We start from the raw sequence: 57671 nt of genomic DNA on the forward strand, positions 1-57671 counted from the left end.
GGACGGTCATCGGGCACCGCCGCTACGGCGGCGCGGGCCCGGCCGTGATCCTGGTGCACGGCGGGGGGGGGGGGGGGGGGGGGCCGCCCCCCCCCCGGCCCCCCCCCCCCCCCCCCCCCCCCCCGTTCCCCCACCCGCAGTGCCCGAATCAGTCGTGCGCGATGGCCTGCAGGACGTTGACCCGCGCGGCGCGGATCGACGGCAGCACCGCGGCGATGACGCCGATGAGCGCGGCGAGCACGAGGTACGTCGCCATCTGCGACCACGGGAACGCCATCTTGGTGAAGCCCTCGTTCTTCAGGGCCCGCACCACCGCCGCGCCCAGGCCGGTGCCGACGCCCAGGCCGAGCAGCGCGCCGAAGACCGAGATGACGACCGCCTCGACGGTGACCATCCGCATCGTCTGCGCCCGGCGCATGCCGATCGCCCGCAGCAGGCCCAGCTCCCGGGTGCGCTCCAGCACCGACAGCGCCAGGGTGTTGACGATGCCGAGGACCGCGATGAGGATCGCCAGCGCCAGCAGCACCTGGATCATCGTGAGCAACTGGTCGAACTGCGCCGACTGGGCTGCGACGTACTGGGCCCGATTGGCCACGGAGACCTCGGGGTTGTCCTTGAGCAGGGTGTCGACCTGCCGCTGGACCTCGTCGACGGACGTGCCGGGGGCGACCTTCACGAACCCCCACGCCGGTTGCTGGATGCGGAAGTCCGGGATGAGGTCGGGGGAGACGACCAGGCCCCGCGTGACGTCGCTCTTGCCGTAGACGCCCACGATCGTCACGTGGTGCACGCCGCCGCGGCTGAACTGCATGTCCACGGTCTGACCGAGGGCGAGGTGGCGCTCCTTGGCCGTGACCGGGTCGACGATCGCCTGGTCCTTGCCGGTCCACTGCAGCGTGCCCTGGTCGGCCTTGATCTTGAACATCGCCGCCCACGCCGCCGCGTCGGGCGCCGCCGAGACCGAGCCGCGCTCGTCGCCGATCTTGCCGAACTCCCAGTACTCGCTGGCCGTGCTCGCCACGCCCGGGATCTTCGCCGTCGAGGTCAGCACGGCCGGGTCGAACGTCGCCGGCCCGTTCCCGTCCCCGTCACCGGAGATGATCAGGTCGACGGTCACCTGCGTGTCCGCCTGCTCGTTCAGGCTCTGCTTGGCCGAGGCGAGGACGACGTTGACGCCGGTGATGAGGGCCAGGCCGACCATCAGCGCGGCCGCGGTGATCGCGGTGCGGCGCGGGTTGCGCCCGGAGTTGAGCCGGCCCAGCTTGCCCGGGACCGACCAGGAGAACAGCCGGCCGAGCAGCCCGACCACCGGGCGGGCCAGCAGCGGCGTGAGCAGCGCGACGCCGATGAACGTGACGAGCACGCCGCCGAGGATCAGGAACAGGGTGGTGTTGCCGCTGCCCTTGCCGGCCAGGCCCAGGCCCAGCAGGGTGCCGCCGGCCGCGCCGACGATCGCGCCGCTGATCGTGAGCTTCGTCAGCGGCCGGTCGGGCGTGGCCACCTCCTGCAGCGCGGCGATCGGCGGGATGCGGCTGGCACGCAGCGCCGGTAGTACCGCCGCCACCACCGTCACCAGCAGGCCCACCACGAAGGCGCTGATCACGGCCGAGACCGGCACGCCGACGGAGGCCAGCGCGACGCCGGTGAAGTTGCCGAAGAGCCACGCCAGCAGTACCCCGACGCCGATGCCGGCGGCCAGGCCGAGCACGGAGGCGAGCAGGCCGATGGCGACGGCCTCGGTGAGCACCGAGCCGAGCGTCTGGCCGCGGCTGCCGCCGAGCGCCCGCATCAGCGCCAGCTCCCGGGTCCGCTGGGCCACGATGATCGAGAACGTGTTGAGGATGAGGAACGTGCCGACGAACAGCGCCACGCCGGCGAAGCCGATGAGGATGTTGTTGAAGAAGCCGAGGCCCTGCTTGAAGCTCTCGGTCGTCTCCGCCTGCAACTGCGCGCCGGTCTTCGCCGTGTAGTCGGCGCCGACGACCGCCGCGATACGGTCGCGCACCTGCTCGTGCGTGACGCCAGGCTCGGTCTTGACGCTGATGCTGCTGAACACGTTCTTCTCGCCGAGCATCAGCTCCTGGGCCACCGGCGTGGTGAACGCTACCTCCAGGGCCCCGCCGAGGGAGTCCCGGTTGCCGCTGTACCCGAAGATGCCGACCAGCTTGAACGTCCGCTTCGGCTGCAGGGTGAGCACCCCGACCTCGTCGCCGACCTTGAGCCCGGCGTTCTTGGCCGTGGTCACGTTGACCGCGATCTCGTCGTCGGCGCTCGGCCCGCGCCCCTCGCGCAGCTGCAGCAGGTCGTTGGTGCCGGTCCAGTTCTCGCCCAGCCGGGGCGGGCCGACCGTGGTGACGACCTTGCCGTTCTTGCCGATGACCCGGGCGCCGTCCGCGGCCGCCTGCGCGGACACGCTCGCCACGCCGGGCACCGCCTTGACCTTGTCGACGACGTCGGCGGGGATGTTGGTGGTGGCCCGCGGGCCGTCCATCTCGCCGCCGCCGACCTTCGGCCGGTGGGTCACCTGCACGTCGGTCTTCGCGTACACGGAGGCGAACAGGCTGTCGAACGAGCGGCCCAGGGTGTCGGTGAGCACGAACGCGCCCGACACGAACATCACGCCGAGCACGACCGCCAGCCCGGACAGGATCAGCCGCAGCTTGCGCGACAGCAGACTCTTGAGCGTTGCCTTCAGCATCGGGCTCAGACCGCCCTGTCCGCGTGCGTGTCGAGGCGCTTCAGGCGGTCCAGCACCGCGTCGGCGGTCGGCGCGTAGAGCTCGTCGACGATGCGGCCGTCGGCGAGGAACACCACGCGGTCGGCGTAGGAGGCCGCGTTCGGGTCGTGGGTGACCATGACGATCGTCTGGCCGAAGTCGCGGACCGAGTTGCGCAGGAACGACAGCACCTCGGCGCCCGAGCGCGAGTCGAGGTTGCCGGTCGGTTCGTCGGCGAAGATGACCTCCGGCCGGGACACGAGCGCGCGGGCGCACGCGACGCGCTGCTGCTGGCCGCCGGAGAGCTGGCTGGGCCGGTGCCCGAGCCGGTCGCGCAGGCCGACCGTGTCGATGACGGTGTCGTACCACGCGGGATCCGCCTTGCGCCCGCCGATCGACAGCGGCAGCAGGATGTTCTCCTCGGCGGTCAGCGTCGGCAGCAGGTTGAACTGCTGGAAGATGAACCCGACCTTGTTGCGGCGCAGGTTCGTCAGCCCGCGGTCCGACAGCCCGGTGATCTTCGTGTCGCCGACGTATACCTGGCCCCGCGTCACGGCGTCCAGCCCCGCGAGGCAGTGCATGAGCGTCGACTTGCCCGAGCCGGACGGGCCCATGATCGCCGTGAAGCGACCCTTCTCGAGCTCCACCGACACCCCGGCCAGCGCGTTGACCTGCGCCTCGCCGGAGCCGTAGACCTTCCATACGTCGACCGCCCGTGCGGCCACCTCGGTGCGCGTCGCAACCGATGCAGTCATGTTTTCCCCCTGGAAAATGGTGTGCACTCATCGTCAGGGCCCGGGGGACGCGAAACGTCCGCCCGCGGGGGTAGCCGCCCACGGATTTTCTGCTGGGGAGCGTCCCGGATCCGCACTCAGGGTCAACCCCGATCCGGCCGGCACAGCTTGCTCAGACACCCGGCACGAACAGGGCCGCGGCCACCCGGAGGCGACCGCGGCCCGTGACCGCCGGTGAGGGCGGGTATTACTCGTAGGCGATGGCGCCGAGCACGTTGAGCCGCACGGCGCGCACCGACGGGATGAGGCCGGCCACGCCGCCGACGATCATCGAGGCGAAGAAGTAGGCGATCATCAGGCCCCACGGCAGGGTCACCGCGCCGAAGCCCAGGGCGTCCTTGAGCGCCGTCACGATCGCCGCGCCCAGCCCCACGCCGACCGCCAGGCCCAGCACGGTGCCGAAGACGGTGATGACGACCGACTCCGTGGTGACCATGACCCAGGTCTGGCTGCGGCGTAGCCCCACCGCGCGGAGCATGCCCAGCTCGCGGGTGCGCTCGATGACCGACAGCAGCAGGGTGTTGATGACGCCGAGGACCGAGATGGCCAGGGCGATCAGCAGCAGCACCTGCACGATGACGAGCGCGACGGTGAAGCTCTGCTGGTTGGTCTTGACGTACTCGTCCTTCGTGTACGCCTGGACCTGCGGGTTGTCCTTGAGGATGTCGTTGACCGAGTCCTTGGCCGCGGCCACCGACGCGCCGTCCTGCAACGCGACGTACACCTGCCACGGCTGCGGGAACGAGAAGCCCGCCTGCGCGTCGGCGTAGTCGATGACGATGCCGCCGCCGAGCGTCGTGTCGCCGGTGATGCCGACGAGCTTCAGCGTCTTCTGCGCGCCCTTGGCGAACGTGACGCTGATGGTGTCGCCGAGCTTGAGGTCGCGGTTCTCGGCGGTCTTCTTGTCCACCATGAACTCGCCCTGCTCCAGCCGGTCGATGCGCCCCTGGTCGGCCTTGAGCTTGAGCACCGACACGTACGCCGCCGGGTCGAGGTATGACACCACGTAGTTCGGCTTGCCGTCGATCTCCACGGCGTCGGCGGTGAGCGCGGCGACCGTCTTCGCCTCCGGCAGCGCGGTGATGCGCTGCAGCTCCTGCGGGGTGACTACCGGTGGGAGCTCGCTGGTCTGCTGGCCGAGCACCACGAGATCGGCCTGGAGGTCCTTGGAGACCGTGTCGCCGAGCGCCGTGGACAGCGAGGTGAAGATCGTGCTGATCGCCGTGACGATCGCGATGCCGATCATCACCGCGCCGGCGGTGATCGCCGTGCGGCGCGGGTTGCGCGCCGAGTTGCGCCGGCCCAGCTTGCCCGGCACCGTCCAGGAGAACAGCGACCCGAGCCCGGCGACCAGCGGCCGGCTCACGATCGGCGTCAGCAGCGCCACGCCGATGAGGACGCCGAGCACCCCGCCGAAGACCAGCGACAGGGTCGCGCCGCCGGCGCCGGCCAGACCCCAGGTCAGCGCGCCGATCGAGGCCGCGGTGATGACCGTGCCGATCACCGTCAGGCGGGTCAGCGGCCGGTCGGGCGCGGCCGACTCGCGCATCGCCGCGATGGGGGCGACGCGGGACGCCTTGAGCGCCGGCATGAGCGCCGCGACCATCGTGACGCCGATGCCGATCACGAACGACGCGACGATCGCCGAGATCGGGAAGCCGAGGCCGGCGACCTGGGCGCCGTCGGCGAGGCCGACGAACAGGAAGGCGCCGAGCGCGCCGAGCCCGAGGCCGACCAGGAAGCCGAACACCGAGCCCACCACGCCGATGATCACGGCCTCCAGCAGTACCGAACGGAGGATCTGGCCCCGTGCGGCGCCCATCGCCCGCAGCAGCGCCAGCTCCTGCGTGCGCTGGGCCACGATGATCGAGAACGTGTTGAGGATCAGGAACACGCCGACGAGCAGGGCCACGGCGCCGAAGCCCAGCAGCACGTAGTTGAAGTACTTCAGCACGCTCTTGATGGCCTGGCTGGACTCGTCGGACAGCTCCTTGCCGGTCCGCACCACGAACCCGTCGCCCAGCTGCCCCTTGAGGGTGTCGCGCAGCTGCTCGTCGCTGACCCCCGGGGCGGCCTTGACGTCGATGACGTTGAACTCGTCCTCGGCGCCGAGCATCGACTCCTGGGCCTTGGCGGTGGTGAAGAAGATCGTGCTCTCGCCGGCCATCGAGTCGCGCCCGCCGGTGTACTGCATCAGCCCGACGATCTTGTACGTGCCCCGCTGCTGGTCGCGGGTGATGACGTCCATCGAGTCGCCGACCTTGTAGTTCGCCGACTTCGACAGGCCCTTGTTGATGACGACCTCGTCGCCGGCCGCCGGCGCCCGCCCCTCGACGAGCTTGACGAGCTCGTCCTCGCCGGTCCAGTTCCCGCCGTACTGCTGCCGGGACTGGTTGATCACGATCTTGTTGTTGCGCCCGACCGGCATCGCCCCGTTGAGGAACACCTGGCCGGTGGCCCTCGCCACGCCGTCCATCTTCGCGACCCGGTCCACGGTCGAGGCCGGGAACGGCGTGTTGGCGGCGTTGCCGCCGCCCTGCTGCTGGAGCTGGGACTTCGCCGAGACCTGCACGTCGGTGTACGTGTAGATGTTGGCGAACAGGTTGTCGAACGTGCGCCCGAGAGTGTCGGTGAGCACGAGCGAGCCGGACACGAACATGACCGACAGCACGACCGCCAGGGTCGACAGCGTCAGCCGCAGCTTGCGCGCCAGCAGGCTCTTCAGCGTCGCCTTGAACATGGTGGTCAGGCCACCTCGCCAGCGAGCTCGCCGGGCGCCCTGTCCAGGTTCTTGAGCTTGTCCAGCACCGCTTCGGCGGTGGGATCGCGCAACTCGTCCACGATGCGGCCGTCGGCGAGGAAGATCACCCGATCGGCGTACGAGGCCGCGTTCGGGTCGTGCGTCACCATCACGATCGTCTGCCCGAACTCGCGGACCGAGTTGCGCAGGAACGACAGCACCTCCGCGCCCGAGCGCGAGTCGAGGTTGCCGGTGGGCTCGTCGGCGAAGATGACCTCCGGCCGTGACACCAGGGCCCGCGCGCACGCGACGCGCTGCTGCTGGCCGCCGGAGAGCTGGCTGGGCCGGTGCCCGAGCCGGTCGCCGAGCCCGACCGTCTTGATGACGGTGTCGTACCACGCGGGATCGGCCTTGCGACCCGCGATCGACAGCGGCAGCAGGATGTTCTCCTCCGCCGTCAGCGTCGGCAGCAGGTTGAACTGCTGGAAGATGAACCCGACCTTGGTCCGCCGCAGGTTCGTCAGCGCCCCGTCGGACATCCCGGTCAGCTTGGTGTCGCCGATGAAGATCTCGCCGCGGGTGACGGAGTCGAGGCCCGCGAGCGTGTGCATCAGCGTCGACTTGCCGGACCCCGACGGCCCCATGATCGCCGTGAAGTGGCCCCGCTCGAGCTCGACGCTCACCCCGTTCAGCGCGATGACCTGGGCCTCGCCGCTGCCGTACACCTTCCACACGTCAACCGCGCGGGCGGCGACCCCGTCCCCGGTCGTGACAGTCGTGGTCACGCTCAGTTCCCCCTCGTGCAGTGGTACCTCTTGTGTTGTCCACTTCACGCTAAGGGTGCCCGTCACCCCGTCCCTCGTCCCCGAGAACGAGGTCAGGAGCCGGGGCGGACCAGTCCCGTCTCGTACGCGAGGACGACGGCCTGGACCCGGTCGCGCAGCCCCAGCTTCGTCAGCACGTGACCGACGTGGGTCTTGACGGTCGTCTCGCTCACCGACAGTGCCCGGGCGATCTCGGCGTTGGACAGGCCCCTGGCCAGCTGCACCAGCACCTCGCGCTCGCGGTCGGTCAGCACGCGCAGGTCCCGCGGCGGCGCCGCGTCGGGGTCGGGCAGCGCGTCCGCGAACTTGTCCAGCAGCCGCTTGAGGATCCGCGGCGCGACGACCGCCTCCCCGGCCGCCACGGTGCGGATCGCGATGACCAGGTCGTCGGCGGGCACGTCCTTGGCCAGAAACCCGCTGGCCCCGGCCCGCAGCGCCCCGACGACGTACTCGTCCAGGTCGAACGTGGTCAGGATGAGCACCCGCACGGGCAGCTTCGCGTCGACGATCGCGCGGGTGGCCGCGACGCCGTCCATGCGCGGCATCCGGATGTCCATGAGCACCACGTCGGGCAGCAGCCGGCGGGCCAGCTCCACGGCCTCGACCCCGTCGCCGGCCTCGGCCACGATGTCGAGGCCGGGCTCGCCGCCGAGCACCATGCGGAACCCGGTGCGCAGCAGGGGCTGGTCGTCGACGAGCAGCAGCCGGATCGGACGCGCCTCGGTCAACTCGCCAACTGCCTCTCTGCCGGTACCTCGATGGGGATCCTCGCGTGGACACGGTATCCGCCGCCGGGGCGGGGGCCGGTGCGCAGGGTCCCGCCGTAGAGCATTACGCGCTCGCGCATGCCCAGCAGCCCGTGCCCGACGGCCGCGGTGCCCAGCTGCGGCCCGCGCCCGGTGTCGCAGATCTCGACGGTCACGTCCGCGGGCCGGAACGTCAGCCGCACCTCGACCGTCGCCGCCCCGGCGTGCTTGAGCGCGTTGGTGAGGGCCTCCTGCACGATGCGGTACAGCGTCAGCGACACGCCGGGCTCCAGGGGCCCCGGCTCGCCGTCGACCCGCAGCACCGCGGGCAGGCCGGCCTCCCGGATCTGCTCCACCAGCCCCTCGATGCCCGCCAGCCCCGGCTGCGGCGCCAGCTCGCCGGCCGGCTCCGCCTCGGTCCGCAGCACGCTGAGCAGCCGCCGCATCTCCCGCAGCGCGGTGCGCCCGGTCTCCTCGATCGTGGCCAGGGCCTCGTCGGCCGCGGCCGGGTCCCGGGTCAGCATCCGCCGCGACCCGGTCGCCAGCACGCCCATCACGCTCACGTGGTGCGCGACCACGTCGTGCAGCTCGCGGGCGATGCGCCGGCGCTCCTCGGCCACGGCCTTCTCCGTCTGCGCCCGCTGGCTGGTCTCGGCGGTGCGGGCCCGGTCCTCCAGCGCCGCGATGTACGCCCGGCGCGTCGCCACGGTGCGCCCCACGGTGAAGCACACCAGCGCGCTCATCGTGTTGAACACCAGGAAGATCTTCGCGTCGGGGTAGAAGGCGGTGTCGCCGGTCCGCCCGAGCAGACTGGCCAGCACCATCCCCGGCAACCACATCACCGCCGCGGCCGCGAAGCCGCGCCGAGGCGGCAGGTGCGCCGCCGCCGTGTACGTCAGCACGATGATCCCGAGCCCGCCGTCGACGAGCCGCAGCCCCGCCACGAACGGCACGACGGCGTGCGCCGCGGTCCAGAACACGGCGACCCAGAGCCACTGCCGCCGGATCGCGATCGCCACCAGCCCCAGGGAGTCGTACGCCAGCTGCACCGGCAGGTCCCTGACCCCGAACGCGTCGCGCGCCAGGGTCTCGAGCCCGGCGCTGAAGAGCATCAGCAGGATCGCGAACGCGATGTCCTGGGCGAGCGGGTGCCCCCGCCGGCCGAGCAACTCCTTGACCCTGCGCACGCTATCGACGGTATCGGCTGCGTTGACCGCCCCATTCGTCGCCGCGCCCGAGCCGCTCTCCTCCTCAGGGATGAGCCCCCGCCCCGCAAGGAGGACCATGCGGCGAGCCCGGGTCGGACGCCCGCGCCCACGCCCGGACGACCCGCCCGCGCCTCGTCGCGACTTCCCCGGTGCCGAGCCGCGCCCGAACCGAAGCACCGGACCCGCCCCCAACTCACCGGCGCAGGCCGACGACCGTCGCTCGATAACGCGAAATATCGGATATTTCGGTCTTGTCGGAAGAGGCGGAGGGCGTCGAGCACGTTCGGCTACGCCCGGGCCGCGAAACACCTCGTTCCGCGACCGCCGGCTCGCCGCGGCGGAGGCCGCGCATGCTCTCGGCGTCGCGGACTCGTTCCGTGATCGCCGGGCTTGACGGGGCGAGGCCGCGCGTGTCTTGGCGCCTCGGCCACGTTCGCTGCGCGGTCGCGGACGGAACCCGGGTTTCCGTGATCCCGGAGTGAACGTGCTGCTCCTTGTACGTTTCCACTCCGTGATCATGACGAACCGGGTGTTCGGCCGACGGGTGCTGCATGATCGCGGAAACCTTGTGCTGGTCGGGCCTGGCAAGTTCGGTCCGCCACGCGCTGGCCGGTCGGCGCAGACTGCGGGCGTGGTCGGCGCCGCCCGAACTGGGCTTCGCTGGATGCCGGCGCCCAAACGGCGATCGCACTAAATCGTGATATATCGGAATTTTCGCCCGGGCCCGAGGTGGCGCGCCTGCGCGAGGTCGTCGAGCGCGGGCCGGTTGTCGCGGCCGGAGGCCGCGTGTTCTTGGCACCGCGGACGTGGCAGGGCCGGGGCCGCCCTTCAGGCAGGCCCCGGCCCGGTGTCTCACGGGAGGAACGGTCGTGCGTTGGGCGGACCGGAGTCATCTGCCTCGGATGCGGGGCCGTCAGTCGCGCTCCACGACCAGGTCGGCCGGGTCCTCGCTCGGGGGTGGGGTGGTCTCCGGGAAGGGCGGGGGCGTGCCACCGTATGCGGGGCAGAGGGCCTGGTGGGCGCACCAGCCGCACAGGCGGCTCGGCTTGGGGCGGAAGTCGCGGGTCTGGGTGGCCAGCTCGATCGCCTGCCACAGGGCGAGCAGGGTGCGCTCGAAGCGGGCCAGGTCGTCGGCGTCGGGGGCGAAGTCGCAGACCTCCCGGTCGCGCAGATACATGAGGCGCAGGACCCTCGGCACGACGCCGCGGGTGCGCCACAGGACCAGGGCGTAGAACTTGAGCTGGAACATCGCGCGGGCCTCGAAGGCCTCGCGCGGGGCGCCGCCGGTCTTGTAGTCGACCACGCGCAGGTCGCCGGCGGGGGAGACGTCCAGGCGGTCGATGATGCCGCGGATGACCAGGCGGCCGTCGACCTCGGCCTCGACATACGCCTCGCGGTCGGCCGGCTCCAGGCGGTTGGGGTCCTCGACGGCGAAGTAGCCGGAGAGCAGGTCGCCGGCGGCGGACAGGAACTCGTCGGGAGTGAGGGGGGTGCCGGCGAAGATTTCGGCCAGCTCCGGCTCCTGCTCGACCAGACGCTGCCACTGCGGCGCGACCAGGTCGGCGGCGTGCTGCGGGGTGCGCTCGCCGGACGGGGCGTCGAAGAGGGCCTCGAGGACGGCGTGGACCAGGGTGCCGCGGGCCTGGTCGGGGGTCGGGCGCTCGGGCAGGCGGTCGATGCTGCGGAAGCGGTAGAGCAGGGGGCAGGTCTTGAAGTCCGCGGCGCGCGACGGCGACAGGGTTGGCAGGGCGGAGGTAACGGGCACCGTCATGCCCAAGAGGTTAGACGGGGGGTACGACGAAAACGTGCTTCGAAGCCGCGAGCCCGTAGCATCGGGTGCGATGGACGAACACCGCACGGCATCCGCGCCGGCGACGCCGGCTGCCCGCCCGCAGCCCCGCGAGCGCGGGGCGGGCATCCCGCTGGGCCGGCTGGCCGGCGTCCCCGTCTACCTGGCGCCCTCGTGGCTGCTGCTGGCCGGGCTGATCACGCTCACGTATGGCCAGTACACGGCGAGCCAGTCGGGGCTGCCGTTCACCACGGGGCTGGCGGTCGGGTTCGGGTTCGTCGTGTGCCTGTTGATCTCGGTGCTGCTGCATGAGCTCGGGCACGCCGTGACGAGCCGGCGCAGCGGCATCGGTGTGCGCGGCATCACGCTGGAGATGCTCGGCGGGTACACCGAGATGGAGCGCGAGGCGCCGCGCCCGGGCGTGGAGCTGTACGTGTCGCTGTCGGGTCCGGTGGTGTCGCTGGCGATCGGGCTGGTCGCGGCCGCCGCCGCGGTGGTGCTGCCACCCGGCGGCATCGCCGAGACGTTCGCGTTCCGGCTGGCGCTGTCCAACATCGTGGTCGCGCTGTTCAACGCGCTGCCGGGGCTGCCGCTGGACGGCGGGCGGGCGCTGCAAGCGCTGGTGTGGCAGCTCAGCGGCGACGCCAACGTCGGGCGGCAGGTCGCCGGGTGGGCCGGGCGGGTGCTGGCGCTGGCGACCGCCGGGATCGCGCTGCTGCTGTGGCAGTCCCCGTTCGTGCACGGGTACTTCGGCATCCTGTTCACCCTGCTCGTCGCCCTCACCATGTGGGTCGGGGCCGGGCAGGCGATCCGGCACGCCAAGGCGGCCGCCAGCCTGCCGACGTTCAGCGCCCGCGAGCTGGCCCGGCCGGTCGTCGCGGTGACCGCCGACACGCCGCTGTCGGAGGCCGACCGCATCGCGTCGGCGAGTGCCGAGCGGTCGCCGGTCGTGGCCGTGGTCGACGGCGGGGGGAGCCTGGTCGGGTTTGTGCACGGCGCCTCGGCGCGCGCGGTGCCGGCCGAGCGGCGGCCCTGGGTGCCGATCGGCGACGTGACCCGGCGCATCGACCGCGATCACGTGCTCGTCGGCGACCTGCGCGGCACCGACCTGCTGATGGCGATCAGGGACGACCCGGGCGGCGACTACCTCGTGGTCACCGGGGAGGATGTGCACGGCGTCCTGCGCGGCGCCGACCTTGTCTCCCTGGTGGCCCCGACCCGGCGGCCGCGCAGGCCGACCGTCCGGAGGAACAGCACGTGACCGTGGAAAGCCCCGCCCACACCCCGTCCGCCGTCCGGAGGGGCCCCTTCCGCCCGGGCGACCGGGTCCAGCTCACCGACCCGAAGGGGCGGATGCACACCATCGTGCTGGAGGCGGGCAAGGAGTTCCACACGCACCGCGGGCGGCTCGCCCACGACGAGCTCATCGGGGCGCCGGACGGCAGCGTGGTCACCTCCACCGGCGGCACCGCCTACCTGGCACTGCGCCCGCTGCTGTCCGACTACGTGCTGTCCATGCCGCGTGGCGCCCAGGTGATCTACCCCAAGGACGCGGCCCAGATCGTGGCGATGGGCGACATCTTCCCCGGCGCCCGGGTGCTGGAGGCCGGCGCCGGCTCGGGCGCGCTGACCTGCTCGCTGCTGCGCGCCGTCGGGTCCGAGGGGACCGTGACCTCGTACGAGATGCGAGAGGACTTCGCCGCGATCGCCCGGCGCAACGTGGAGGCGTTCTTCGGCGGCCCGGTGCCGGGCTGGACGCTGCGGGTCGGGGACGTGGCCGGCTGTGAAGATGCCGGTTTTGATCGGATAATCCTAGACATGCTCACGCCGTGGGAGATCCTTCCGCTCGTCTCGCGGGCGCTGATCCCCGGCGGCGTGTTCATCGGATATGTTGCGACCACGCCCCAATTGTCGGAGTTGGTGGAGGCCTTGCGCGAGGATGGTGGGTACACCGAACCTCGAGCGTGGGAGAGCCTCGTGCGCGACTGGCATGCGGAGGGCCTGGCCGTGCGGCCCGACCACCGCATGATCGCGCACACGGCGTTCCTGGTCAGCGCCCGGAAGCTCGCTCCCGGGGTGACCGCACCGCCGCGCCGGCGCAAGCCGAGCAAGGGGGCCGAGGCGTACGCGGCGCGGCGGTTGGCGGCCGCCGCGGCCGCCCGGGCAGACGAGGAGGCCGAAGGGCATGAGCCGACCGAGCTTCAGTGACCTACCCGCGGTCTTTCCCGACTGGTCGCCGTACCCGGACCTCGAGTCGGCGGCCCGGGCATACCTGCGCGATCCGGACATCGCGTTGGATGCCCTGTCCGGTGTACTTCGAGGTCAGAGCGTTCTGGGCTTCACCCTCGAGCGGTTCGTCAACGACGTCAACGGCGTGTGGCAGGAGGTCGTGGTCTGCGACGGCAACCGGCTGATCCTCTGGCACGGCGAGGACATCCCGCCGGAGGAAGCGCCGCCGGGCTCGATGACGTCGTCACTGCGGGTGGTGGCCCTGTCCGCGGTGACCGAGGTCGGCTGCCGGCGGCGGATCAGCCGCAACCCCAACGGCACCCACCGGGTCGACAGCGTGGACGTGTATCTGCTGCTCACGTCGCTCGACGAGGCCAACGTGGCGGCGGAGGAGGCCGGCTCGGTGATCCGCCACGACGCGCTGCGCTTCGGCAAGACCCTCGACGACGGCGGTGCGGGTCAGATCGCCCGGCTGGAGGAGTTCGCGCGCCTGGTCAGCTCGCTGGTCGGCAAGCCGATGCTGTAGTCCGGGGCGTAGCTGGGTGATCGGGCGTGGCCAGGCGTGAGATCACTCGGCGTCGGGGCCCGCGACGGGAGCGTCGTCGGACCGGCGGTGCACATGGATGCAGTCGCCCGGGCACTCCTTGGCCGCGTCGATGACCTCGAGCCGCAGGTGGGCGGGCACATCGACCCGGCTGCCGGGCGCCAGCCGCAGCTCGCCGTCCGGGCCCTTGACGTAGGCTAGACCGTCGACGTCGAACTCGAAAACCTCCGGCGCGTATTGCACGCACAGGCCGTCGCCGGTGCACAGGTCCTGGTCGACCCACACCTGCAGGATGTCCTCGGAAGTCTCCACGCTCACAGTCATGACGCTACCCGACGCCCCGCGAACCGTGCAGGGGGCCGTGACACACACCGCAGGGGCCCGGAAAGGGTGCTGGATAGGGCACTGGAAGCATCCCGGATTTGTAAACACCCTATGGCGCACGTGTTCGAGGGGGCCCGAACCGGCGATCAGCAGTTAGTGTTAGAGCACAACGTTCAAAGCCCCCGGGGAGGTGGGACGTGGCACGCAGCGACGACGCGGAGACGCGCGCCGCACGATGGGAGAAGGACGCCCACGATCTCTCCACGCAGGTCGCGTTTCTTCAGGAGGAACTCGCCCTGGTGCGGCGCAAGCTGACGGAGACTCCGCGACATGTGCGACAGCTCGAGGAGCGGCTCGCCGCAGCGCAGGCGCAGATTGCCCGGCTGACCGAAAACAATGAGCGGCTCGTGGCCACCCTCAAGGAGGCCAGGGCCCAGATCGTGACGCTGAAGGAGGAGGTTGACCGCCTGGCACAGCCGCCGAGCGGTTACGGCGTCTTCCTCGCCCGCCATGACGACGGCACTGTCGACGTCTTCACAGGTGGGCGCAAGCTGCGCGTGGCAGTCTCCCCGGCGATCGAGACCGAGGAGCTGCGCCGAGGCCAGGAGGTCCTGCTCAACGACGCCCTCAACATCGTCGACGCGCTCGGGTTCGAGCGGGCCGGCGAGGTCGTCATGCTGAAGGAGGTCCTCGAGGGCGGCGACCGGGCTCTCGTCATCTCGCACGCCGACGAGGAGCGGATCGTCCACCTGGCACACACGCTCGCCGACGCGCCGCTGCGCGCCGGCGACTCGCTCATGATCGAGCCGCGCTCGGCGTACGCATACGAGCGCATCCCGAAGAGCGAGGTCGAGGAGCTGGTCCTGGAGGAGGTGCCCGACGTCGACTACGCCGACATCGGTGGCCTGTCTCCGCAGATCGAGCAGATCCGCGACGCGGTGGAACTGCCCTTCCTGCACGCCGACCTGTTCCGGGAGCACAAGCTGCGCCCGCCCAAGGGCGTATTGCTCTACGGCCCGCCCGGCTGTGGCAAGACCCTCATCGCCAAGGCGGTGGCCAACTCCCTGGCGAAGAAGATCGCCGAGGTGCGTGGCGAGGAGAAGCGGACCAGCTACTTCCTCAACATCAAGGGTCCGGAGCTGCTCAACAAGTACGTCGGCGAGACCGAGCGGCACATCCGGCTGATCTTCCAGCGGGCCCGTGAGAAGGCCAGCGAAGGCACGCCGGTCATCGTGTTCTTCGACGAGATGGACTCCGTGTTCCGCACCCGCGGCTCCGGCGTCTCCTCCGACGTGGAGAACACGATCGTGCCGCAGCTGCTCAGCGAGATCGACGGCGTGGAGGGGCTGGAGAACGTCATCGTCATCGGCGCGTCCAACCGGGAAGACATGATCGACCCGGCGATCCTGCGCCCGGGCCGGCTCGACGTGAAGATCAAGATCGAGCGGCCGGACGCCGAGGCGGCCAGGGACATCTTCTCGAAGTACATTCTGACCGACGTACCGCTGCACCGGGACGACATCGCCGAACACGGCGACTCGGCCGAGGCGACGGTCGCGGCCATGATCGACGCGGTCGTGCTGCGGATGTACTCCGAGACCGAGGAGAACCGCTTCCTCGAGGTGACCTACGCCAACGGCGACAAGGAGGTCCTGTACTTCAAGGACTTCAACTCGGGCGCGATGATCCAGAACATCGTCGACCGGGCGAAGAAGATGGCGATCAAGGACTTCCTCAGCAGCGGCCAGAAGGGTGTGCGCCTGCAGCACCTCCTCGACTCGTGCGTCGACGAGTTCCGCGAGAACGAGGACCTGCCCAACACCACCAACCCCGACGACTGGGCCCGCATCTCGGGCAAGAAGGGCGAGCGGATCGTGTACATCCGCACGCTCGTCTCCGGCGGCAAGGGCGCCGAGGCCGGCCGGTCGATCGAAACCGCCACCAACACCGGCCAGTACCTGTAAGCAAGCACCACCCCCGAGAGCGGGCGGCGACCACCCGGTCCCGCCCGCTCCGGCTTTCCAGGCCCCCGGCCACGCCCACGCGAAGCTCTGTGTAAGAAGTGGCTGCGATGGCATGCGATGGCAGCCACTTCTTACACACAACCAGTGCCCGCCTCGGCGCCCGCGCGAAGCGCGCCGCAGGCGCCACTGCGAGACGGTGAGGGAGGCAGGGGCGCGCAGCGCAAGTAGAAGGTGTCCGCGGAGCGGGCATGGGGGGTCCGGGGTGGGAACCCCCCGGGCTGCGCCCGCGCGGAGCGCGCGCCAGGCCAGAAATCAACCCGGTGTGCCCCGCGCCGCAGGCGCCCGCGGCGGTGTCCCCCGCGCGGAGCGCGCGCCAAGCTGGAAACTGGCCCGCGCGGTGTGGGCCGGGTGACGGTCCATACGACTAGGGTTGTGGCATGAGTGTGCGGCGCGTGATGGGCACCGAGGTCGAGTACGGCGTGTCCGTGCCCGGCCAGCCGGGTGCGAATCCGATGGTCACGTCCTCCCAGGTGGTCAACGCGTACGGGGCGCGGCCCGAGCTCACCAAGGGTGGGCGGGCCAGGTGGGACTACGAGGAGGAGTCGCCGCTGCGCGACGCCCGCGGCTTCACCTACTCCGGCGCGCTGTACGACCCCGCCGAGGCGCTCGCCGACGAGGACCTCGGGCTGGCCAACGTGATACTGACCAACGGCGCGCGGCTCTACGTCGACCACGCCCACCCGGAGTACTCCACGCCCGAGGTGACCAACCCGCGCGACGTGGTGCTGTGGGACAAGGCCGGCGAGCGGGTGATGGCCGAGGCCGCCCGGCGCGCCGCGACGATCCCCGGCACGCTGCCGATCCATCTGTACAAGAACAATACGGACAACAAGGGCGCCAGCTACGGCGCGCACGAAAACTACCTGATGCGCCGGCAGACCCCGTTCGCCGACATCGTCATGCACCTCACCCCGTTCTTCGTCACCCGGCAGATCGTCTGTGGTGCCGGGCGGGTCGGCATCGGCCAGGACGGCTCCGGTCCGGGCTTCCAGCTCTCCCAGCGCGCCGACTTCTTCGAGGTCGAGGTCGGGCTGGAGACCACTCTGAAACGTCCCATCATCAACACGCGTGACGAGCCGCACGCCGACGCGGACAAGTACCGGCGGCTGCACGTCATCATCGGCGACGCCAACCTGTCGGAGATCTCGACGTACCTGAAGGTCGGCACCACCTCCCTCATCCTGGCGATGATCGAGGAGAAGGCGCTCTCGGCCGACCTGGGCATCGCCGACCCGGTCACCGAGCTCAAGGCGGTCAGCCACGACCCGTCGCTCAAGCACCTGATCCGGATGCGCGACGGCCGGCGGCTCACCGCCCTGGACATCCAGTGGGCGTTCTACGAGCGGGCCCGGGTCTTCGTCGAGGAGCGGCAGGGCGCCGACGCCGACGAGATCACCCTCGACGTGCTCGACCGGTGGGAGGACGCCCTGGACAAGCTCGGGCGCGACCCGATGCTCTGCGCCGGCGAGCTGGACTGGGTGGCCAAGCTGCGGCTGCTGGAGGGCTACCGGGAGCGGGAGTCGCTGGGCTGGTCGTCGCACAAGCTGCAGCTTGTCGATCTGCAGTACTCCGACGTGCGCCCCGAGAAGGGCCTCTACCAGCGGCTGGTGGCCCGCGGCTCGATGGCGACGCTGTTCGCCGAGGAAGAGGTCCAGCGCGCGATCATCGAGCCGCCGGACGACACCCGGGCCTACTTCCGCGGCCGCTGCCTGGCCAAATACCCCGCCGAGGTGGTGGCGGCCAGCTGGGACTCGGTCATCTTCGACGTGGGCCGCGAGTCCCTCGTGCGGGTGCCGATGATGGAGCCCGAGCGAGGGACCAAGAAGCACGTCGGCGCGTTGTTCGACAAGTGCCCGAGCGCGAAGGATCTGCTGGAGGCGATCACTTCCGGGTAAGTTCGATGCAGCGGTACGTATGGTGGTCCCCGAGGAGGATGAGGCATGGCTACGAGGGATACGGGCGGGCAGTCCCAGTCCGGCAGGTCTCGGCGTGACGAGGAAGAGGACGTCGCCGCGCCTGAGGTCAACCCGGAGACGGCCGAGCGGGTCGAACAGCTCGGCGAGGACGTCGACGACCTCCTCGACGAGATCGACTCCGTGCTCGAGGAGAACGCCGAAGAATTCGTCCGCGGATACGTGCAGAAGGGCGGCGAGTAGCCGCCGTTTCACCAGGCCGCCCGTCCGGTGACGCCGGGCGGGCGGCGCCTGTTCGCCCACAGCGTTGTGGCGCGCCGCTTGTAGGCGTCCCCGCGGCGTATTGTTGGCCCACCACAGTCGATCACTCCGGTCGAAGGTCGAAGGAGGAGCTCCGTTGCCGACGGGTCTTGACCACTCAGGGCGCCTGCCCGCCGCGTTTCACGCCGCCGGGACCTCGTCGTTCAGCGAGTTCCTCTCCGAGGTGGCCCCCGAGATGCTCCCTGGGCGGCGGCCGCTGCCGCCGGGGATGGCCGCCGACGTGAGCGCGCACGCCACCACCATCGTCGCGATCTGCTGCGCCGACGGCGTGCTCATGGGCGGCGACCGGCGCGCCACCATGGGCAACCTGATCGCCCAGCGCGACATCGAGAAGGTCTTCGCCGCCGACGCCTACTCGCTGGTCGGCATGGCCGGCACCGCGGGCTTCGGCCTGGAGATGATGCGCCTGTTCCAGGTCGAGCTGGAGCACTACGAGAAGATCGAGAGCAGCATGCTCTCGCTGGAGGGCAAGGCCAACCGCCTGGCCAGCATGGTCCGCAACAACCTCGGCGCCGCGATGCAGGGCCTCGCCGTCGTGCCGCTGTTCGCCGGCTTCGACCTGGACGCCAAGAGCGTCGACAAGGCCGGGCGCATCTTCAGCTTCGACGTCGCCGGCGGCGTCTACGAGGAGCGCGGCTACGACTCCATCGGCTCCGGCTCGCTGTTCGCCAAGTCGTCGCTCAAGAAGCGGTACCGCCCAGGCGTGACCACCGAGGAGGCCGTGAAGCTCGCCATCGAGGCGCTCTACGACGCCGCCGACGACGACACCGCGACCGGCGGGCCCGACCTGCTGCGGGGCATCTTCCCGGTCATCATGACGGCGACCGTCGAGGGCACCCGCCGGTACTCCGACGACGAGACCCGCGCCGTCGCCGAGCAGATCATCGCCGAGCGCGCCGAGAACCCCGGCTCCTGAGTCCTTAGCCCTCCCACCAGCAGAAGGAGAACTCGCCACCGTGGCCATGCAGTTCTACGCCTCGCCCGAGCAGATCATGCGGGACCGCTCGGAATACGCGCGCAAGGGCATCGCCCGTGGTCGCAGTGTCGTGGTGCTCAGCTACGAGGGCGGCGTGCTGTTCGTCGCCGAGAACCTGTCGACCGCGCTGCACAAGGTCAGCGAGATCTACGACCGGATCGGCTTCGCCGCCGTCGGCCGCTACCCCGAGTTCGAGAACCTCCGCTCCGCCGGCGTGCGCCTCGCCGACCTGCACGGGTACTCCTACGGCCGCAGCGACGTGACCGGCCGGCAGATCGCCAACGCCTACGCGCGCACCCTGGGCGCGATCTTCACCCAGGAGCAGAAGCCGTACGAGGTGGAGATCTGCGTCGCCGAGGCCGGCGCCACCGCGGCCGAGGACGAGCTGTACCGGATCACCTACGACGGCTCCGTGCAGGACGAGCCCGGCCTCGTCACCATGGGCGGGCAGTCCGACGCCATCTCCGGCGCCGTGAAAACCCGCCTCCGGCCCGACCAGACGCTCGCTGAGGCCCTGAAGCTGGCGGTCGAGGGTCTGGCCAGCGTCGGCGGCGAGGGCGGCCAGCCGCGCAAGCTGGCGGCCAACCAGCTGGAGGTCGCGGTCCTGGACCGCAACCGCCCCGGCCGCACGTTCCGCCGCCTCACCGGCCTGGCGCTGACCGCGATCCTCGAGGACACGTCGGCGACGAAGAGCCCCGACGTGGAGGGCGGCCTGGAGGACAAGCCCCAGCCGCCGGCCTCGCCGGGCACCCCGGCCGACAACGCCTCCGGCCCGGCCGAGCCCGCGGAGTCGCCGAAGCCGGAGGAGGGCTCCGGTTCGACCGCGTCCGAGTAGGCGGGCGCGCAGACGCGACAGGCCGGGCCGCGGTGGCCCGGCCTGTCTTCGTTGTCGTACCGTCAAGCGCGGATGATGGCCAGCAGGAGCACGATGAACGCGCGGCCCAGGTAGATCGTCGCCTTCACGGGGGAGTTGCTCGGCGTGCCGGCCATCCGGGGGCGCATCGCGACCGGGATCTGGGTGACCTTGTAGCCGTTGCGGGCCACCCGGACCAGGACCTCGATCGTGTCGCCGAGGTACTCGGCCGGATACCAGTGCGCGAAGAACTCGATCAGGCGCCGGTTGCACGCCCGGTGGCCCGACGTCGTGTCGGTCAGCCGCGTCCTCGACAGCCGCGACAGCACCGCCGAGAGCATCTTCATCGCCCACTTGCGCGGGCCCTTGACGCTGTAGCCGCCCTCGCCCGCGAACCGGGCGCCGATGACCAGGTCGTGCTCGTCGAGCGCGTCGACGAGCTTCGGGATGTACCGCGGGTCGTGCTGGCCGTCCGCGTCGACCTGGATGGCCACGTCGTAGCCGTGGTCGCGGGCGTACCGGTAGCCGGTGCGCATCGCGCCGCCGACGCCGAGGTTGAACGGCAGCCGGGCGACGATCGCGCCGGCCGAGGCGGCCCGCGCGGCGGTGTCGTCGGTCGAGCCGTCGTCGACCACGATGATGTCCACCGACGGCAGCTCGCCGTGCACCTCGCGCACGACGTCCGCGATCGAGGCGGCCTCGTTCCAGGCCGGGATGATGATCAGGACGCGCTTACCGTTGACCATCCGGGGCCACCTCCTCGGCGGACGGGTCGGCCGGCTCCTGGACGGCCGAGTCCTGGGCCCAGTCCTTGGGTCGAGGCCGGCCCAGCTCGCTGCGCAGCAGCGCGAGGTCCTCGGCCAGCGTGCGTGTCTCCTCCTCGAGCCGGCTGACCTCCCAGCTCAGGTGCACGGTCACCAGCAGCAGGAAGACGATGCCGAGGAACAGCACCAGGCTCACGCCGGAGAGGATGCCGAGCGCCTTGGCCAGATTGTCGGTGAGGAACGGGAAGAACGCCAGCGGCACGATCAGGACGCTGACGGCGAGCCACAGGATCGCGTACTTCTCCTGCAGCTGCCGGCGGCGCAGCAGTTCGACCATGAACGCGAGGACGGCCAGCGCGGTCAGTCCGGTCACGATCGTGAGCTTCACCGCGGTCCTCCTTCCGGTCGGGCGGCGAACGCCGGGTCGGCGAGCGCCGCGGTCAGCATGTCACGCCACGGGCGCATCGGCGCCAGGCTCGCGGCGGCCCAGCGGTCGTGGCCGAGCACGCTGTACGACGGGCGGGGCGCGGGGCGAGCGTACGCGGCGCTCGTGGTGCGCCGCACGCGGGCCGGGTCGTGGCCGGCCTCGGCGAAGACGGCCTCGGCCAGCCCGTGCCACGAGGTCTGGCCGGAGGCGGTGGCGTGGTACACCCCGCCGGGCGCGCCCTGCAGGGCCGCGCCGGCCAGGGCGACCATCCGCTCGGCGAGGTCCCGCGACCACGTCGGCTGGCCGACCTGGTCGTCGACCACCTCGACGTAGTCGCGCTCGCCGGCCAGGCGCAGCATCGTGCGCACGAAGTTCTTCCCGTGCGCGCCGTAGAGCCACGCGGTGCGCACCACGTAGCCGGTCCCGGGCAGCGTGCCGAGCACGGCCCGCTCGCCGGCGAGCTTGCTGCGGCCGTACGCGTTCAGCGGCGCGGTCGGCGCGTCCTCGGCGTACGGGCTGGTCGCGTCGCCGGCGAACACGTAGTCGGTGGAGACGTGCACCAGCCGCGCCCCGGTCGCGGCGCAGGCGGCGGCGAGGGCGGCGACGGCCGTACCGTTGACGGCGGTTGCGCCCGCTTCGTCCGATTCCGCGCCGTCGACGTCGGTCCAGGCGGCGGCGTTGAGGACCACGTCGTGCCCCTCGACCAGGTCGCGGACCTTCGCCGCGTCCGTGATGTCCAGTTCGGCCCGGGTCGCGGCGGTGACGTCCCGCCCGTCCAGAACGTCCAGCAGATCGTGGCCGAGCATGCCGCCGGCCCCGGTCACCAGGAAACGGGTCATGGTCACACGCCCAGGGCGGCGCGGGCCTTGAGCGGCTCCCACCAGCCGCGGTTCTCCGTGTACCAGGTCACCGTCTCGGCGATGCCCCGCTCGAAGGTCACCTGGGGGGTGTAGCCGAGCTCGTTGCTGATCTTGTCGATGCTCAGCGAGTATCGCCGGTCGTGGCCCTTGCGGTCCTCGACGTAACGGACCGACGACTCCCAGTCACGCCCGGTCGCCGCGAGCAGGATCTCGGTCAGCTCACGGTTGGTCAGCTCGCGCCCGCCGCCGATGTTGTAGACCTCGCCGGCGCGCCCCTTCTCCAGGACGAGCTGGATGCCGGCGCAGTGGTCGGACACGTGCAGCCAGTCGCGGATGTTGCCCCCGTCGCCGTACAGCGGCACCTGCGCGCCGTCGATCAGGTTGGTGACGAAGAGCGGAATCACCTTCTCGGGGAACTGGTAGTGGCCGTAGTTGTTCGAGCAGCGGGTCACCACCACCTCCATGCCGTGGGTGCGGTGGTAGGCCAGCGCCAGCAGGTCGGAGCCGGCCTTGGAGGCCGAGTACGGCGAGTTCGGCGACAGCGGCCACTCCTCGGTCCAGGACCCCTCCTGGATCGAGCCGTAGACCTCGTCGGTCGACACGTGCAGGAAACGCCCGACCCCGGCCGCGCGGGCCGCGTCGAGCAGCACCTGGGTGCCGAGCACGTTGGTCGTCACGAACGGGCCGGCGCCGAGGATCGAGCGGTCGACGTGCGACTCCGCGGCGAAGTGCACGACCGCGTCGTGGCCGGGCATCAGCTCGCCGACGAGCGCGGCGTCGCAGATGTCGCCCTCCACGAACTCCAGGGCCGGGTCGCCGGCGACCGGGGCGAGGTTCTCGCGGTTACCCGAATAGGTGAGCTTGTCGAGGACGGTCACAGCAACACCGGCGTACGCGGGATAACCGCCGCTCAGCAGGGTGCGCACGTAATGCGAGCCGATGAAACCGGCGCCGCCGGTGACGAGGATTCTCACGGGATCGGGAGTCTAGTCCAACCGGGTCGCGTCCGAGTCGACCCCGGCTGTGCACAGCCCGTAAGGTGGCCGGGTGCGTGGCATCATCCTCGCCGGTGGGACCGGCTCACGTCTGTGGCCCCTGACCAAGGCCGTGTCGAAGCAGCTGATGCCCGTCTTCGACAAGCCGATGATCTACTACCCGCTCACCACGCTGGTGATGGCGGGCATCCACGAGATCCTCGTCATCACCACCCCGGAGGACTCCGAACAGTTCCGGCGGCTGCTCGGCGACGGCGGCCAGTGGGGGCTGCGGATCAGCTACGCTGCGCAACCACGCCCCGAGGGCCTGGCCCAGGCGTTCATCATCGGCGCCGACTTCATCGGCGACGACACCGTGGCGCTGGTGCTCGGCGACAACATCTTCCACGGCGCCGCGCTCGGCCAGCGCCTGTCCGACAACGCCGACGTCAAGGGCGGGCGCGTCTTCGCCTACCCGGTGGCCAACCCGCAGGACTACGGCGTCGTCGAGTTCGCCCCGGACGGCCGGGTCCTGTCGATCGAGGAGAAGCCGGCCCGGCCCAAGTCCCGCTACGCCGTCCCCGGGCTGTACTTCTACGACAACCGCGTCGTGCAGATCGCCCGCGACCTCAAGCCCAGCGACCGCGGCGAGCTGGAGATCACCGCCGTCAACGCCGCCTACCTGGTGCGCGACGAGCTGCACGTGGTCGTGCTGGACCGTGGCACAGCCTGGCTGGACACGGGTACGTTCAACACGATGGTGCAGGCCGCCGAGTTCGTCCGGGTCATCGAGGAGCGGCAGGGGTTCAAGATCGGCTGTGTCGAGGAGGCCTGCTGGCGGGCCGGCCTGATCACCGACGAGCGGCTGCGGGAGCTCGCCGAGCCGCTGCGCAAGAGCGGATACGGCGAATACCTGCTCCACCTGCTCGATTGGAAGAATTGAGCGGCGCGCCGCAGAATCGCACCCGCAAACATGACCGACACGCTACGGAGCCAGCACGTGAAGATCCGACAGCTCTCGATCGGCGGCGCCTGGGAGATAATCCCAGTGCTGCACGGGGATCCCCGCGGCCTGTTCACGGAGTTCTACCGCTTCGACCACCTGGCCGCCGAGGTCGGCCACCCGCTGCGCCTGGCGCAGGGCAACCTCTCGGTCTCCGCGCGCGGGGTCGTGCGCGGCATCCACTTCGCCGACGTCCCGCCGGGGCAGGCCAAGTACGTCACCTGCACCCGGGGCGCCGTGCTCGACGTCGTCGTGGACCTGCGAGTCGGATCCCCGACGTTCGGCCGCTGGGAGGGCGTCCAGCTCGACGACGTCGACCGGCGGGCGGTGTACCTCTCGGAGGGTCTCGGCCACGGCTTCTGCGCCCTCACCGACGACGCCACCCTCACCTACATGTGCTCCGAGACGTACAACCCGACGGGTGAGCACGGCGTCCACCCGCTGGACCCGGACCTCGCCATCGCCTGGCCGGCCGCCGACCCGACCCTGTCGGCGCGCGACGCGGCGGCGCCCACGCTGGCGCAGTTGCGCGACGCCGGCCGCCTGCCCGACTACGCCACCTGCCAGGGCTATACGGAAAGTCTCAGGTCCCAATAGGTTCGAATCCGGTCCCCGGCGGCTAATGTCTGTACATGGACCGGCGAATTTTCGGCCTTGAGACCGAATACGGGGTCACGTGCACCTACCGGGGGCAGCGCCGCCTGTCCCCGGACGAGGTCGCCCGCTATCTGTTCCGGCGCGTCGTGTCGTGGGGCCGTTCCAGCAACGTCTTCCTGCGCAACGGCGCGCGCCTCTACCTGGATGTGGGCTCCCACCCGGAATACGCCACGCCCGAGTGCGACTCGGTGCCCGACCTGGTCGTCCACGACCGGGCCGGTGAGCGGATCCTCGAAGGGCTGCTGGTCGACGCCGAGCGCCGCCTGCACGACGAGGGGATCGCGGGCGAGATCTACCTGTTCAAGAACAACACCGACTCCGCCGGCAACTCCTACGGGTGCCACGAGAACTACCTGGTCAGCCGGCACGGCGAGTTTGGCCGCCTGGCCGATATCCTGATCCCGTTCCTGGTCACCCGCCAGCTCATCTGCGGCGCCGGCAAGGTGCTGCAGACCCCGCGCGGCGCCGTCTACTGCCTGTCGCAGCGCGCCGAGCACATCTGGGAGGGCGTCTCGTCGGCGACCACCCGGTCCCGCCCGATCATCAACACCCGCGACGAGCCGCACGCCGACGCCGAGCGCTACCGCCGCCTGCACGTCATCGTCGGCGACTCGAACATGAACGAGGTCACCACCCTGCTCAAGGTCGGCACCGCCGACATCGTGCTGCGGATGATCGAGGCCGGCGTCGCGATGCGCGACCTGTCGCTGGAAAACCCGATCCGCGCGATCCGGGAGGTGTCGCACGACATCACCGGCCGGCGGCGGGTGCGCCTGGCCAGCGGCAAGGAGATCTCGGCGCTGGAGATCCAGCAGGAGTACTTCGACAAGGCCACCGAGTTCCTGGACCGCCGGGGCGCCGACGCGGCGACGAAGCGGGTCATGGACCTGTGGGGCCGGGTGCTGGGCGCGGTCGAGACCGGCAACCACAAGGATGTCGAGCGCGAGGTCGACTGGGTGACCAAGCTCGGCGTCATCGAGCGGTACCAGGCCAAGCACGACCTGCCGCTGTCGCACCCGCGGGTCGCGCAGATGGACCTCGCCTACCACGACCTGCGCCGCGGCCGGGGCCTCTACGGGCTGCTGGAGAAGCGCGGGGCGGTCGACCGGGTCGCCACCGACCTGGAGATCTTCGAGGCGAAGGAGACCCCGCCGCAGACCACCCGGGCCCGCCTGCGGGGCGAGTTCATCCGCCACGCCCAGGAGCGCCGCCGCGACTTCACCGTCGACTGGGTGCACCTGAAGCTCAACGACCAGGCACAGCGCACCGTGCTGTGCAAGGACCCGTTCCGCGCCTACGACGAGCGGGTCGACCGGCTCATCGCCAGCATGTGAGCCGGGTTGTTACGGGAGGCTTGTGACGTACGAGGCTGACGGGCGTTAGGCTGGCCCGCCTATGGACGACATGCCGGGCCAGCCGCCCCCGAAGCTCAACGCCGACTTCAACCCGGACCGCCCGGCCAAGAGCCGGCAGGGTCGCCGGCTGCAGCGCATCCGCGAGGAGATCGAGCGCAACCGGACCGTGGGCCCGAAGTACCCGACCTGGCTGCTCGCCCTCGTGCTCGCCCTCATCATCGCGTTCTTCGTGCTGATCGCGATCTACGCGTGAGGCTGTTCCTGCTCGCCGCGGCGGCGCTCTGCCTGCTCGCGGCCTGCACGGACGAAGGAACCAAGCGCAGCCCACTGCCCGCCGGCCCCGCGCCGAGCGCCGAGGCGTCGCTGCGGCCTGTACCGTCTCCGAGCCACCCGCCGGTGGTCAACTCCGACGGCTGCCACGGCCTGATCAGCGCCGCGCAGGTGCAGCAGGCCACGGGCCTGCCGGTCCAGGCCAGCCAGGGCGACGGCGCGGCCGCGGTGGCCCAGTACGCCCAGGCCGTGCAGACGCTCGGCCTCAACGCCGACGCCCGGATGTGCCCGTTCGGCAGCCCGGCGGGGGACCAGGTGACGGTCGTCGCCCTCACGTTCGCCGACGCCGGTCAGGCTCAGAAGCTGTGGACGACGATCGCGTCGCTCGATGCGGTGGGCGGCGTGGGCGAGGCCGCACTGAGCGACAGGTCGAAGACGCTGCTGGCGCGGCGGGGGAAGGCGATCGTCGCGGTCTACCTGGTCGTGGCCGCCGCCCCCGGCGCCGACCACCTGGGGCAGTTGCGCTCGGTCGCGAACGCCGCGCTGTCCAAGGCCTGACGGGGCTCGCTGCGGGCGGCCCGCCGGCCGGCTGAATGGTGCATAACCGAAATGTCAGATATGTCCGTCACGAAGTGGCGGACATATCAGCGGTCAGCTTCGCGGCGTGCCGGCCCGCCGCCGCGGCCGACAGGAAGTAGGCCTCGTCCTGCGCCAGGGTCCGGCCCATCGTCGACAGCTTCACCGGCAACGCGGCCAGGGCCGCCGCGAGGTCCGCTGACGGGACCTCGACCACGGTATGGGGCGGGCTCAGGGTCGCCAGGGCCGCGCGGACCTCGGCGGCCAGCGCCGGGGCCAGGTCGGCCGGCATGACCAGGTCGGCGGGGGCCAGCGCCACCCGGCCGAAGGCGGTCAGGCTGTGGTGGGACACGCCGCGGTGGCGGGGGCGGGGGTCGGCGTCGGAGATGCGCGGGGCCGCGACCGGGCGCCCGCCCAGCGCCGCCACCGCGTTGACCGCCTCGCCCGCGGCCACGCCGGAGAAGCCCCAGCTCGTGCCGGTACCCAGGTTGCCCGGGCCCTGCGTGACGATCGCCAGGTCGGCGTGCAGGCCGTGGCGGGCCGCGAGGAGGCCGCTGTGCACGTTCGTCGACTCGAGGTCGCCGCCGAAGGCCTGGCCCGTCGTGACCGTCCCGGCGAGCAGCGGGCGCAGGGCGTCGAGCGTGCGGGAGAACCAGGCGGGCAGGGCGCCGCCGTCGGTCATGACGTAGGCGACGCGGGCTTCCGGCCGGTCGGCGAGGGCGCCGGCCACGACCGCGGGCAGGGCCGAGTGCAGGTCGGCGACGACGACGGGCATGCCGCCGAGGTCGGTGGTGCCGGCCAGCGCCGCGCGCAGGGGGGAGGCCTCCTCGTCGGCGGCCAGGACGATCGCCTGCAGCGGCGTGTACCGCGCCTTCACCACGTGGCCGGGCGCGTCCGCGTCCTCGGGCAGGCGGTCGGGGATCGCCACGACCAGGGCGTACCCGCCGGTGCCGAGGCCCAGCGCCAGCGCGTTGAGGTTGAGCAGGACGCGGTCGCCCGGGCGCGGGGTGCCCACGAGGGCCGGATAGGCCAGTGCGCGTACCGAATCGGGATCTTCTGCCCTTCGGGCCTCGACGGTGACGTCGAGCTCGAGACTGCCGCGCCACTCGCGGCGGGCGGCGACGACGGTACCCCAGCGCCAGCGGATCACCGCGTCACCGTAACGCAGCGACACAGCGCGCATTCGCCGTGACCGTGCGAACGGTCACCGCGTGGGCGACGCAGAACAGGCGTTCGGGCTGGTAGGTTCGCTCCGTGTCGCGGACCCGAACCGAGCGCCTGGTGAATCTGGTCATCTGCCTGCTCGCTACGCGCCGCTTCCTCACCGCCGAGCAGATCGCCACCATCGTGCCCGGATACGAGCACGATCCCAACGACGAGCGCGACCACGAGGCGTTCCAGCGCAAGTTCGAGCGGGACAAGTCCGAGCTGCGCGAGCTCGGCGTGCCGCTGGAGATGGGCACCGCCAGCATCTTCGACAACGAGCAGGGGTATCGCATCGCCCGGCGCGAGTATGCGCTGCCCGACATCCCGCTCGCCCCCGACGAGGCGGCCGCGGTCGGCATCGCCGCGCGGCTGTGGCAGCAGACGGGGCTGGCCGCGGCGGCGTCCTCGGGGCTGGCGAAGCTGCGCGCCGGCGGCATCGACGTCGACCCGCACGCCACGCTCGGGGTGGAGGCCGTGGTGACGGTCGACCCGGCGTTCGAGCCGCTGACCGCGGCGGTGCGCGACCGGCAGGCGGTCACGTTCTCCTACGAGGTCCCCGAGCGCGACGGCGCCGGCGTGCGCCGCCTGCAGCCCTGGGGCGTGGTGTGCTGGCGCGGCCGGTGGTACGTGGTCGGCCACGACCTCGACCGCGGCGCCGAGCGCTGCTTCCGGCTCTCGCGGATCGTCAGCGGCGTGCGGCGCATCGGCCGGCGCGGCGCCTACGAGCCGCCCAAGGTCGACCTGATCGGCTACGTCGCCCGCTCCAGCGGCCCCGTCGAGCGCACCGGCCGGGCCACGGTCCTGGCGCGCCCCGGGCGCGCGGCCGGCGTGCGACGCTGGGCGGATCGGTGCGTCAGCGGTCCCGACGGCGACCGGCTCACGCTGAGCTACGCCGACGTGGACTTCTTCGCCGGCTGGCTGGTCGGCTACGGCGCCGACGTCGTCGTGCTCGACCCACCCGAGGTGCGCGACGAGGTGGTCCGCCGGCTGCGCGCGGTCGCCGCCTCCTACGCGCCGGCCATCGGCGACCAGGCCGCCGCCGGGATCGGGGTGCCGGCGTGACGAACTCGGCGGATCGGCTCGGCCGGCTGCTCAATCTGGTGCCCTACCTGCAGGCGCGCCCCGGCGTCACGATCGCCGAGGCCGCGGCCGACCAGGGGATCACCGACCGGCAGCTGCGCGAGGACCTCGAGCTGCTGTGGATGTGCGGGCTGCCGGGGTACGGCCCGGGGGACCTCATCGACATGGCGTTCGGTAGCGGGCCGGCCGGCGACAGCGTCACCCTGACGTACGACGCCGGGATCGACCGCCCGCTGCGCCTCACGCCCGACGAGGCGCTTGCGCTCATCGTGGCGCTGCGGATGCTCGCCGAGACCCCGGGCGTGACCACCGGCGACGGCGTCCACCGGGCCCTGGCGAAGATCGAGCACGCCGCCGGTGACCTCGCCGACGCGCCGGTCGCGGTCCGGCTGCCCGGCAACACCGACCGCCTCGAGGAACTGCGCGGCGCCGTCGACCGGCGCCACGCGCTGCGCATCACGTACTACACCGCGACCCGGGACGAGACCAGCGAGCGCGTGGTCGACCCGATGCGGGTGCTCGTCGTGGGGCGTTGGGCGTATCTGGAGGCGTGGTGCCGCCGCGTCCAGGCCGTCCGGCTGTTCCGGGTCGACCGCATCGACGCCTCCGTCGAGCTCGACGAGCCCGCCCAGGTGCCGCGCCAGGCCCGCCCCACCGACACGCGCACCGGCAGCCTCTTCACCCCCACCCCCGACCTGCCCCTGGTCACGCTGCGGGTCGGCCGGGGGGCGAGGTGGATCACCGAGCAGTACCCGTGCGAAGCCGTCGAGCGCGGCCCCGGCGAGCACTGGACGGTCTCGCTGCGCGCGTCCGACCTCGACTGGGCCCGCCGGTTCGTGCTCGGCCTCGGCGCCGAAGTCACCGTCGTGTCCCCGCCGCGACTCGCCGAGGCGGTCGCCGCGGAGGCACAGGCCGCCCTGGCCGCCTACCAACGTTAAACCGCAGTGCGCCGCCCTTCACGGCTGTGATGAAGCGGCTTTCCGGTTCCGAGCGGCCGGAACGCCGCGACGGCCTTTTACGATTCGGGGACGGGAACCTCCCGCCCTTGATCTAACAGCCGGCCCGGTCCCGGCAGATCACTTCGATGCCGGGCTGGTGGTTGGGCGAGGCCGCCAGGCTGTCCGCGGATCGGTTGTCGAGCGTGTCGATGAGCTGGCGGGTGGCCATGTTGACCAGCGCGGTGCCGTCGCCCGTTGCAGGCCGGGCCTGTGTTCTCGATCCGCCCGGCGGCGGCCTCACGTTTGTCGATCCGGCCGAACCCGGCTCGTGGTTCTTCGTCATCCAAGGGTGCCGGCGGGACGGAAGGAGTTCATCAGCGGTCCGGCGCCCAGGTCCAGGGTCGTGTCGCAGGCTCCGGCGGCGTGGTCGCTGTGGGTGGCGAGGACGACGGTGCTTCCGTCGTCGGCCAACTGCCTCAGTAGGCTAATTACCAGGGTGGCGTTGTCGCTGTCCAGCGCACCGGTCGGCTCGTCGGCGAGGATCACGCCTGGTCTTTTGGCTAGGAGGCGGGCCACCGCGACGCGCTGCTGTTCGCCGCCGCTGAGCTGGTACACCATCTCCTCGCCGCGCCCGGCGAGACCGACCCGGCCGAGGGCGGCCTCGATGGCGGCGCCGCGGCCCGCGCGGTTGCCGCGGGCGGTGATCGCGACGCTCACGTTGAACGCCACGGTGGCATTGTCGATCAGGGCGTAGTTCTGGAACAGGTAGCCCAGGACGTCGCGGCGGAAGCGGCGGCGCGCACCGGAGCCGGCGCCGGTGATGTTGGTGCCGCCGATGACGATCCGTCCCGCGTCGACCGCTTCCAGCGTGCCTAGGCAGTGCAGGACGGTTGACTTGCCGCAGCCGCTGGGGCCGGTCACCGCCATCATCTGCCCCGGCTCGACGGTGAAGGACAGGTCCGTCCAGAGGTGGCGGGTGCCGAACGACTTGCTGATGCCGCTGACGTTGATCACGGTTCTTCCTCTTGTCCCGGGAGGGACCGGTCAGGCGAGACCGGCCGAGTGTGTCCTGACGAAGGCGGCGTGGGTGCGCAGCAGCACCACCGTGAAGACCGCCACGCACGCCGCCGCGACACCGCCCGCCAGCAGCGGCTCCCAGCCGTGCAGGGGCAGCAGTCCGACCGGTGGCGGGGGACTGCCCGGCTGCTGGTACCGGTCGATCGCCGACGACGTGCTGTGCCAGCTCCACACCATGAGCGCGAGCCCGAGCCCGCTCTCGATGAGCAACGGCCACCGGTGTGCGCGCACGAAGCTCCACCCGCTGACGTACTTCGCGAACAGCGCCTGGGCGTTGCGCCGGCAGTACACGATCGCGAGGGCAACCGCGGTGATCAGGAGCAGGCCGACGGTGACCACGAGATTGAACACCTGCAGTCCGAATTCGAGCTTGGCGTCGCGGTACCGGTCGGCGGCCTCCTGCGCGAACGGGCTCATGCCGAGCACGTATGCGCCGAGACCGGCCTGGGCCAGGCTCGCCATCGCCCCGTCCGGGTCCTCGACGAGGACCTCGCCGCGGGATGCGGCGGCGGTGTACTCGTCGTCCGGGATCACCCCGGAGGCCGCGGGGACCACGACGACGATCAGGTCGGTGACGGTGAAGGCGCCTTCGTCGGCTGACTGGGTGAAGGACGGCAGGGCCTGCCCGCCGCGGACCGTCTCGAGCCTGATGATGGGTGCCGCCGACCGGCTGGCTGACCTCGACGCCATGAACTTGACCCATTCGGTGACCTCGACGTCGATGCCGGCCGACTGCGCTGCGTACCGCTGCGGGAGCAGGACCCTGATCGCGTCGCCGGCGCTCGGCCGGACCGGCGCGCCAGCGGTGTCGTAGACGGCGTGGTCGGCGATGTACTTCTCATTGACCACGAGCACGTCCTGCCCGGCCGTGCGGGTCATGAGGTTGCCCGAGTGCTGGCGCCACGCGAGCGTGACCTCGTTGCGGGCATCGGCCGCGCGGACCCACTGGCCGAGGCGACCGGAGATCGCCGCGCCATTGCGCTCGTCGAGGGTGGCGCTGCTGATCCGCATGAAGTACAGCCCGCTGAGCGGCTCCCACGCCACGGCATGCCGGCGTTCCTCGCTCAGCGCGGCCCCGCTGACGATGGTGGCGGTGCCGACCGAGAACGTCAGCGCGACGGCCGCGACCCGCAGGACGTAGGACCCGACGACGGCCCAGTCGGCCGTCACCTCGCCGATGACGGCGTTGAGGATCTCGTCTCGGTGGATCAGCGCCAGGGTCACTACGTGGGTCATCAGCGCGACGGCCAGGTACGCGCCGGCGAACAGCAGCGCGACCGACGCGAACGAGTCGATCCGGTGCATCCCGTTGTAGAGGTACAGCGCGGCGACCGTCAGCGCGCATACGACCGCGGCGGCGCCGGCGGCGAACCGGGCTAGCTGGCGCAGGTCGCGCGACAGGACGGAGGTGAAGGACCGGCCGTGCAGTCGTTGGATGCCGTACGACTTGGCGTTGAGCGTGACGGCGGCCGCCACGAGCAGGATGATGGCGAATCCCACGACGAACGCGGTGCGCAGCAGCAGGCCGTTGCCGTACTGCCCCACGAGCTCCACCGGGGTGAACGACCGCTGGATCTGGCCCGGGTACCCGAGCAGCTTGAACTGCTCCAGCAGCGCCGTCGCAGCCGGTTCCGGGCCGTAGACGAAGTACAGGCCGTCCGGATGGGCGTTGGCGACCTCCGCGTACGGCCGCATCTCGATCTTCGCGTCCCGACTGAAGTACGGGTAGCCGTGCTCCAGCCATCGGGCCGACTCCGCGCCGGGATCGCCGACCGCCAGGCAGAGGTACCGGCTGCCCGCGTCGCGCGGATCGCTGGAGATGCGCCCGATGTTTACTCGCCGGTCGCGGGCGAACTGCTCCACCATGGCGGCGACCTGCGGTCCGGGCGCACCGTTGTCCGACCGGTCGAAGCCGATGACGAACGCCGGGCCAGTTACCGTCATGTCGTCGAAGTACCGCATGACGATGAACGCCATCGCTGCGGACACCACCATCAGCACCGCGTACGCGAATGTAATCGCCCTGTGCAGCATGCCCTCGCCCCTGTCCCAAGGGCGGGGTGCCACCGACGGCGACACCCCGCGTTGTCGAACTTGTCAGCAGGCGTTGTTCCAGTACGCCTTGTTGTTGTACAGGCTCTCCCAGGTCCGGGCCGCGGCCAGGTTGCCGGGCGTCTGGCAGCCGCTAACGGCGACGGTTCCGTTCGAGTTCACCGAGGAGCTGTGGTTGTTGTAGTAGTGCTGGTAGTACGAGTAGTTGAAGCCGAGGGAGATGCCGTAATCCCAATCGCCGCCACCCACAGATACGGCCCACGCCGGCGTGGCGATGGCGACCGCCGCCGTCAATCCCACGGCGGCGGCGAGTAGCGATTTGTGCTTCCGCACGTTCCTTCGCGTTCCCGTCCTTCGCATTCCCGAGTCCTTTCCGTCCTACGGAGGAGATGGCTCGGCCTTCCCCGTGCCTCGTCAGAGGCCTGCAGTGTCGGCCGGTGTCCGCACCATCACCGTATGTGGCAGTGCAGATCATCAATGTGTAGTCTGAACGTCGTTGTCCGGCGTCGACGGAGCCTCCGGTCAAACAATTCACGGTCAATGGGGGTGTACGTGGCGGCCGGCCGACCAGAGAGTCCGCTGGATCCCCAGACCGGCCCGATCCAGCGGCTGGCCTGGGAACTGCGCAAGCTGCGCGACGAGGCGGGCCGTCCCAGCTACCGGCGGTTGGCGCTGCAGGCGCACTACTCGTCCACCACGCTGGCCGACGCCGCCAAGGGCGAACGGCTGCCATCGCTGGAGGTGACGCTGGCGTACGCCGTCGCGTGCGGCGGGGACCGGGCGGCATGGGAGTCCCGCTGGCGGGAGATCGCCACCGAACTGGGCGGCGCCGGGCCCCGAGCCGAAGCCGCCAGCGAGGAGGCCGACGGGCAAAGGCCCTACCTGGGCCTGGTGGCCTATCAGCGCGCGGACGCCGATCGCTTCTTCGGTCGCGAGCAGCTCGTCGACCAGCTCGTCGGCCGCCTCGCCGATCGCCGGTTTCTCGCCGTGTTCGGCGCCTCCGGAAGCGGGAAGTCGTCGCTGCTCCGCGCCGGGCTAGTTCCTGCACTGCAGCAAGGCGGCCCGCACCGGCGCGTGGTGGCCCTCACGCCGGGGGACAGCCCGCTGAGCGAATGCGCCGTCAGGGTGGCGCGCGAGCTGGACCTGGCAGCCGGCAGCCTGCTGGCGGAACTCACCGCCGACGCTCGCAACCTGGGCCTGGCCGTACGCCAAGCGCTGGCCGAGGAGCCCGCCGAGGCGGAACTGATCATGATCGTGGACCAGTTCGAGGAGATCTTCGCCAACCCCTGCGATGAGCGGCACCGCGAGCAGTTCATCCGGACACTGCTCGCGGCGTCGAATTCGGCCGGTAGCCGGACCAGGGTGGTGCTCGGCGTCCGGGCGGACTGCTACGCCCGCTGCGCGGATCATCCCGAGCTCGTGCAAGCCCTGCAGGGCGCGCAGATCCGGATCGGGCCGATGACCCCGGACGAACTCATCCGGGCGATCACAGAACCCGCCCGCCGCAGTGGGCTCATGGTGGAGCGGACCCTGGTCACCACGATCCTGAACGATGCGAGCGGTCAGCCCGGCTACCTGCCGCTGATGTCCCAGGCGCTGCTGGAGACCTGGCACCGGCGCCGGGGAAACGCCGTCTCGCTGACCGGTTACCACGTCGCGGGCGGAATCCAGGGCGCCGTCGCGCAGACGGCCGAACGCGCCTACCGTGAGCTCGACGGCACCCAGCAGGCCGTGGCCCGCGACATCTTGCTGCGCCTGACCGCGTACGGCGACGGCGCCATCGACACAAGGCGCAGGGTCGCGCGTTCCGAGCTCGGTCACGACCCCGACGTGTCCGCGGTATTGCACCAACTGGCCGCGGCGCGCCTGCTGACCCTGGACGAGGACACTGTCGAGATGGCGCACGAGGCGCTGATCCGGTGCTGGCCGACGCTGTGTGGCTGGCTCGCGGAGAACCGGGAGGCGCTGCTTGCGCATCGCCATCTCACAGTCACCGCGGTCGAGTGGCGCGATGGCGGCTTCCGCGACGACGTGCTGTACCGGGGTGCTCGACTCGCGGCCCTGGATGACCGTCCGATCGATCGCTGCAACGAACTCGAGCGGGCGTTCCTGACCGCCGGCCGGGAGCTGCGAGCCCTCGAGTTCACCTCAGCTCGCCGGCGCCTGCGTCTGGGCGTGGCGGCCCTCGTGCTGACGGTGCTCGTCGTCAGTGTGCTCGCCGTGACCACGCTGGCGGCGGCCAACCGGGCCAGGGACGAACGGGACCTGGCGTACGCGGAGCAGCTGGCCGCGAAGGCGAGGAGCCAGCTCCCGCTCGATCCCGAGCTGGCGTTGCTGCTGGCGATTCGCGCCTACGAGACGAAACCCACGCCGGAGACCGAGGCGGTCCTGCGGCAGGCGACCGTTACCTCCCGGCGACGAGCGACCGTGAAGGCCGGGCACGACGGCGCGGTCAACGGCGTGGCCTTCAGCCCCGACGGCGGATGGCTGGCGAGCAGTGGCCGGGACGGGGTCGTACGGGTGTGGGCACGGGCGGGTTGGGTGCTGCGGGGGCCACCGGTGACCGTGCTGCGCGGGCATCAGGGCCCGGCGTGGGGCGTGGCGTTCAGCCCGGACGGCCAGCGGCTGGCCTCGGCTGGCGAGGACGGGACCGTCCAGGTCCGGGATTGGCGCACGACGCAGGAGGTCGTGCTGCGCGGTCACGCCGGTCCGGTGCTGGACGTGGCGTTCGGCCCCGAAGGCCGCAAGCTGGCCAGCGGCGGCGCGGACGGCACCGTACGTATCTGGGACCTGGCCGTGCATAGCGCCGTCGTCCTGCCCGGCGACCCGAGCAAGGTGTGGAGTGTCGCGTTCAGCCCGGACGGCAAGCACCTAGCGGCCGCACACGCGGACGGCACCGTCCGCGTGTGGAACAGTAATGACCGCAGCCTGGAGAGGCGCCTCACCGGCCACGGCGCACCGGTGCGGAGTGTGGCATTCAGCCCGGATGGTCATTGGCTCGCCAGTTCAGGTGAGGACGGCACCGTGCGGATGTGGGACATGACGGCGGCGCGGGACAGCGCGCAGGTCCTGCAGGGGCACGCTGGCATCGTGGAAGCCGTCACGTTCAGCCCCGACGGCCGGAATCTCGCCACCTGCGGCCAGGACGGCACGATCCGGATCTGGAACACCGGCAGCGCCGTCAACCCGCTCACACTGCGCGGACACCGCGGTGTGGTCTGGGGCGTCGCCTTCGACCCGCGCGGCGGGCACGAACTGGCCAGCGCGGGCGCGGACGGGACCGTGAGTCTGTGGGACACGTCGGGCTATGGAGACCCGCTCATGCTGAACGGCCACCGGGGCTCGGTAGGGCCGGTCGACTTCAGCCCCGACGGCTCACGCCTCGCCAGCGGCGGCCAGGACGGCTCGGTACACATCTGGAACACCAGAAGCATCGACGACACCGTGGTCCTGAACGGCCCCGGCGGAGCCATAACGGACGTGGTCTTCGGCCCCGACGGGCGCCAAACGGCCGCCGGCAGCAGCGACGGCGCGGTCCGCATCTGGCGATCGGCCGGCGACACCGCCCCACGCACCCTCCACGGACACCAAGGCTCGGTGTGGACCGTGGCCATCAGCCCCGACGGAAGGCGGGTGGCCAGCGGCGGGCAGGACGGCACAGTACGCGTCTGGAACACGACCGGCGATCAGGAACCGCTCGTCCTGCGTGGGCACGACCGGGACGTCAACGCCGTCGCATTCAGCCCCAACGGGCAACGGCTAGCCAGCGGTGGTGACGACGGCACCGTCCGGCTCTGGGACACGACAGGCGGCCGGAAACCCCTCGTCCTGCGCGGGCAAGAGGGCGGCGTACGGAGTGTGGCGTTCAGCCCGGACGGCCGGCATCTCGCCACCAGCGGCAATGACGGCACCGTCCGGCTCTGGGACACGACCGGCGGCGGATCCGTAGTCCTGCGAGGACACGAGGGCCAGGCGCGGAGTGTGGCATTCAGCCCGGACGGCCGGCATCTCGCCAGCAGCGGCGACGACGGCACCGTCCGCATTTGGAACACGGCCGCCGACGAACCGGTGGTGATCGACGGCTTCGGCGCCTCCGTGGGCGAGGTGACCTTCGCTCGCGACGGCCGCCACCTGGCGACCGGGCACGGCGACGGCACGACCCGCGTCTGGCGCTGCGACGCCTGCCAGGACGTCCAGGACGTTCTGGCTCTGGCCCGGACCCGCGTGACACGAGATCTCACGGACGAGGAACGGACGGCGTTCCTCCGCCACGCTTCCTGACGACGACCGTCGAAGACCACCAGGATCAGCGGGTGTCGCCCGGCAACGGCAACCCGGCCAGCTCGCGGCGCAGCCGATCGACCCGCATCCGGCCGGCGTTGACCGCGTCATACAGCGCCCCGTGCCCGCGACGGTGCTCGGCGGCCAGCGACAACCCGACCAGGGCTGCCCACCGGACCGTCCGCGCACAGCACCGCGTCGCACAGCTCGAACAACGCGTCCGCCCGCTGATACAGGGCAGTTCACGGCAGCCCTTGTCTCTTGTCACGGTTTCTCGGTAAGAGCCATGATCAGGCAAGGGCCGCCCTCTTGATCGACTGGGTTACATCGACCACAGGATGTCAAGTGCACTAGAGTCGATGACGTGCTTTGGTGGATCTCGGGCGGAATCGTCGTCGTCGCGCTCATCGTCCTGATCGGCGTCGCGCTGAGCGTGATGAGCCGGCTCCGCGAGTTCGACAACGCCGCCCGCGCCATGCAGGCGCGCCTCGTCGACGGTCAGCGGCGGGTGGAGCCCCGCCTGGTCGCGCTGCAGCAGACGGTCGAGACGATGTTGCCGCAGCTGGAGGCCATGCAGGAGAAGTCCCTCGCGATGCAGGCGAGGCGCGACGGCAGCACGGAAAACGGTTAACAAACCTGCCGGATCAACCGGGCAAATCGCACCTTTGTCCGGATGGGTGGTTGACGATCCGGTGCGGCAGCGTCAACACTCGTCAAGACTTCAGCGGCCGGACCCATTCCCGTTAACCGGCCTCTGCCCTCGCCCGCCGGTGGTCAGTACGATGGGCGAGGCAGCTCGAATACAGTGAGGTGGCTTCAATGGGTGCAGTTAGGCCGTGGCACATCATCGTCCTGGTGGTGGTGCTGATCCTGCTGTTCGGCGCCAAGCGTCTGCCTGACGCGGCGCGCGCGCTCGGACGCTCGATGCGGATCATCAAGGCCGAGACGAAGGGCCTCGCCGACGACGACGTGGACGCCAAGGCCGAGGCGCAGTCGGGCCGGCAGCCGCTCAGCGGCGAGATCGCCGACAGCCAGCCGTCGCCGAAGCCGCGGGTCGACCCGGTCGATCACGCTCGCGAGCGCTGAGGCGCACTCCGGTCGTGAGCATCCTCGCACGGCGGCGTAACAAGCAGCCGTCGAACTTCGAGCGCGCCGCAGACGGCTCCATGAGCCTCATGGAGCATCTGCGGGAGCTCCGGACCCGGCTCTTCCGTGCGTGCCTGGCGATCCTGATCGGCACCATCATCGCGTGGTGGCTGGCCCAGCCGGTGCTGAACTTCATCCAGGAGCCCTACTGCCATCTCATGATGGAGAGGGCGATCCAGAAGTCAGCCGACCATCACACGCTCCCGGCCGGCTGGAGTTGCCCGTTTGTCCAGCTTGGCGTCACCGACGTGCTGGTGCTGAAGCTGAAGATCGCGCTGTGGGTCGGGCTCATCATCGCCGGCCCCGTGTGGCTCTATCAGCTGTGGGCGTTCATAGCGCCGGGCCTGCACCGTAACGAGCGCCGCTGGGCCTACCTCTTCGGCGGCCTCGCAGCCCCGCTGTTCGCCGCGGGCGCCTACCTGTCGTTCCTGGTGGTCTCAGAGGGCCTCATCTTCCTGCTCAACATGACCGGCCCGGACATCACCACCACGCTGGAGATCACCCGCTACGTCGACTTCGTCACCGGCATGATGCTGGTCTTCGGCTTGGCGTTCGAGTTCCCGCTCGGCGTCATGCTGGCCAACATCGCCGGCATCGTCACCGGCAAGCGCCTGCTCGGCTGGTGGCGGTTCGCGGTGTTCATCACGTTCGTCTTCGCCGCGATCGCGACGCCGACCGCCGACCCGTTCGGCATGACGGCACTGGCGCTGGCCCTCTCGTCGCTGTACTTCGCGTCCGTCGGCTTCGCCATGTTCAACGACAAGCGCCGGGGCCGCAACCGGCCGGCGTACGCCAACATCGGCGACGACGAGGTCTCCTCGCTGGACGACTACGACGTCGAGCCGGTCGAGGCCGCGAGCCCGATCGGCGGCTACGACCCGGTCGACGGCCCGGCCCCAGTGGCGGCGCCGGCGCCGATCGAGCGGCCGAGGCCGCTGGACCGCGGCTTCGACGACGTCACGTAACACCGCGACCGGCTTTCAGCGGCGCCTTGGGCCTGTGCCCGGGGCGCCGTTCGCTTTGCCGTTCGCGGGCCCGGGCATTGAACGTTTACAGTCTGCGCCGTGAACATTGCGTTGCTCGCCAACCCCACCGCCGGCAAGGGGCGGCGCGCCGGGCTGCTGCCCGCTGTCCAGGAGCGGCTGCGGGCCGACGGGGCGGACGTGGTGATGCTCGGCGGGGGTAGCGCCGCGGAGGCGCGCGAGCGGGCACACCGGGCCGTCGCGGACGGGTGCGACGCGCTCGTGGCCATGGGCGGGGACGGGACCGTGCACCTCGGGCTGCAGGCCGTCGCCGGGACGGGTGTGCCGTTCGGGATCGTGCCCGCCGGCACCGGCAACGACTTCGCCGTGCGGCTCGGGCTGCCCGCCTCGCCGGTGGCCGCGGCCGGGGTCGCCGCCGACGCACTGCGCGACGGGCGCAGCCGCGCCGTCGACCTCGCCCGGGTGAGCGGGGCGGACGGGACCGCCGCCTGGTTCGGTGCGGTGCTCGCCGCCGGGTTCGACGCGTTCGTCAACGAGCGGGCCAACCGCATGCGCTGGCCGAAGGGGGCGCAGCGGTACAACCGGGCCATCGTGGAGGAGCTGCTCGCCCTGCGGCCCCGGCGGTACCGGATGAGCCTCGACGGCGCCGTCACCGAGTTCGACTCCGTGCTCGTCGCCGTCGGCAACACGGAGAGCTACGGCGGCGGGTTCCGGATCGCGCCCGGCGCCGACCCGTCCGACGGGCTGCTCGACGTGGTGGTGGCCGAGCCGCTCGGGCGGCTCACGCTGATGCGGCTGCGGCCGAGGGTGCTCAAGGGCACCCACGTGCTCGACCGGCGGGTCTCTACCCACCGGGCCCGCACCGTGGAGCTGGCCGGCGCGGGGATCACCGCCTACGCGGACGGGGAGCGGATCTGCCCGCTGCCCGTGACGATCACGTGCGTGCCGGGAGCGCTGACCCTGCTCGCCTGAACGGCGCGGACGCCGGGGGAGCGTCCCCGGCGTCCGAAATGCGCGCTCCGCCCAGTCTGGCTCGATGACGCTTCGCGGTGATCGACCCAGACCAGGCGCCCACGGTCAGGCGGCGTTGTGGATGCGGATCTTGACGCCGCCGCCGGTCCGCTCGGTCGACACGTCGGACTGCTCGACGCCGTCCGGGACCGAGAAGGTGCGGCTGAACGAGCTCGAGCTGCTCGAGCTGGACGAGAAGTGCGCGCCGCCGACGTCGTGGCTCTCCGACGTACTGCTGCCGCTCCTGCCCTTGATCGTCAGGCGGCCGCCGGCGAGCTGGACGTCGACGTCGGACGGGTCGACGCCCTCGACGGTGATGACCAGGTCGTCACCGTCGGTCGCGGTGCTCACCGACGCACCGTGGGCGTGGTGGGCGGCGTTGCCCATGTCCTGCTCGAGGCGGGCCAGGGCGTTCGTGGGATCCCAGCGGTTCATCGGCATGGTGTACCTCCGCAAACAAAGCATTCGTGTCGTTGCTTGCACTGTCGTCGCGGCGGGACGGCACGACAAGCGCAGAGCCGGTGTTGCGACACTGTTTCCCGGCTCGGGTGATTTCCATACCCCGGCTACAGCAGCCGCAGGACGGCGCCGAGGCCGTGCACCTTGCCCGGTTCACTCTCCGGGAGGACAAGGACGCTGCAGCCGGCCGCCGCGGCGCCGGCGTCGGCGGGCGTGTCGCCGACCATCAGGGCCCGCTCCGGGTCGACCCGCAGCGCCGCGCAGGCCCGCCAGAAGATCGCCGGGTCGGGCTTGGTGCGGCCCACCTCGTAGGAGAGCACGAACTCGTCGACGAGGTCGGCGAAGCCCAGGTCGGCGGCGAGGGCCCGCAGGTCGAAGCCGATGTTGCTCACCACGGCGACGGGGACGGCGGCCGCCCGCAGGGCCCGCAGGGTGGGCACCGTGTCGGCGTAGAGCTCCCAGCCGTCGGCGAGCAGCAGCCGGTCGTACAGGGCCGTGGCCAGGGACTCGTCGACGGTGGCGGCGAGGCCGGTGTAGCAGGCGCGGTGCGCGTCGACGGACAGGTCCCGGTCGGCCCACACCTCGCCCAGGTGTGCCGGCACCCGGTGCGGCCGGGGCCCGCCCGCCCGGCCGGCGGTGGTGAGCCGGTCGGCCAGGACGGTCGCCCTGCCGCGCTCCAGCGTCGTGCCCGTGCTCTGCGCCGCCAGCATCACCCAGCGGACAGCGTCCTCCACCTGCGCAAGCGTGCCGTGGAAGTCCAGCAGCACCGCCTCAATCGGTCGGCGGGAAGTGAGTGACTCATCGCTTTCCGGCACGCCAGCACGATACCCACAAGCGGATCCGGGCATCGTTCGCCTAGCCTTGGGGGCGTGAGCGGTACCGAGGACACTGATTTCAGCCCCGCAGACCGCTACCAGGCGGCGCGGCTGCGCGGCGAGGGCGCGAACCGGCACCCGGCGCTGACCGCGTTCGCGGAGGAGCTGGAGTTCGCTCTCGACCCCTTCCAGGCCGAGGCGTGCGAGGCGCTCGAGCGCGGCACCGGGGTGCTGGTGTGCGCGCCGACCGGAGCGGGCAAGACCGTGGTCGGCGAGTTCGCCGTGCACCTGGCGTTGCGGCAGGGGCGTAAGTGCTTCTACACCACGCCCATCAAGGCGTTGTCCAACCAGAAGTACAACGACCTGGTGCAGCGCTACGGCGCGCCGAAGGTCGGCCTGCTCACCGGCGACAACGCGATCAACGGCGACGCGCCCGTGGTGGTGATGACCACCGAGGTGCTGCGCAACATGCTCTACGCGGGCTCCGCGACGCTGCAGGGCCTGTCGTATGTGGTCATGGACGAGGTGCACTACCTCGCCGACCGGTTCCGCGGCGCGGTGTGGGAGGAGGTGATCATCCACCTGCCCGAGTCGGTGACGCTGGTGTCGCTGTCGGCGACCGTGTCCAACGCCGAGGAGTTCGCCGACTGGCTCGTCACCGTGCGTGGCGAGACGTCGGTCGTGGTGAGCGAGCACCGGCCGGTGCCGCTGTGGCAGCACATGCTCGTGGGCAAGCGGATGTTCGACCTGTTCCACGACGCCGAGGCCGCGCAGAAGCACGACGTGCACCCCGAGCTGCTGCGGTACCACCGGGAGATGCTCCGCCGGGTCGAGCTCGCCGGCGGCGACCTGCGCCGCGGCAAGCGGGGCCGCTGGACCGGCCCGTACCGCCCGGAGATCGTCGAGCGGCTCGACCGTGAGGGGCTGCTGCCCGCGATCCTGTTCATCTTCAGCCGGGCCGGGTGCGACGCCGCCGTGCAGCAGTGCCTGGCCGCCGGGCTGCGCCTGACCGGGCCCGACGAGCGGGCCGAGATCCGCTCCATCGTCGAGGAGCGCACGCGGCGCATCCCGAGCGAGGACCTGCAGGTGCTCGGGTACTGGGAGTGGCTCGACGGCCTCGAGCGGGGCCTGGCCGCGCACCACGCCGGTATGCTGCCCGCGTTCAAGGAGGTCGTCGAGGAGCTCTTCGTGCGCGGCCTGGTCAAGGCGGTCTTCGCCACCGAGACCCTCGCCCTGGGCATCAACATGCCGGCCCGCTGCGTGGTGCTGGAGCGGCTGGTCAAGTTCAACGGCGAGGCGCACGTCGACCTGACGCCGGGGGAGTACACCCAGCTGACCGGCCGGGCCGGCCGCCGCGGCATCGACGTGGAGGGGCACGCGGTCGTGGTCTGGGCGCCCGAGGTCGACCCGCGCCACGTCGCCGGGCTCGCCTCCACCCGCACCTATCCGCTCCGGTCGAGCTTCCGCCCGTCGTACAACATGGCGGTCAACCTCGTCGGCAGCGTCGGCTTCGCGTCCGCGCGCGAGCTGCTGGAGAGCTCGTTCGCGCAGTTCCAGGCCGACCGTTCGGTGGTCGGCCTGGCCCGCCAGGTGCAGCGCAACACCGAGACCATGGTGACGTACGCCGGGGAGATGTCCTGCCACCTCGGCGACTTCGCGGAGTACTTCGCGATCCGGGTCGCCATCGCCGACCGTGAGAAGGCCATCGCCCGCCAGGGCGTGCAGCAGCGCCGCGCCGCCGCCCTGGAGTCCCTGGAGCGGCTGCGCTCCGGCGACGTTATCCGGGTGCCCGCCGGGCGCCGCTCCGGCCTGGCGATCGTCATCGACCCGGGCACCGGCGGCTTCGGCGAGCCGCGCCCCCTCGTGCTCACCGAGGACCGCTGGGCCGGGCGGATCTCCGGCGCCGACTTCACCGCCCCGGTCGAGCCGATCGGCCGGGTCCGGGTGCCCCGGCAGTTCAACTACCGCTCCGCCCAGGACCGGCGCGACCTCGCCGCGCAGCTGCGCCGCATGGAGCTCGCGCCGGCGGAGCGGGGCCGGCCGGGCCGGGCCCGCAACAGCGCCGCCGCCGACGACCACGAGCTCGACACGCTGCGCGCCTCGCTGCGCCGCCACCCCTGCCACCGTTGCCCCGATCGTGAGGAGCACGCCCGCTGGGCCGAGCGGCGCTGGCGCCTCGAGCGCGACACCGAGGGGCTGCGCGGCAAGGTGGCCAGCCGCACCGGGTCGCTCGCGCGCACCTTCGACCGGGTCTGCGGGCTGCTCACCGACCGCGGCTACCTGACCGCGGAGGGCGGGGTCAGCGACGCCGGCCGGATGCTCGCCCGGATCTGGGCGGAGACCGACCTGCTCGTCGCCGAGTGCCTGCGCCGCGGGGTGTGGGACAAGCTCGGCCCGGCCGAGCTCGCCGCCGCCGCCAGCGTGCTGGTCTACGAGGCTCGCCGAGAGGCCGAGGACCGCGCATCGGTACCGCGCGGCGAGGTCACCGACGCCATCGACGCCACGCTGAAGCTCTGGGCGGACCTGCGCGACGACGAGGACTCCCGGGGGCTGCAGCTCACCCGGGAGCTCGACCTCGGGTTCGTCTGGCCGATGTACCGCTGGGCCCGCGGCGAGTCCCTCACCAAGGTCCTCGGCAGCGTGCACGGTCTCGAGGGCGACATGCCGGCCGGCGACTTCGTGCGCTGGTCCCGCCAGGTGCTCGACCTGCTCGGCCAGCTCACCGACGCCGCCGGGGCGCCCGAGCCGGTGCGGCGCACGGCGCGCCAGGCGATGACCGCCGTGACGCGAGGAGTGCTGGCATACAGCATCATGGCCTGATCACGGAGAAGGGCGCCGGCCGTGATGCAGGACGGCGGAGTGTGGACTCGGCGGAGGCGAGGGCGGGCGGCGCGGGATACTGAAGCAGTGACTGATGCGCGGCCTCGCCCCAGAATGCGTTCCGTCGGCACCACGCTCGAGGACTTCGAGCGGGACCTCATCAGCAACCTGTACTACCAACGGGGTACCACGCTCGAGTCCGCCAGTGGGTCCGACGGCTACCAGACCCTTGCGCTCACCGTCCGGGACCGGCTCGTCGAACGGTACGCGCGCACCGCGGCCGCGCACTACGCCGCCAACCCGCGGTTCGTGTACTACCTGTCCGCCGAGTACCTGCTCGGGCGGCAGCTGCGGCAGAACCTGCTGTACACGGACACGGAGCGGTACGTGCGGGCGATCGCCGAGGACCTCGGGGTCAGCCTCGAGGACCTGGAGGGGTACGACGTCGAGCCGGGGCTGGGCAACGGCGGCCTCGGGCGGCTCGCCGCGTGTCTGATGGACTCCATGGCGACGCTGGACATCCCGGCCGTGGGTTACGGCATCCGGTACGAGTTCGGCATCTTCAAGCAGGTGTTCCGCGACGGCGCGCAGGTGGAGCGGCCCGACGACTGGACGTTCTATGGCAACCCGTGGGAGTTCCCCGCGCCGGACGACCGGCAGCTCGTGGGCTTCTACGGCACCACCGCGCCCGCCCTGGACGATCCCAGCGGGCTGCGCCGGCAGTGGACGCCCGGCGAGACCGTGCGCGGCGAGCCCAGCCATCTGCTGGTGCCGGGGTACGGCACGCAGACGGTCAACATCATCCGGCTGTGGCAGGCCCGCGCCAGCCGCGAGTCGTTCGACCTGTCGCGCTTCGGGGCCGGGCTGTACAAGGAGGCCGTCGAGGACATCGTGCGCGCCGAGAACATCAGCAAGGTGCTGTACCCCGACGACAGCACCGAGCAGGGGCGCGAGCTGCGGCTCAAGCAGCAGTACTTCCTCGTGGCCTGCTCGCTGCGTGACATCATCCGGCGGTACCGGCTGCGCAACACCGGCTGGGACGCGTTCCCGGCCAAGGTCGTCATCCAGCTCAACGACACGCACCCGGTCATGGCCGTCACCGAGCTCATGCGGCTGCTCGTCGACGAGCAGGGGCTGGACTGGGACCTGGCCTGGTCGATCACCCGGCGGACGTTCAACTACACCTGCCACACGCTGCTGCCGGAGGCGCTGGAGACGTGGCCGGTGGCGCTGCTGGAGCGGCTGCTGCCCCGGCACATGGAGATCATCTACGCGATCAACTACTTCTTCCTGCAGGAGGTCGAGGCGACGTACCCCGGCGACCTGGACCGCATCCGCCGGCTGTCGATCATCCAGGAGGAGCCGGAGAAGCGGGTCCGGATGGCGCATCTGGCGGTCGTGGCCAGCACCGCCGTCAACGGGGTCGCCGAGCTGCACACCGAGCTGCTCACGGCCACGACCCTGCGCGACTTCGCCGAGCTGTGGCCGCAGAAGTTCCACAACGTCACCAACGGCGTCACCCCGCGGCGGTTCGTGCGGCTGGCCAACCCGCGGCTGTCGGCGCTGGTCACCGAGCGGCTCGGCGACGAGGGCTGGCTCACCGACCTGGACCGCCTCGACGCCGTGGCCGGCGCGGCCGACGACCCGGCGTTCCTGCAACGGTGGCGGGCCGTGAAGCGCGCGAACAAGGTCGACCTCGCAGCACAGGTGGAGCGGTCCACGGGCGTGGTCATCGACCCCGACGCGCTGTGCGACGTGATGATCAAGCGGTTCCACGAGTACAAGCGCCAGCACCTGAAGCTGCTGCACGTGATCACGCTGTTCAACCGGATCCGGGAGAATCCCGATCTGGACGTGGTACCGCGCACGGTGCTGTTCGGTGGCAAGGCCGCGCCCGGGTACCAGGCCATGAAGCTGCTGATCCGGCTGGTCAACGGGGTCGCCGAGGCGGTCAACACCGACCCGGTGGTCTCCCGGCACCTCAAGGTCGTCCTGCCGCCCGACTACAACGTGTCCCGGGCCCAGGTGATCATCCCGGCCGCGGACCTGTCGGAGCAGATCTCGCTGGCGGGCAAGGAGGCGTCGGGTACGGGCAACATGAAGCTCGCCCTCAACGGCGCGCTCACGATCGGCACGCTCGACGGCGCGAACATCGAGATCCGCGACCGGGTCGGCGCGGAGAACTTCTTCCTGTTCGGCCTCGACGCGCAGCAGGCCGCGGACCTGCGCCGCGACTACCACCCGCGCTCGTACTACGAGAGCGACCCCGAGCTGCGCGCCGCGATCGACGCGATCGCGAGCGGCGTGTTCGCCAAGGGCGACCGCGCCCTGTTCGCGCCGGTCGTCGACGCGATGCTGGGCCGCGACGAGTACCTGGCCCTGGCTGACTACCGCGCGTACCTGCAGTGCCAGGAGCGGGTCGAGCGGGCGTGGCGCGACCAGGACGCGTGGGCCCGCATGTCGGTGCTGAACTCGGCCCGGTGCGGCTTCTTCTCCTCCGACCGCACCGTGCGCGACTACTGCGACCTCATCTGGCGGGTGGACCCGGTCCGGGTCACCGCGGAGGGCTGACCACCCTCTGTCCGAGGGTCTAGCCGCGGCCGAGCGCGTCCACGATGCGCTTGGCCGCGCCGGCCAGGCCCCACCGCTGGGCGAGCTCGATGAGCCGGTCGGTGTCGGCGGGGACGGATGGCAGCTTCGTGTCCAGCGGCGGGATCGGCACGGTGCGGGAGACGGCGACGACGTCGCGGGCGCTGGCGAGGTACTCCTTGCCGGCCGCCAGCTTGGCGCGCAGCCCGGGCGCGAAGCCGGACGCGGGGTCCTCCAGCGCGGCCAGGATTCCGTCGAGGCTGCCGTAGCGGTCCACGAGCCGGGCCGCGGTCTTCTCGCCGACGCCGGCGACGCCGGGCAGGCCGTCGCTCGGGTCGCCGCGCAGGGCGGCGAGGTCGGCGTATCCGGCGGCGGGCACCCCGTACTTGGCGTGCAGTGCGGCGTCGTCGAGGACCTCGAGCTTGGCGACGCCCCGGCCGCAGTACAACACCCGGACCGGCTTGTGGTCGTCGATGACCTGGAAGAGGTCCCGGTCGCCGGTGGCGACCTCGACGGGGCCGGGCTCGCGGGCGGCGAGGGTGCCGATGACGTCGTCGGCCTCGAAGTCGGGGGCGCCCACGGCGGTGATGCCCAGCGCGGCGAGGAACTCCAGGATGATCGGTACCTGGGTCTCGAGCGCGTCGGGGACGTCCTCGCCGCCGGCGGGGGTCAGCCGGTGCGCCTTGTACGAGGGCAGCAGCGCGACCCGCCACGCCGGGCGCCAGCTCTCGTCGAGGCAGCACACCATGCGGTCGGGGCTACGGCCGCGGATGAGGGTGGCGAGCATGTCCAGGAACCCGCGCACGGCGTTGACCGGGGTCCCGTCGGGCGCCTTCGCGGCGGCCTCGGGGACGCCGAAGTACGCGCGGAAGTAGAGGCTGGCCGAGTCGATCAGCAACAGGGGTCGGTCCACCCGGCAAGACTACTCAGCGCAACACGTGAATGCGCGTCGTGGTGCCCGTCGCGCTGGTGTGTCGCTGCACCAGGTCGGCCAGGAAGTGGACCATGACCAGGCCGCGCCCGCGGCCGTCCGGCGGGCGGAGCCGGCCGATCAGCGCGTCGGTGACGTGGCCGAAGTCGCGCACCTCGCACACCACCCGCTCGTGGTCGTACCAGGTGCGCAGCGTGCCGGAGCCCCCGGCGTGCTGGATGCTGTTGGCCGCCAGCTCGTTGACGGCGCTCTGCAGGTCGACGATGCGCTCCGCCGGCAGCTCGGCGTCCAGCCCGACCTCGGCGACCCGGCGGCGCACGTCGACCAGGCGGGCCAGCTCGAAGCGCATCGTGGTGGCGCCGGCCGGCGGCTCGGACAGCGGCACGTTGTAGGTGTCGGTGATGCCGTACGGGTCGTAGGCGCCGCTGGGGAACCGGCCGGTGTCGTCGGCCACGACCGGGTGGGTCGCGTGGGAGTCGGCGATCGCCCGCCGGTCGAGGCGGCTGACGTCGTACGGGCACAGGATCGACGCCTCGCGCCCGGCGAACGCCACGTTGACCATCGCCTCGTGCTGCACGCACGCCGGATACTCCTCCGGGGTGCGGCCGACCCAGATCGGCTCGCCGACGATGCGCACCCGGCGCCCGGGGTGGTCGTCCATGAACCGGCTCAGCACCCACGGGATGATCCGGCCCGGGTTGCGCCCGGCCTGGGTCATGTCGACGAAGCGCACGCTGTCGGCGAACACGCCGAGCCGCTCCCGCAGCAGCGCCACGTTGCCGGGCGTCGCGACGACGGCGGTGGGCTCGTCGAGCGAGAAGCCCTCATAGATGAACTTCATCGTGCCGTCGAGGAAGCCGATCGCCCCCTCGTAGAGCAACGCCTCGTGCACGAACGGGTCAACGACCCGGTCGCTGGACGTCGGCGCGCTGGGATGGCTCATGGAGATGCGAAGCTCATCTCGGTCGGAAGAGGTTCAGTTCGGGCCTTTACTCAACCTTCGTGCACAGATTACGCCACGGCCCGCGATCAATCACCTATCCGTCGGATCCTGCCGCCGGGCGCCGGCCGGGTACCACGGAAAACCAAACGAGCGTTAAGCTGATGGTCGTGGAGCTGTATTCCCCCGACCGGCTGGAGTCTGCCCGGCGCGCCGCTGCCGAGGCGGGCCTCGATGCGCTGCTCATCGGGCCGAGCGCCGACCTGCGGTATCTGACCGGCTACGACGCGCACGCCCTGGAGCGGCTGACCCTGCTCGTGCTGCCCGCCGACGGCGAGGCCACGCTCATCGTCCCGCGGCTGGAGCGCCCGGCCGCCGAGGCCTCGCCGGCGCCGTCCGTCGGCGTCCGGCTGGTCGACCACGCCGACGGGACCGATCCGTACGACATCGTCCGGGACCTGCTCGGCGACCGGGTCAAGACCGTCGGGCTCGGCGACCGGATGTGGGCCGAGCAGGTCCTCGCGCTGCGCGACGCGCTGCCCGACGCCACCCAGGCCCTCGCCGGCGCGGTGCTGCGCGGCCTGCGGCTGCGCAAGAGCCCGGCCGAGGTGGAGGCGCTGCGCCGGGCCGGGCGGGCCATCGACGCCGTCCACGAGCGGATGGGGGAGTGGCTGCGGCCGGGGCGCACCGAGGCCGAGGTCGCCGCGGACATCGCCGCCGGCATCCGCGAGGCCGGCCACGCCACCGTCGAGTTCACCATCGTCGCCGCCGGGCCCAACGGCGCCAGCCCGCACCACGGCGTCTCCGACCGGCTCATCGCCGCGGGCGAGCCGGTGGTCGTCGACATCGGCGGCCGCATGCCCGACGGCTACTGCTCCGACTCCACCCGCGTGTACTGCGTCGGCGAGCCGCCCGCGGACTTCGCCGCCTACTACGCGGTGCTGCACGAGGCCCAGCGCGCCGCGGTCGCCGCCGTGCGCCCCGGCGTGAGCGCGCAGGCCGTCGACGCCGCCGCCCGCGACCTCATCGCCGGCGCCGGCTACGGCGAGCGGTTCCTGCACCGCACCGGGCACGGCATCGGCCTCGACGCGCACGAGGACCCCTACATCGTGGCCGGCAACGAGACCCCGCTCGAGCCCGGCATGGCGTTCTCGATCGAGCCCGGCATCTACGTCGCCGGACGGCACGGCGCCCGGATCGAGGACATCGTCGTCTGCACGCCCGACGGCGCCGAGCGGCTCAACACCATCGACACGGAGCTGGTGATCCTATGAGCGTGGACCGGCCGTTTCTCAGTGAGGAGGGCGCCGCCCTCATCGGCCTCGTCCGCGAGATCGCCGACGGGGAGCTGGCGCCGCGCGTCGACGGGTTCGAGGCGGAGCGGCGCTTCCCGCGCGAGCTGTTCCGCCTGCTCGGCCGCGCCGGGCTGCTCGGGCTGCCCTACCCGGAGGAGCACGGCGGCGGTGGCGTGCCCTACGAGCTGTACCTGCAGGTGCTGGAGGAGCTCGCGGCCCGCTGGCTCGCCATCGCCGAGGGCGTCTCCGTGCACAGCCTGTCCTGCTACCCGCTCGTGGCCTACGGCACCGACCTGCAGCGCAAGAAGCACCTGCCGGACATGCTCGGCGGCGAGCTGCTGGGCGCCTACTGCCTGTCGGAGCCGCACAGCGGATCCGACGCGGCGGCCCTCGCGACGCGGGCCGAGCCCGGGCCGGACGGCTACGTCGTGCGCGGCACCAAGGCCTGGATCACCCACGCCGGGCAGGCCGACTTCTACAACGTGTTCGTGCGCACCGGCGGCCCCGGCGCGTCCGGCATCTCGTGCCTGCTCGTCGACGCCGCCACCCCCGGCGTGCAGGCGCAGGCGCCGGAGAAGACCATGGGCCTGCGCTCCTCCACGGTGGCGCAGCTCGTCTTCGACGGCGCCGTCGTCGGCGCCGACCGGCTCATCGGCGAGGCCGGCAGCGGATTCAAGATCGCGCTGAGCGCGCTGGACGGCGGGCGGCTCGGCATCGCCGCCTGCGCCGTCGGCCTCGCCCAGGCCGCGCTGGACTACGCGGTGGCCTACGCGCGCGAGCGCGAGCAGTTCGGCCGGCCGATCGCCGAGTTCCAGGGCGTCGGCTTCATGCTCGCCGACATGGCCACCCAGATCGCCGCCGCGCGCGCCCTCTACCTCGCCGCCGCCCGGCTGCGCGACGCCGGACGGCCGCACAGCGCGGAGGCGGCCAAGGCCAAGCTGTTCTGCACCGACACCGCGATGCGGGTGACCACCGACGCCGTGCAGGTGCTCGGCGGCGCCGGATACGTGTCGGACCACCCGGTCGAGCGGTACATGCGCGAGGCCAAGGTCCTGCAGATCTTCGAGGGCACCAACCAGATCCAGCGGCTGGTGATCTCCCGATCCCTCTAACCGGTTGCGCGGCAGGTTAGGGTTCGGACCGTGGAAGAGACCGATCGCGCGATCGTCGCCGCCCTGGCCGTCGACGGCCGTCTGTCCTACACCGACCTGGCCGAACGGGTCGGGCTGTCGGTGTCGGCGGTGCACCAGCGGGTGCGCCGGCTCGAGCAGCGCGGCGTCATCAAGGGCTACACCGCGCGGGTCGACCACGACGCGCTCGGGCTGGCGCTGACCGCGTTCGTCGCGATCCGGCCCCTCGACCCGTCGCAGCCCGACGACGCGCCCGAGCGGCTGGCGAAGCTGCCGCAGATCGAGTCGTGCTACTCGGTGGCCGGCGAGGACTTCTACATGCTGCTGGTGCGGGTCGAGAGCCCCCTCGCGCTGGAGCGGCTGCTGCAGGAGATCCGGACGGCGGCCAACGTCACCACCCGCACGACGGTGGTGCTGTCCACGCCCTACGAGCACCGGCCTAGCGTGCGGCAGTCCTGACGGCCTCCTCGACCCGGCCGGTGTCGGCGAGGTCTTCGAGCGTCACGTGCGCGCCGGCCCTGCTCAGTTCCGCCGAGGTGTACCTCCCGGTCGCGACGCCGACCACGCCGGCCCCGCTGGCGAGGGCCGCCCCGACGTCCTCCGGCGTGTCGCCGACGAGCACGATCTTCCCGAAATTCCGGTTGTACCGGACATGGGCGTTCTGCCGGGCGACGGCGACCAGCTCCGCCCGCACCTCGTGGCTCCAGCCGTAGGCGCCGGCGTCCAGGTCCAGGTGCGACATCAGGCCGAACGGGCCGAGCTTGACCTCGGCGATGCGCCGCACGTTGCCGGTCAGCAGCGACTGCACCGTGTGCGCGCCGACCGCGGCGAGGGCGTCGGCCGCCCCGGGCAGCGCCCGCCCGCGGGCCGGCAGCAGGTGCGCGAGCTCGTCCAGCGCCAGCTCCGCGCCCGCCCGCAGGTCCTCCAGATGGGCATCGGTCACCGGGACGCCGTTGAGGCGCAGCATGTCGATGGCGATCGCCCGGTCGGTCCGCCCGGCCATCGGCGGCTGGTGCAGCACCGGGGTGCCGAACCGCCGCAGGAACGCCAGGTCGTATGCCTCCCGGCCCAGCCCGTCCACGTCGACCAGCGTGTGGTCGACATCCCAAAGCACCAGTACCCCGTCCACGCGGTGCAGCGTAGCCGCAACCGGCACAATGTGTTGATGGGAGAGATCGTGGTCGTACGTCACGGGCAGACCGAGTGGAGCGCGAACGGCCGGCACACCTCCACGACCGATCTGGACCTCACCCCGGCGGGGGAGGCCGGCGCCAGAGCCCTGAGCCGTGTCCTGGCCAACCGCTCGTTCGTCGCGGTCGTGAGCAGCCCCCGCAGCCGGGCGCTGCGCACCGCGGAGCTGGCCGGCCTGACCGTCACCGAGGTCGACAACGACATCGCCGAGTGGGACTACGGCGAGTACGAGGGCCGTACCACCGCCGAGATCCTCGCCGCGAACCCGGACTGGGACCTGTGGCGCGACGGTTGCCCCGGCGGCGAGACCCCGCAGCGGGTGGCCGACCGCCTGGACCGCTTCCTGACCAGGCTGCGCCCGATGCTGGCCCTGGGCGACGCGGCCGTGGTCAGCCACGGCCACGCCTCCCGCGCCCTGGCCGCCCGGTGGCTGCAGCAGCCGACGGCCTTCGGCGCCCACCTGATGCTGGGCACGGCCACCATCTCGGTCCTCGGCCACGAGCACGGCGTCCCGGCCCTGCGCGCCTGGAACGCCCCGCCCGCCTAGCGCCCGCCGCGTCGTTTCGCACCGTCCGCAGGCCATCCACAGGCGATGTGCGATGGTGGCAGCGTGGGCGACGGGACGCGCTTCGGCGAGGTGGCGGAGGACTACGACGACGTGCGGCCCGGCTACGCGCCCGGGCTCGCCGAGGCGATCGCCGCATACCACGGGCGCCCGCCGGGCCACGTGCTGGAGATCGGCGCCGGCACCGGCAAGGGCACCGAGGTGCTGCGGAATCTGGGCGGCGCGCTGACCTGCGTCGAGCCCGACGAGCGCATGGCGGCGGTGCTGTGCGCCCGGTTCCTGGAGGTGACGGTGCTCGTCGCGCCGTTCGAGTCGGCCTTCGAGTCGGCTGGGGCCGGCCCCGCCGACGTCGTCGGGTGCGCGATGGCCTGGCACTGGCTCGACCCCGCCCGCCGCAACCGCCTGGCGTTCGACGCGCTGCGGCCCGGCGGCACGCTCGCCGTCTTCGGGCACCGCTACGCCTACGCGGACCCCGCCCACGCCCGGGCGTTCGACGCGGCGTTCGCCGCCGTCGACCCGACCCCGCCGGTGGTACGCCATGACGACTGGGCCTTCGACGACATCCGCTCGTCGGGCCTGTTCGCCGACGCCCGCCTGGTGCGCACCGACCGGCCGCTGCCGATGAGCGCCGAGCGGTACCTGCGGCTGGTTCGCACCTTCGGCCCGTTCCGCGCCAAGGACGCCGCCGGTCAGGCCCGCACGCTGGAGGTGCTCGCCGCGACCCTCGACGACCTCGGCGGGGCCACGGTGCTCGACCTGCGCACCACCCTGGCGCTGGCCCGCCGGGCGTGACTGGCGCGACGGCCCTCGCCCTGGAGTTGGCGCTGCAGCGCGAGAAGGACGGCGACTGAGCGGTACAGGCAGCGAACTCAGGGCCGGGCGCGCAGCCCGTCGACGAGCAGGTCGAGCAGGCGGCCGGCCTGGTCGCGGCGGGCTGGCTCGCCCGCGGCCAGGGAGATGCCGCTGAGCGCCACGAGCACGTCGAGCGGCGCCACGTCGGTGCGCAGCCCGTCGGCGGCGCCGGCCTCCAGCAGCCGCGAGATCGCGCCCACCAGCAGGTCGCGGCTGTGCGCGAACGGCTGCCCGCCCGCGGCGATGACCGTGCGCAGCGCCTCGGCCAGGCCGTGCTTGGCGGCCATGTAGTCGATGTAGCCGTCCATCCAGGCGCGCAGCGCACCGACCGGGGGCAGCTGCGCCAGCAGCCGCGGGACGGCGTCGCACAGGCGGGCCAGCTCCGTGCGGTACACCTCCTCGATGAGCGCCTCCCGGGTGGGGAAGTGCCGGTACAGCGTGCCGATGCCGACCCCGGCGTCGCGAGCCACGCGCTCCAGGGTCACGTCGGCGGTCGCCTCCGTGGAGAAGGCCTTGAGGGCGGCCTCGAGCAGGCGTTCGCGGTTGCGCCGGGCGTCGGCGCGCAGCGGGCGCTCGGGGTGGGTCACGTCACACTCCAACTGCTGACAACCGGAGGGTCCTCCGGTTATGGTTGAGTCATCTGGAGGCTCCTCCGTTTCAGATGGTACCGCTGGCATCGCTTGGAGGCGATCATGCCGACCACCACACCATTCGGATTCGAATCGACCGCCGCGGAAGTCCTCGACGGCGTCGACCTCACGGGCCGCCGGGCCGTCGTCACCGGCGGCGCCTCGGGCATCGGCGTCGAGACCGCCCGCGCCCTGGCGGGCGCGGGCGCCGAGGTGACCCTCGCCGTGCGCGACACCGAGGCCGGCGATCGCGTGGCCGCGGACATCGTCGCCACGACCGGCAACAAGCAGGTCCACGTCGGCCCGCTCAACTTGGCCGACCAGTCCTCGGTGCGCGCGTTCGCGGCGGCCTGGGAGGGCCCGCTGCACATCCTGGTGAACAACGCCGGCCTGATGGCCTCGCCACTCGCCCGCACGGCGCAGGGCTGGGAGATGCAGTTCGCGACCAACCACCTCGGTCACTTCGCCCTCGCTGCCGGGCTGCTGCCGGCGCTGCGCGCGGCGCGGGGCGCCCGGGTCGTGTCGGTGAGCTCCTCGGCCCACCAGCTGTCCCCGGTCGTGTTCGACGACATCCACTTCGAGCGGCGCGAGTACGACCCGTGGCTCGCCTACGGCCAGTCCAAGACCGCCAACGTCCTGTTCGCCGTGGAGGCGGACCGGCGCTGGGCCGGCGACGGGATCCGTGTCAACGCGCTGCACCCCGGCTCCATCGCCACCAACCTCCAGCGGCACGTCGACCCGGAGGAGATCGAGCGCCGAGCCCGGGCCGCGCTGGGCGGCGCGGCGCGCCGCCGCAAGACCCCGCAGCAGGGCGCCGCGACCTCCGCACTGCTGGCCGCGTCGCCGCTGCTGGACGGGGTGGGGGCCCGCTACTTCGAGGACTGCGGCGAGGCCGGCCCGGCCGGGGCCGGGCGCGGCGTCGCCCCCCATGCGCTCGACCCGGAGGCGGCCGGCCGCCTCTGGGACGTCACCCTCACCACGCTCACCTGATCGGGAGAACGCCATGTCATTCGGATTCGAGTCCACCGCCGCCGAGGTCCTGCAGGGCGTCGACCTGGCCGGCAAGCGGGCCGTCGTCACCGGCGGCGCCTCGGGCATCGGCGTCGAGACCGCGCGCGCCCTGGCCGGCGCGGGCGCCGAGGTGACCCTCGCCGTGCGCGACACCGAGGCCGGCGACCGCGTCGCCGCCGACCTCGTCGCGAGCACTGGGAACAAGCAGATCCTCGTCGCCCCGCTCGACCTGGCCGACCAGGGCTCGGTTCGCGCGTTCGCGGCGGTCTGGGAGGGCCCGCTGCACATCCTGGTGAACAACGCCGGGGTGATGGCCTCGCCGCTCGCCCGCACGGCGCAGGGCTGGGAGATGCAGTTCGCGACCAACCACCTCGGCCACTTCGCCCTCGCTGCCGGGCTGCTGCCGGCGCTGCGCGCGGCCGGCGGCGCCCGGGTGGTCGCGGTCAGCTCGAGCGCGCACCTGCGCTCCCCGGTCGTGTTCGACGACATCCACTTCGAGCGCCGCGAGTACGACCCGTGGCTCGCCTACGGCCAGTCCAAGACCGCCAACGTCCTGTTCGCGGTCGAGGCGGACCGGCGCTGGGCCGGCGACGGGATCCGGGTCAACGCGCTCAACCCGGGCGGCATCCGGACCAACCTGCAGCGCTACGTCGACGTCGACGAGCTCGTGCGGACCGCCACGGCGGCCAACGGCGGCGTGCCGATCCGCTGGAAGACGCCCGAGCAGGGCGCCGCGACCTCCGCGCTGCTGGCCGCGTCGCCGCTCGCCGGCGGCGTGGGCGGGCGCTACTACGACGACTGCCGCGAGGCCGAACCCAACCGGCCGGGCACCCGCACCGGCGTCGCCGCGTACGCGCTCGACCCCGAGGCGGCCGCCCGGCTCTGGGACGTCAGCCTCGCCGACCTTCAGATCACGTTGTAGCGGCTCAGCGGCTCGACCAGCTCGCGCTCCTCGTACGACAGGTGCGACAGCAGCGTGTCGGTGAGCAGGTCGACCGCCTCCCGCACCGCGGCGATGCCCTCCGGCTTCGAGACCATCGCCACCAGCGCCCCGTCGACCCGCTCGAGGACCTCGGCGATGACGTGGTGCTCCGCCTCGAGGCGGTCGACGACCGGCACCAGCGCGGGGTCGGCCGCCCGCAGGCGCGGGAACAGGCTGACGTCCTCGATCGTGTGGTGCGTGGTCACGACGCGGCAGTAGCTCTCGCAGTACGTGCCCAGCGTCCAGTTGTTCTGCCGCATCGCCATCGTGTTGATGATCGACCGGGCCCGGCCGAGGTCGAGGGCGCCGGCCGCGACCTGGTCGACGAGGTCGCGCAGTTGCGCCAGTTCCTGCCGCAGATGATTGTGTACGTCGATGAGGTGCTGCCCCGACGCCCGCTGCCGGGCGCTGTAGCGGACGGTGGGGTCGCTCTCGGGGCCGGTCGGGCGCTCGGCCTCGTCCCACAGCCGGATGCTGGACAGTCGCGTGCCGTCGTCGGGCGTCGGCGTCGCGAGCGTCTCGTTGCGGACCCGCTCGGCGGTCGCCACCACGACCGCCTTTTCGGAGATTTCCGATGTATCGCTGGTATCGGCCGCCTCGCGGCCGCCCGGGTGGGTCCGCTCGGCGGCCACCAGCTCGCGCACCGCGGGGGCGACCTCCAGCGCGAAGCGCTCCAGGTCGGCGTCCCCGCCGGCCGGCACCATCAGGATGAACGCGCTCATCCCCTCGGTCACCGCCAGCTCCGCGAGCTGCTCGACCCACACCTTCGGCGGCCCCTGCAGGAACTCCCGGCCGTCGCCG

The 57671-nt window shown here is 71.8% G+C and carries 53 protein-coding genes and 1 pseudogene (1 of these 54 running past the window's edge); 29 read left to right on the plus strand and 25 right to left on the minus strand.

Annotated features, from left to right (window positions below):
- Positions 1-148: 148 nt before the first annotated feature.
- The 7 genes from ACGFI8_RS27965 to ACGFI8_RS27995 all read right to left on the minus strand — a co-directional run bounded on the left by ACGFI8_RS27965 (position 149) and on the right by ACGFI8_RS27995 (position 10799).
- Positions 149-2698: an ABC transporter permease gene (locus tag ACGFI8_RS27965; RefSeq protein WP_392809350.1), complete on the minus strand. Its 2550-nt coding sequence runs from the start codon at positions 2696-2698 to the stop codon at positions 149-151.
- A gap of 5 nt (positions 2699-2703) precedes the next feature.
- Positions 2704-3471, minus strand: coding sequence for an ABC transporter ATP-binding protein (locus ACGFI8_RS27970; RefSeq protein ID WP_392809351.1), 768 nt, complete (start codon positions 3469-3471; stop codon positions 2704-2706).
- Between the two features lie 226 nt (positions 3472-3697).
- Positions 3698-6250, minus strand: a complete 2553-nt coding sequence (locus tag ACGFI8_RS27975; protein WP_392809353.1) for an ABC transporter permease — start codon at positions 6248-6250, stop codon at positions 3698-3700.
- Between the two features lie 5 nt (positions 6251-6255).
- Positions 6256-7035 carry an ABC transporter ATP-binding protein gene (locus ACGFI8_RS27980; protein ID WP_392809354.1) on the minus strand — a complete coding sequence of 260 codons (780 nt, stop codon included), beginning with the start codon at positions 7033-7035 and terminating at the stop codon, positions 6256-6258.
- A gap of 92 nt (positions 7036-7127) precedes the next feature.
- Entirely contained in the window at positions 7128-7802 is a 675-nt protein-coding gene (locus ACGFI8_RS27985; RefSeq protein WP_392809356.1) for a response regulator, read from the minus strand.
- The gene (locus ACGFI8_RS27990; protein WP_392809358.1) at positions 7799-9007 is read right to left on the minus strand and encodes a sensor histidine kinase; all 1209 of its coding nucleotides are present in this window, start codon (positions 9005-9007) and stop codon (positions 7799-7801) included. The genes ACGFI8_RS27985 and ACGFI8_RS27990 overlap by 4 nt, the downstream gene beginning before the upstream one ends.
- A gap of 934 nt (positions 9008-9941) precedes the next feature.
- The gene (locus ACGFI8_RS27995; protein WP_392809359.1) at positions 9942-10799 is read right to left on the minus strand and encodes a RecB family exonuclease; all 858 of its coding nucleotides are present in this window, start codon (positions 10797-10799) and stop codon (positions 9942-9944) included.
- A 70-nt stretch (positions 10800-10869) separates the two neighbouring features.
- Between ACGFI8_RS27995 and ACGFI8_RS28000 the strand changes: the two genes are divergently transcribed.
- From ACGFI8_RS28000 to ACGFI8_RS28010, 3 genes are read left to right on the plus strand one after another with little or no spacing between them, the layout of a single operon-like run.
- Entirely contained in the window at positions 10870-12078 is a 1209-nt protein-coding gene (locus ACGFI8_RS28000) for a site-2 protease family protein (RefSeq protein WP_392809361.1), read from the plus strand.
- Positions 12075-13025 (plus strand): tRNA (adenine-N1)-methyltransferase, encoded by a 951-nt coding sequence (locus tag ACGFI8_RS28005; RefSeq protein WP_392809362.1) that lies wholly within the window; start codon positions 12075-12077, stop codon positions 13023-13025. Before ACGFI8_RS28000 ends, ACGFI8_RS28005 begins: the two co-directional genes overlap by 4 nt.
- The gene (locus ACGFI8_RS28010) at positions 13003-13572 is read left to right on the plus strand and encodes a hypothetical protein (RefSeq protein WP_392809364.1); all 570 of its coding nucleotides are present in this window, start codon (positions 13003-13005) and stop codon (positions 13570-13572) included. The genes ACGFI8_RS28005 and ACGFI8_RS28010 overlap by 23 nt, the downstream gene beginning before the upstream one ends.
- Before the next feature lie 42 nt (positions 13573-13614).
- On the opposite strand, the gene ACGFI8_RS28015 is transcribed toward ACGFI8_RS28010, so the two are convergent.
- The gene (locus tag ACGFI8_RS28015; RefSeq protein ID WP_392809631.1) at positions 13615-13902 is read right to left on the minus strand and encodes a ferredoxin; all 288 of its coding nucleotides are present in this window, start codon (positions 13900-13902) and stop codon (positions 13615-13617) included.
- A gap of 209 nt (positions 13903-14111) precedes the next feature.
- On the opposite strand from ACGFI8_RS28015, the gene arc reads away from it, so the two are divergent.
- The 5 genes from arc to prcA all read left to right on the plus strand — a co-directional run bounded on the left by arc (position 14112) and on the right by prcA (position 19983).
- Positions 14112-15878 (plus strand): proteasome ATPase, encoded by a 1767-nt coding sequence (gene arc, locus ACGFI8_RS28020; RefSeq protein WP_392809366.1) that lies wholly within the window; start codon positions 14112-14114, stop codon positions 15876-15878.
- 437 nt (positions 15879-16315) lie between these two features.
- Positions 16316-17833 carry a depupylase/deamidase Dop gene (gene dop / locus ACGFI8_RS28025; RefSeq protein ID WP_392809368.1) on the plus strand — a complete coding sequence of 506 codons (1518 nt, stop codon included), beginning with the start codon at positions 16316-16318 and terminating at the stop codon, positions 17831-17833.
- 45 nt (positions 17834-17878) lie between these two features.
- Positions 17879-18094 carry a ubiquitin-like protein Pup gene (locus ACGFI8_RS28030; RefSeq protein ID WP_392809369.1) on the plus strand — a complete coding sequence of 72 codons (216 nt, stop codon included), beginning with the start codon at positions 17879-17881 and terminating at the stop codon, positions 18092-18094.
- A gap of 154 nt (positions 18095-18248) precedes the next feature.
- Positions 18249-19088 (plus strand): proteasome subunit beta, encoded by an 840-nt coding sequence (prcB, locus tag ACGFI8_RS28035; protein WP_392809370.1) that lies wholly within the window; start codon positions 18249-18251, stop codon positions 19086-19088.
- A gap of 40 nt (positions 19089-19128) precedes the next feature.
- Positions 19129-19983, plus strand: coding sequence for a proteasome subunit alpha (gene prcA / locus ACGFI8_RS28040; RefSeq protein ID WP_392809371.1), 855 nt, complete (start codon positions 19129-19131; stop codon positions 19981-19983).
- Positions 19984-20045: 62 nt separating this feature from the next.
- Here prcA and ACGFI8_RS28045 read toward each other — a convergent pair whose 3' ends face one another.
- The 4 genes from ACGFI8_RS28045 to rfbB are packed head-to-tail and all read right to left on the minus strand — an operon-like array spanning position 20046 to position 23026.
- Positions 20046-20747, minus strand: coding sequence for a glycosyltransferase family 2 protein (locus ACGFI8_RS28045; RefSeq protein WP_392809372.1), 702 nt, complete (start codon positions 20745-20747; stop codon positions 20046-20048).
- Complete coding sequence (locus ACGFI8_RS28050) at positions 20734-21153, minus strand: DUF2304 domain-containing protein (RefSeq protein ID WP_392809373.1); 420 nt, start codon at positions 21151-21153, stop codon at positions 20734-20736. The genes ACGFI8_RS28045 and ACGFI8_RS28050 overlap by 14 nt, the downstream gene beginning before the upstream one ends.
- Positions 21150-22031, minus strand: coding sequence for a dTDP-4-dehydrorhamnose reductase (gene rfbD, locus ACGFI8_RS28055; RefSeq protein ID WP_392809632.1), 882 nt, complete (start codon positions 22029-22031; stop codon positions 21150-21152). Before rfbD ends, ACGFI8_RS28050 begins: the two co-directional genes overlap by 4 nt.
- A gap of 2 nt (positions 22032-22033) precedes the next feature.
- Entirely contained in the window at positions 22034-23026 is a 993-nt protein-coding gene (gene rfbB / locus ACGFI8_RS28060) for a dTDP-glucose 4,6-dehydratase (RefSeq protein ID WP_392809374.1), read from the minus strand.
- A gap of 73 nt (positions 23027-23099) precedes the next feature.
- On the opposite strand from rfbB, the gene rfbA reads away from it, so the two are divergent.
- From rfbA to ACGFI8_RS28085, 5 genes are all read left to right on the plus strand, one after another.
- Positions 23100-23969, plus strand: a complete 870-nt coding sequence (gene rfbA, locus ACGFI8_RS28065; protein ID WP_392809376.1) for a glucose-1-phosphate thymidylyltransferase RfbA — start codon at positions 23100-23102, stop codon at positions 23967-23969.
- Positions 23970-24026: 57 nt separating this feature from the next.
- On the plus strand, positions 24027-24626 hold the full coding sequence (locus ACGFI8_RS28070) for a dTDP-4-dehydrorhamnose 3,5-epimerase family protein (RefSeq protein WP_392809377.1): 600 nt from the start codon (positions 24027-24029) through the stop codon (positions 24624-24626).
- A gap of 35 nt (positions 24627-24661) precedes the next feature.
- Positions 24662-26020 (plus strand): Pup--protein ligase, encoded by a 1359-nt coding sequence (pafA, locus tag ACGFI8_RS28075; RefSeq protein ID WP_392809378.1) that lies wholly within the window; start codon positions 24662-24664, stop codon positions 26018-26020.
- A 61-nt stretch (positions 26021-26081) separates the two neighbouring features.
- Complete coding sequence (locus tag ACGFI8_RS28080; protein ID WP_392809379.1) at positions 26082-26294, plus strand: hypothetical protein; 213 nt, start codon at positions 26082-26084, stop codon at positions 26292-26294.
- A complete protein-coding gene (locus tag ACGFI8_RS28085; protein ID WP_392809380.1) occupies positions 26291-26869 on the plus strand; it encodes a hypothetical protein in 579 nt (192 codons plus the stop codon). The genes ACGFI8_RS28080 and ACGFI8_RS28085 overlap by 4 nt, the downstream gene beginning before the upstream one ends.
- 67 nt (positions 26870-26936) lie before the next feature.
- Here ACGFI8_RS28085 and ACGFI8_RS28090 read toward each other — a convergent pair whose 3' ends face one another.
- Positions 26937-28037: a DUF3866 family protein gene (locus ACGFI8_RS28090; protein ID WP_392809633.1), complete on the minus strand. Its 1101-nt coding sequence runs from the start codon at positions 28035-28037 to the stop codon at positions 26937-26939.
- Between the two features lie 104 nt (positions 28038-28141).
- On the opposite strand from ACGFI8_RS28090, the gene ACGFI8_RS28095 reads away from it, so the two are divergent.
- A complete protein-coding gene (locus tag ACGFI8_RS28095) occupies positions 28142-29155 on the plus strand; it encodes a helix-turn-helix transcriptional regulator (protein ID WP_392809381.1) in 1014 nt (337 codons plus the stop codon).
- Entirely contained in the window at positions 29152-30111 is a 960-nt protein-coding gene (locus ACGFI8_RS28100) for a helix-turn-helix transcriptional regulator (RefSeq protein ID WP_392809383.1), read from the plus strand. The genes ACGFI8_RS28095 and ACGFI8_RS28100 overlap by 4 nt, the downstream gene beginning before the upstream one ends.
- 112 nt (positions 30112-30223) lie before the next feature.
- On the opposite strand, the gene ACGFI8_RS28105 is transcribed toward ACGFI8_RS28100, so the two are convergent.
- The 4 genes from ACGFI8_RS28105 to ACGFI8_RS28120 form a co-directional block, all read right to left on the minus strand.
- A complete protein-coding gene (locus ACGFI8_RS28105) occupies positions 30224-30412 on the minus strand; it encodes a hypothetical protein (protein ID WP_392809385.1) in 189 nt (62 codons plus the stop codon).
- Between the two features lie 38 nt (positions 30413-30450).
- A complete protein-coding gene (locus tag ACGFI8_RS28110; RefSeq protein WP_392809387.1) occupies positions 30451-31125 on the minus strand; it encodes an ABC transporter ATP-binding protein in 675 nt (224 codons plus the stop codon).
- A 30-nt stretch (positions 31126-31155) separates the two neighbouring features.
- The gene (locus tag ACGFI8_RS28115; protein WP_392809389.1) at positions 31156-33222 is read right to left on the minus strand and encodes a hypothetical protein; all 2067 of its coding nucleotides are present in this window, start codon (positions 33220-33222) and stop codon (positions 31156-31158) included.
- 63 nt (positions 33223-33285) lie between these two features.
- The gene (locus ACGFI8_RS28120; RefSeq protein WP_392809390.1) at positions 33286-33573 is read right to left on the minus strand and encodes a lactococcin 972 family bacteriocin; all 288 of its coding nucleotides are present in this window, start codon (positions 33571-33573) and stop codon (positions 33286-33288) included.
- A gap of 207 nt (positions 33574-33780) precedes the next feature.
- Between ACGFI8_RS28120 and ACGFI8_RS28125 the strand changes: the two genes are divergently transcribed.
- A complete protein-coding gene (locus ACGFI8_RS28125; RefSeq protein WP_392809391.1) occupies positions 33781-37521 on the plus strand; it encodes a hypothetical protein in 3741 nt (1246 codons plus the stop codon).
- Between the two features lie 40 nt (positions 37522-37561).
- On the opposite strand, the pseudogene ACGFI8_RS28130 reads toward ACGFI8_RS28125, so the two are convergent.
- Positions 37562-37757, minus strand: a pseudogene (locus ACGFI8_RS28130) (transposase); the annotation flags it as partial.
- Between the two features lie 128 nt (positions 37758-37885).
- On the opposite strand from ACGFI8_RS28130, the gene ACGFI8_RS28135 reads away from it, so the two are divergent.
- From ACGFI8_RS28135 to ACGFI8_RS28150, 4 genes are all read left to right on the plus strand, one after another.
- A complete protein-coding gene (locus ACGFI8_RS28135; RefSeq protein WP_392809392.1) occupies positions 37886-38152 on the plus strand; it encodes a hypothetical protein in 267 nt (88 codons plus the stop codon).
- A 188-nt stretch (positions 38153-38340) separates the two neighbouring features.
- Positions 38341-38607, plus strand: a complete 267-nt coding sequence (tatA, locus tag ACGFI8_RS28140) for a Sec-independent protein translocase subunit TatA (RefSeq protein WP_392809393.1) — start codon at positions 38341-38343, stop codon at positions 38605-38607.
- An 80-nt stretch (positions 38608-38687) separates the two neighbouring features.
- On the plus strand, positions 38688-39632 hold the full coding sequence (gene tatC, locus ACGFI8_RS28145; protein WP_392809634.1) for a twin-arginine translocase subunit TatC: 945 nt from the start codon (positions 38688-38690) through the stop codon (positions 39630-39632).
- Positions 39633-39731: 99 nt separating this feature from the next.
- On the plus strand, positions 39732-40622 hold the full coding sequence (locus tag ACGFI8_RS28150; protein ID WP_392809394.1) for a diacylglycerol kinase: 891 nt from the start codon (positions 39732-39734) through the stop codon (positions 40620-40622).
- A gap of 105 nt (positions 40623-40727) precedes the next feature.
- Here ACGFI8_RS28150 and ACGFI8_RS28155 read toward each other — a convergent pair whose 3' ends face one another.
- Both ACGFI8_RS28155 and ACGFI8_RS28160 read right to left on the minus strand, forming a co-directional pair.
- Positions 40728-41096: an Hsp20/alpha crystallin family protein gene (locus ACGFI8_RS28155; RefSeq protein WP_392809396.1), complete on the minus strand. Its 369-nt coding sequence runs from the start codon at positions 41094-41096 to the stop codon at positions 40728-40730.
- 131 nt (positions 41097-41227) lie between these two features.
- Complete coding sequence (locus ACGFI8_RS28160; RefSeq protein ID WP_392809398.1) at positions 41228-41968, minus strand: HAD family hydrolase; 741 nt, start codon at positions 41966-41968, stop codon at positions 41228-41230.
- A gap of 21 nt (positions 41969-41989) precedes the next feature.
- On the opposite strand from ACGFI8_RS28160, the gene ACGFI8_RS28165 reads away from it, so the two are divergent.
- Complete coding sequence (locus ACGFI8_RS28165) at positions 41990-44755, plus strand: DEAD/DEAH box helicase (RefSeq protein WP_392809399.1); 2766 nt, start codon at positions 41990-41992, stop codon at positions 44753-44755.
- 114 nt (positions 44756-44869) lie between these two features.
- The gene (locus tag ACGFI8_RS28170) at positions 44870-47326 is read left to right on the plus strand and encodes a glycogen/starch/alpha-glucan phosphorylase (RefSeq protein ID WP_392809400.1); all 2457 of its coding nucleotides are present in this window, start codon (positions 44870-44872) and stop codon (positions 47324-47326) included.
- A gap of 19 nt (positions 47327-47345) precedes the next feature.
- On the opposite strand, the gene ACGFI8_RS28175 is transcribed toward ACGFI8_RS28170, so the two are convergent.
- Together ACGFI8_RS28175 and ACGFI8_RS28180 are read right to left on the minus strand one after the other, a co-directional pair.
- A complete protein-coding gene (locus ACGFI8_RS28175; RefSeq protein WP_392809402.1) occupies positions 47346-48257 on the minus strand; it encodes a 5'-3' exonuclease H3TH domain-containing protein in 912 nt (303 codons plus the stop codon).
- A 13-nt stretch (positions 48258-48270) separates the two neighbouring features.
- Entirely contained in the window at positions 48271-49218 is a 948-nt protein-coding gene (locus ACGFI8_RS28180) for an anti-sigma factor RsbA family regulatory protein (protein WP_392809404.1), read from the minus strand.
- 161 nt (positions 49219-49379) lie between these two features.
- Here ACGFI8_RS28180 and ACGFI8_RS28185 point away from each other — a divergent pair, with 161 nt between their 5' ends.
- Genes ACGFI8_RS28185 through ACGFI8_RS28195 form a run of 3 tightly spaced genes read left to right on the plus strand, consistent with a single transcriptional unit; the run spans position 49380 to position 52099 of the window.
- A complete protein-coding gene (locus ACGFI8_RS28185) occupies positions 49380-50489 on the plus strand; it encodes a M24 family metallopeptidase (protein WP_392809405.1) in 1110 nt (369 codons plus the stop codon).
- The gene (locus ACGFI8_RS28190) at positions 50486-51622 is read left to right on the plus strand and encodes an acyl-CoA dehydrogenase family protein (protein WP_392809406.1); all 1137 of its coding nucleotides are present in this window, start codon (positions 50486-50488) and stop codon (positions 51620-51622) included. Before ACGFI8_RS28185 ends, ACGFI8_RS28190 begins: the two co-directional genes overlap by 4 nt.
- Positions 51623-51652: 30 nt before the next feature.
- Entirely contained in the window at positions 51653-52099 is a 447-nt protein-coding gene (locus ACGFI8_RS28195) for an Lrp/AsnC family transcriptional regulator (protein WP_392809407.1), read from the plus strand.
- Here ACGFI8_RS28195 and ACGFI8_RS28200 read toward each other — a convergent pair.
- Entirely contained in the window at positions 52080-52769 is a 690-nt protein-coding gene (locus ACGFI8_RS28200; protein ID WP_392809409.1) for an HAD family hydrolase, read from the minus strand. The two genes, ACGFI8_RS28195 and ACGFI8_RS28200, sit on opposite strands and share 20 nt — an antisense overlap.
- A gap of 36 nt (positions 52770-52805) precedes the next feature.
- Between ACGFI8_RS28200 and ACGFI8_RS28205 the strand changes: the two genes are divergently transcribed.
- Together ACGFI8_RS28205 and ACGFI8_RS28210 are read left to right on the plus strand one after the other, a co-directional pair.
- Positions 52806-53378, plus strand: a complete 573-nt coding sequence (locus ACGFI8_RS28205) for a histidine phosphatase family protein (protein WP_392809411.1) — start codon at positions 52806-52808, stop codon at positions 53376-53378.
- A 63-nt stretch (positions 53379-53441) separates the two neighbouring features.
- The gene (locus tag ACGFI8_RS28210; RefSeq protein ID WP_392809413.1) at positions 53442-54188 is read left to right on the plus strand and encodes a class I SAM-dependent methyltransferase; all 747 of its coding nucleotides are present in this window, start codon (positions 53442-53444) and stop codon (positions 54186-54188) included.
- Positions 54189-54265: 77 nt separating this feature from the next.
- On the opposite strand, the gene ACGFI8_RS28215 is transcribed toward ACGFI8_RS28210, so the two are convergent.
- A complete protein-coding gene (locus ACGFI8_RS28215) occupies positions 54266-54835 on the minus strand; it encodes a TetR/AcrR family transcriptional regulator (RefSeq protein ID WP_392809415.1) in 570 nt (189 codons plus the stop codon).
- A gap of 105 nt (positions 54836-54940) precedes the next feature.
- On the opposite strand from ACGFI8_RS28215, the gene ACGFI8_RS28220 reads away from it, so the two are divergent.
- Complete coding sequence (locus ACGFI8_RS28220; RefSeq protein ID WP_392809417.1) at positions 54941-55867, plus strand: SDR family NAD(P)-dependent oxidoreductase; 927 nt, start codon at positions 54941-54943, stop codon at positions 55865-55867.
- 13 nt (positions 55868-55880) lie between these two features.
- Entirely contained in the window at positions 55881-56810 is a 930-nt protein-coding gene (locus ACGFI8_RS28225; protein WP_392809418.1) for an SDR family NAD(P)-dependent oxidoreductase, read from the plus strand.
- Here the strand turns inward: ACGFI8_RS28225 and ACGFI8_RS28230 are convergent.
- On the minus strand, positions 56795-57671 hold the 3' portion of the coding sequence (locus ACGFI8_RS28230) for an LLM class flavin-dependent oxidoreductase (RefSeq protein WP_392809419.1). The gene runs 701 nt beyond the window's last position; the window shows 877 of its 1578 coding nt (coding positions 702-1578); its start codon lies beyond the right edge, outside the window; its stop codon occupies positions 56795-56797. The genes ACGFI8_RS28225 and ACGFI8_RS28230 overlap by 16 nt on opposite strands.

It is taken from the genome of Dactylosporangium sp. NPDC048998 (assembly GCF_043197855.1).
Lineage (GTDB): Bacteria > Actinomycetota > Actinomycetes > Mycobacteriales > Micromonosporaceae > Dactylosporangium.

Excerpts from the sequence above, each read along its gene's own strand:
- rfbD (WP_392809632.1), bottom strand. The coding sequence starts at position 22,031 with ATGACCCGTTTCCTGGTGACCGGGGCCGGCGGCATGCTCGGCCACGAT.
- ACGFI8_RS28000 (WP_392809361.1), top strand. The coding sequence starts at position 10,870 with ATGGACGAACACCGCACGGCATCCGCGCCGGCGACGCCGGCTGCCCGC.
- ACGFI8_RS28190 (WP_392809406.1), top strand. The coding sequence starts at position 50,486 with ATGAGCGTGGACCGGCCGTTTCTCAGTGAGGAGGGCGCCGCCCTCATC.
- ACGFI8_RS28115 (WP_392809389.1), bottom strand. The coding sequence starts at position 33,222 with ATGCTGCACAGGGCGATTACATTCGCGTACGCGGTGCTGATGGTGGTG.
- tatA (WP_392809393.1), top strand. The coding sequence starts at position 38,341 with ATGGGTGCAGTTAGGCCGTGGCACATCATCGTCCTGGTGGTGGTGCTG.
- ACGFI8_RS28125 (WP_392809391.1), top strand. The coding sequence starts at position 33,781 with ATGGGGGTGTACGTGGCGGCCGGCCGACCAGAGAGTCCGCTGGATCCC.
- ACGFI8_RS27975 (WP_392809353.1), bottom strand. The coding sequence starts at position 6,250 with ATGTTCAAGGCGACGCTGAAGAGCCTGCTGGCGCGCAAGCTGCGGCTG.
- ACGFI8_RS27970 (WP_392809351.1), bottom strand. The coding sequence starts at position 3,471 with ATGACTGCATCGGTTGCGACGCGCACCGAGGTGGCCGCACGGGCGGTC.
- ACGFI8_RS28185 (WP_392809405.1), top strand. The coding sequence starts at position 49,380 with ATGGTCGTGGAGCTGTATTCCCCCGACCGGCTGGAGTCTGCCCGGCGC.
- dop (WP_392809368.1), top strand. The coding sequence starts at position 16,316 with ATGAGTGTGCGGCGCGTGATGGGCACCGAGGTCGAGTACGGCGTGTCC.
- ACGFI8_RS28220 (WP_392809417.1), top strand. The coding sequence starts at position 54,941 with ATGCCGACCACCACACCATTCGGATTCGAATCGACCGCCGCGGAAGTC.
- ACGFI8_RS27965 (WP_392809350.1), bottom strand. The coding sequence starts at position 2,698 with ATGCTGAAGGCAACGCTCAAGAGTCTGCTGTCGCGCAAGCTGCGGCTG.
- ACGFI8_RS28030 (WP_392809369.1), top strand. The coding sequence starts at position 17,879 with ATGGCTACGAGGGATACGGGCGGGCAGTCCCAGTCCGGCAGGTCTCGG.
- ACGFI8_RS28155 (WP_392809396.1), bottom strand. The coding sequence starts at position 41,096 with ATGAACCGCTGGGATCCCACGAACGCCCTGGCCCGCCTCGAGCAGGAC.
- ACGFI8_RS28225 (WP_392809418.1), top strand. The coding sequence starts at position 55,881 with ATGTCATTCGGATTCGAGTCCACCGCCGCCGAGGTCCTGCAGGGCGTC.
- ACGFI8_RS28080 (WP_392809379.1), top strand. The coding sequence starts at position 26,082 with ATGGACGACATGCCGGGCCAGCCGCCCCCGAAGCTCAACGCCGACTTC.
- ACGFI8_RS28010 (WP_392809364.1), top strand. The coding sequence starts at position 13,003 with ATGAGCCGACCGAGCTTCAGTGACCTACCCGCGGTCTTTCCCGACTGG.
- ACGFI8_RS28205 (WP_392809411.1), top strand. The coding sequence starts at position 52,806 with ATGGGAGAGATCGTGGTCGTACGTCACGGGCAGACCGAGTGGAGCGCG.
- ACGFI8_RS28170 (WP_392809400.1), top strand. The coding sequence starts at position 44,870 with ATGCGTTCCGTCGGCACCACGCTCGAGGACTTCGAGCGGGACCTCATC.
- ACGFI8_RS28045 (WP_392809372.1), bottom strand. The coding sequence starts at position 20,747 with ATGGTCAACGGTAAGCGCGTCCTGATCATCATCCCGGCCTGGAACGAG.
- tatC (WP_392809634.1), top strand. The coding sequence starts at position 38,688 with ATGAGCCTCATGGAGCATCTGCGGGAGCTCCGGACCCGGCTCTTCCGT.
- ACGFI8_RS27995 (WP_392809359.1), bottom strand. The coding sequence starts at position 10,799 with ATGACGGTGCCCGTTACCTCCGCCCTGCCAACCCTGTCGCCGTCGCGC.
- ACGFI8_RS28180 (WP_392809404.1), bottom strand. The coding sequence starts at position 49,218 with ATGAGCCATCCCAGCGCGCCGACGTCCAGCGACCGGGTCGTTGACCCG.
- pafA (WP_392809378.1), top strand. The coding sequence starts at position 24,662 with ATGGACCGGCGAATTTTCGGCCTTGAGACCGAATACGGGGTCACGTGC.
- ACGFI8_RS28160 (WP_392809398.1), bottom strand. The coding sequence starts at position 41,968 with ATGCCCGGATCCGCTTGTGGGTATCGTGCTGGCGTGCCGGAAAGCGAT.